This window comes from Arachnia propionica, from assembly GCF_003859805.1.
Classification (GTDB): Bacteria; Actinomycetota; Actinomycetes; order Propionibacteriales; family Propionibacteriaceae; genus Arachnia; species Arachnia propionica_C.
Genome location: NZ_RQZG01000014.1, coordinates 57,672 through 104,703 on the forward strand (window position 1 = coordinate 57,672; position 47,032 = coordinate 104,703).

At 67.9% G+C, this 47,032-nt stretch carries 50 protein-coding genes (1 of these 50 running past the window's edge); 32 read left to right on the forward strand and 18 right to left on the reverse strand.

The window, feature by feature from the left end; genetic code table 11:
- Together EII34_RS11630 and purE are read left to right on the forward strand one after the other, a co-directional pair.
- On the forward strand, positions 1–901 hold the 3' portion of the coding sequence (locus tag EII34_RS11630; protein ID WP_260425139.1) for a 5-(carboxyamino)imidazole ribonucleotide synthase. 257 nt of this gene lie to the left of the window's left edge; the window shows 901 of its 1,158 coding nt (coding positions 258–1,158); the start codon falls outside the window, past its left edge; it ends in the stop codon at positions 899–901.
- Positions 894–1,382, forward strand: a complete 489-nt coding sequence (gene purE / locus EII34_RS11635; RefSeq protein WP_185711315.1) for a 5-(carboxyamino)imidazole ribonucleotide mutase — start codon at positions 894–896, stop codon at positions 1,380–1,382. Before EII34_RS11630 ends, purE begins: the two co-directional genes overlap by 8 nt.
- A 59-nt stretch (positions 1,383–1,441) precedes the next feature.
- On the opposite strand, the gene EII34_RS11640 is transcribed toward purE, so the two are convergent.
- The gene (locus EII34_RS11640; protein WP_124845331.1) at positions 1,442–3,019 is read right to left on the reverse strand and encodes a DUF3352 domain-containing protein; all 1,578 of its coding nucleotides are present in this window, start codon (positions 3,017–3,019) and stop codon (positions 1,442–1,444) included.
- Positions 3,020–3,105: 86 nt separating this feature from the next.
- Positions 3,106–4,335 (reverse strand): LCP family protein, encoded by a 1,230-nt coding sequence (locus tag EII34_RS11645; RefSeq protein WP_124845332.1) that lies wholly within the window; start codon positions 4,333–4,335, stop codon positions 3,106–3,108.
- A gap of 49 nt (positions 4,336–4,384) precedes the next feature.
- Here EII34_RS11645 and EII34_RS11650 point away from each other — a divergent pair, with 49 nt between their 5' ends.
- Positions 4,385–5,395 (forward strand): glycosyltransferase family 2 protein, encoded by a 1,011-nt coding sequence (locus tag EII34_RS11650; protein ID WP_124845333.1) that lies wholly within the window; start codon positions 4,385–4,387, stop codon positions 5,393–5,395.
- On the opposite strand, the gene EII34_RS11655 is transcribed toward EII34_RS11650, so the two are convergent.
- On the reverse strand, positions 5,358–6,032 hold the full coding sequence (locus EII34_RS11655; RefSeq protein ID WP_124845334.1) for a TIGR03089 family protein: 675 nt from the start codon (positions 6,030–6,032) through the stop codon (positions 5,358–5,360). The genes EII34_RS11650 and EII34_RS11655 overlap by 38 nt on opposite strands.
- Before the next feature lie 127 nt (positions 6,033–6,159).
- Here EII34_RS11655 and EII34_RS11660 point away from each other — a divergent pair, with 127 nt between their 5' ends.
- From EII34_RS11660 to EII34_RS11670, 3 genes are all read left to right on the forward strand, one after another.
- Positions 6,160–6,603, forward strand: a complete 444-nt coding sequence (locus tag EII34_RS11660) for a hypothetical protein (protein WP_124845335.1) — start codon at positions 6,160–6,162, stop codon at positions 6,601–6,603.
- A 103-nt stretch (positions 6,604–6,706) separates the two neighbouring features.
- Entirely contained in the window at positions 6,707–7,630 is a 924-nt protein-coding gene (locus EII34_RS11665; RefSeq protein WP_185711316.1) for a zeta toxin family protein, read from the forward strand.
- Positions 7,631–7,727: 97 nt separating this feature from the next.
- Positions 7,728–8,807, forward strand: a complete 1,080-nt coding sequence (locus tag EII34_RS11670) for a mannose-1-phosphate guanylyltransferase (protein ID WP_124845337.1) — start codon at positions 7,728–7,730, stop codon at positions 8,805–8,807.
- Positions 8,808–8,870: 63 nt separating this feature from the next.
- On the opposite strand, the gene EII34_RS11675 is transcribed toward EII34_RS11670, so the two are convergent.
- The 3 genes from EII34_RS11675 to EII34_RS11685 form a co-directional block, all read right to left on the reverse strand.
- The gene (locus EII34_RS11675) at positions 8,871–9,314 is read right to left on the reverse strand and encodes a hypothetical protein (protein ID WP_124845338.1); all 444 of its coding nucleotides are present in this window, start codon (positions 9,312–9,314) and stop codon (positions 8,871–8,873) included.
- 119 nt (positions 9,315–9,433) lie between these two features.
- Positions 9,434–10,783, reverse strand: coding sequence for a hypothetical protein (locus tag EII34_RS11680; RefSeq protein ID WP_124845339.1), 1,350 nt, complete (start codon positions 10,781–10,783; stop codon positions 9,434–9,436).
- Positions 10,784–10,943: 160 nt separating this feature from the next.
- The gene (locus EII34_RS11685) at positions 10,944–11,657 is read right to left on the reverse strand and encodes a FadR/GntR family transcriptional regulator (protein WP_124845340.1); all 714 of its coding nucleotides are present in this window, start codon (positions 11,655–11,657) and stop codon (positions 10,944–10,946) included.
- Positions 11,658–11,784: 127 nt separating this feature from the next.
- Here EII34_RS11685 and EII34_RS11690 point away from each other — a divergent pair, with 127 nt between their 5' ends.
- From EII34_RS11690 to EII34_RS11720, 7 genes are all read left to right on the forward strand, one after another.
- Positions 11,785–13,017: an aminotransferase class V-fold PLP-dependent enzyme gene (locus tag EII34_RS11690; RefSeq protein ID WP_124845341.1), complete on the forward strand. Its 1,233-nt coding sequence runs from the start codon at positions 11,785–11,787 to the stop codon at positions 13,015–13,017.
- Positions 13,014–14,312, forward strand: a complete 1,299-nt coding sequence (locus EII34_RS11695; RefSeq protein WP_124845342.1) for an ABC transporter substrate-binding protein — start codon at positions 13,014–13,016, stop codon at positions 14,310–14,312. The genes EII34_RS11690 and EII34_RS11695 overlap by 4 nt, the downstream gene beginning before the upstream one ends.
- A complete protein-coding gene (locus tag EII34_RS11700; protein WP_124845343.1) occupies positions 14,312–15,259 on the forward strand; it encodes a carbohydrate ABC transporter permease in 948 nt (315 codons plus the stop codon). Before EII34_RS11695 ends, EII34_RS11700 begins: the two co-directional genes overlap by 1 nt.
- On the forward strand, positions 15,256–16,092 hold the full coding sequence (locus EII34_RS11705) for a carbohydrate ABC transporter permease (protein ID WP_221620287.1): 837 nt from the start codon (positions 15,256–15,258) through the stop codon (positions 16,090–16,092). Before EII34_RS11700 ends, EII34_RS11705 begins: the two co-directional genes overlap by 4 nt.
- 112 nt (positions 16,093–16,204) lie before the next feature.
- Entirely contained in the window at positions 16,205–16,462 is a 258-nt protein-coding gene (locus EII34_RS11710; RefSeq protein ID WP_124845344.1) for a WhiB family transcriptional regulator, read from the forward strand.
- A 90-nt stretch (positions 16,463–16,552) separates the two neighbouring features.
- Positions 16,553–19,564 carry a glycosyltransferase gene (locus EII34_RS11715; RefSeq protein ID WP_124845345.1) on the forward strand — a complete coding sequence of 1,004 codons (3,012 nt, stop codon included), beginning with the start codon at positions 16,553–16,555 and terminating at the stop codon, positions 19,562–19,564.
- Positions 19,565–19,566: 2 nt separating this feature from the next.
- Positions 19,567–20,826 (forward strand): DUF5719 family protein, encoded by a 1,260-nt coding sequence (locus EII34_RS11720; protein WP_124845346.1) that lies wholly within the window; start codon positions 19,567–19,569, stop codon positions 20,824–20,826.
- Positions 20,827–20,836: 10 nt separating this feature from the next.
- Here EII34_RS11720 and EII34_RS11725 read toward each other — a convergent pair whose 3' ends face one another.
- Complete coding sequence (locus EII34_RS11725) at positions 20,837–21,268, reverse strand: metallopeptidase family protein (RefSeq protein ID WP_124845347.1); 432 nt, start codon at positions 21,266–21,268, stop codon at positions 20,837–20,839.
- A 37-nt stretch (positions 21,269–21,305) separates the two neighbouring features.
- Here EII34_RS11725 and EII34_RS11730 point away from each other — a divergent pair, with 37 nt between their 5' ends.
- The 9 genes from EII34_RS11730 (at position 21,306) to EII34_RS11770 (ending at position 28,936) form a co-directional block, all read left to right on the forward strand.
- The gene (locus EII34_RS11730; protein ID WP_260425140.1) at positions 21,306–21,668 is read left to right on the forward strand and encodes a DUF3499 domain-containing protein; all 363 of its coding nucleotides are present in this window, start codon (positions 21,306–21,308) and stop codon (positions 21,666–21,668) included.
- 13 nt (positions 21,669–21,681) lie between these two features.
- Positions 21,682–23,049 carry a phosphohexomutase domain-containing protein gene (locus EII34_RS11735; protein ID WP_124845349.1) on the forward strand — a complete coding sequence of 456 codons (1,368 nt, stop codon included), beginning with the start codon at positions 21,682–21,684 and terminating at the stop codon, positions 23,047–23,049.
- 11 nt (positions 23,050–23,060) lie between these two features.
- Complete coding sequence (locus EII34_RS11740) at positions 23,061–23,237, forward strand: Trm112 family protein (protein ID WP_124845383.1); 177 nt, start codon at positions 23,061–23,063, stop codon at positions 23,235–23,237.
- Positions 23,238–23,243: 6 nt separating this feature from the next.
- A complete protein-coding gene (locus EII34_RS11745; RefSeq protein WP_124845350.1) occupies positions 23,244–24,266 on the forward strand; it encodes a phosphoheptose isomerase family protein in 1,023 nt (340 codons plus the stop codon).
- 111 nt (positions 24,267–24,377) lie between these two features.
- Positions 24,378–24,782 (forward strand): DUF6507 family protein, encoded by a 405-nt coding sequence (locus EII34_RS11750; RefSeq protein WP_124845351.1) that lies wholly within the window; start codon positions 24,378–24,380, stop codon positions 24,780–24,782.
- Positions 24,779–27,289 carry a hypothetical protein gene (locus EII34_RS11755; RefSeq protein ID WP_124845352.1) on the forward strand — a complete coding sequence of 837 codons (2,511 nt, stop codon included), beginning with the start codon at positions 24,779–24,781 and terminating at the stop codon, positions 27,287–27,289. The genes EII34_RS11750 and EII34_RS11755 overlap by 4 nt, the downstream gene beginning before the upstream one ends.
- Positions 27,290–27,298: 9 nt before the next feature.
- Entirely contained in the window at positions 27,299–27,751 is a 453-nt protein-coding gene (locus EII34_RS11760; protein ID WP_124845353.1) for a DUF6301 family protein, read from the forward strand.
- A gap of 168 nt (positions 27,752–27,919) precedes the next feature.
- Positions 27,920–28,312, forward strand: coding sequence for a DUF6301 family protein (locus EII34_RS11765; RefSeq protein WP_124845354.1), 393 nt, complete (start codon positions 27,920–27,922; stop codon positions 28,310–28,312).
- Positions 28,313–28,483: 171 nt separating this feature from the next.
- Positions 28,484–28,936 carry a DUF6301 family protein gene (locus EII34_RS11770; protein ID WP_124845355.1) on the forward strand — a complete coding sequence of 151 codons (453 nt, stop codon included), beginning with the start codon at positions 28,484–28,486 and terminating at the stop codon, positions 28,934–28,936.
- Between the two features lie 463 nt (positions 28,937–29,399).
- On the opposite strand, the gene EII34_RS11775 is transcribed toward EII34_RS11770, so the two are convergent.
- From EII34_RS11775 to EII34_RS11785, 3 genes are read right to left on the reverse strand one after another with little or no spacing between them, the layout of a single operon-like run.
- Positions 29,400–29,744, reverse strand: coding sequence for a hypothetical protein (locus EII34_RS11775; protein WP_124845356.1), 345 nt, complete (start codon positions 29,742–29,744; stop codon positions 29,400–29,402).
- 4 nt (positions 29,745–29,748) lie between these two features.
- A complete protein-coding gene (locus tag EII34_RS11780) occupies positions 29,749–30,762 on the reverse strand; it encodes a DUF6177 family protein (RefSeq protein ID WP_124845357.1) in 1,014 nt (337 codons plus the stop codon).
- Positions 30,763–30,770: 8 nt separating this feature from the next.
- Positions 30,771–31,253 carry a TY-Chap domain-containing protein gene (locus EII34_RS11785; protein ID WP_124845358.1) on the reverse strand — a complete coding sequence of 161 codons (483 nt, stop codon included), beginning with the start codon at positions 31,251–31,253 and terminating at the stop codon, positions 30,771–30,773.
- Positions 31,254–31,344: 91 nt separating this feature from the next.
- Between EII34_RS11785 and ahcY the strand changes: the two genes are divergently transcribed.
- A complete protein-coding gene (gene ahcY / locus EII34_RS11790) occupies positions 31,345–32,769 on the forward strand; it encodes an adenosylhomocysteinase (RefSeq protein ID WP_221620288.1) in 1,425 nt (474 codons plus the stop codon).
- 8 nt (positions 32,770–32,777) lie between these two features.
- Here ahcY and EII34_RS11795 read toward each other — a convergent pair whose 3' ends face one another.
- On the reverse strand, positions 32,778–33,029 hold the full coding sequence (locus EII34_RS11795; protein ID WP_124845360.1) for a DUF3039 domain-containing protein: 252 nt from the start codon (positions 33,027–33,029) through the stop codon (positions 32,778–32,780).
- Positions 33,030–33,048: 19 nt separating this feature from the next.
- On the opposite strand from EII34_RS11795, the gene EII34_RS11800 reads away from it, so the two are divergent.
- The 3 genes from EII34_RS11800 to malQ are packed head-to-tail and all read left to right on the forward strand — an operon-like array spanning position 33,049 to position 37,220.
- On the forward strand, positions 33,049–34,413 hold the full coding sequence (locus EII34_RS11800) for an MFS transporter (protein WP_185711317.1): 1,365 nt from the start codon (positions 33,049–33,051) through the stop codon (positions 34,411–34,413).
- A gap of 24 nt (positions 34,414–34,437) precedes the next feature.
- A complete protein-coding gene (locus EII34_RS11805; RefSeq protein ID WP_124845384.1) occupies positions 34,438–35,109 on the forward strand; it encodes an RDD family protein in 672 nt (223 codons plus the stop codon).
- A complete protein-coding gene (gene malQ / locus EII34_RS11810; RefSeq protein WP_124845362.1) occupies positions 35,106–37,220 on the forward strand; it encodes a 4-alpha-glucanotransferase in 2,115 nt (704 codons plus the stop codon). The genes EII34_RS11805 and malQ overlap by 4 nt, the downstream gene beginning before the upstream one ends.
- A 33-nt stretch (positions 37,221–37,253) precedes the next feature.
- Here malQ and EII34_RS11815 read toward each other — a convergent pair whose 3' ends face one another.
- Positions 37,254–37,520 (reverse strand): hypothetical protein, encoded by a 267-nt coding sequence (locus EII34_RS11815; RefSeq protein WP_124845363.1) that lies wholly within the window; start codon positions 37,518–37,520, stop codon positions 37,254–37,256.
- 104 nt (positions 37,521–37,624) lie between these two features.
- Between EII34_RS11815 and EII34_RS11820 the strand changes: the two genes are divergently transcribed.
- Entirely contained in the window at positions 37,625–37,861 is a 237-nt protein-coding gene (locus EII34_RS11820; RefSeq protein ID WP_124845364.1) for a hypothetical protein, read from the forward strand.
- A gap of 94 nt (positions 37,862–37,955) precedes the next feature.
- Here the strand turns inward: EII34_RS11820 and murD are convergent, their stop codons facing one another.
- Genes murD through EII34_RS11835 form a run of 3 tightly spaced genes read right to left on the reverse strand, consistent with a single transcriptional unit; the run spans position 37,956 to position 41,971 of the window.
- On the reverse strand, positions 37,956–39,263 hold the full coding sequence (gene murD / locus EII34_RS11825) for a UDP-N-acetylmuramoyl-L-alanine--D-glutamate ligase (protein ID WP_124845365.1): 1,308 nt from the start codon (positions 39,261–39,263) through the stop codon (positions 37,956–37,958).
- Positions 39,253–40,599 carry a hypothetical protein gene (locus EII34_RS11830; RefSeq protein WP_124845366.1) on the reverse strand — a complete coding sequence of 449 codons (1,347 nt, stop codon included), beginning with the start codon at positions 40,597–40,599 and terminating at the stop codon, positions 39,253–39,255. The genes murD and EII34_RS11830 overlap by 11 nt, the downstream gene beginning before the upstream one ends.
- Before the next feature lie 19 nt (positions 40,600–40,618).
- Entirely contained in the window at positions 40,619–41,971 is a 1,353-nt protein-coding gene (locus tag EII34_RS11835) for a nicotinate phosphoribosyltransferase (RefSeq protein ID WP_124845367.1), read from the reverse strand.
- 75 nt (positions 41,972–42,046) lie between these two features.
- Here EII34_RS11835 and clpS point away from each other — a divergent pair, with 75 nt between their 5' ends.
- Genes clpS through EII34_RS11860 form a run of 5 tightly spaced genes read left to right on the forward strand, consistent with a single transcriptional unit; the run spans position 42,047 to position 45,052 of the window.
- Complete coding sequence (gene clpS, locus EII34_RS11840) at positions 42,047–42,367, forward strand: ATP-dependent Clp protease adapter ClpS (RefSeq protein ID WP_124845368.1); 321 nt, start codon at positions 42,047–42,049, stop codon at positions 42,365–42,367.
- Entirely contained in the window at positions 42,364–42,915 is a 552-nt protein-coding gene (locus tag EII34_RS11845) for a DUF2017 family protein (protein ID WP_185711318.1), read from the forward strand. Before clpS ends, EII34_RS11845 begins: the two co-directional genes overlap by 4 nt.
- Before the next feature lie 18 nt (positions 42,916–42,933).
- Complete coding sequence (rph, locus tag EII34_RS11850; protein WP_124845370.1) at positions 42,934–43,656, forward strand: ribonuclease PH; 723 nt, start codon at positions 42,934–42,936, stop codon at positions 43,654–43,656.
- Positions 43,653–44,261 (forward strand): RdgB/HAM1 family non-canonical purine NTP pyrophosphatase, encoded by a 609-nt coding sequence (rdgB, locus tag EII34_RS11855; protein ID WP_124845371.1) that lies wholly within the window; start codon positions 43,653–43,655, stop codon positions 44,259–44,261. Before rph ends, rdgB begins: the two co-directional genes overlap by 4 nt.
- On the forward strand, positions 44,258–45,052 hold the full coding sequence (locus tag EII34_RS11860) for a thymidylate synthase (protein WP_124845372.1): 795 nt from the start codon (positions 44,258–44,260) through the stop codon (positions 45,050–45,052). Before rdgB ends, EII34_RS11860 begins: the two co-directional genes overlap by 4 nt.
- A 4-nt stretch (positions 45,053–45,056) precedes the next feature.
- Here EII34_RS11860 and EII34_RS16025 read toward each other — a convergent pair whose 3' ends face one another.
- The 3 genes from EII34_RS16025 to EII34_RS16030 all read right to left on the reverse strand — a co-directional run.
- Positions 45,057–45,197 carry a hypothetical protein gene (locus EII34_RS16025; RefSeq protein WP_185711319.1) on the reverse strand — a complete coding sequence of 47 codons (141 nt, stop codon included), beginning with the start codon at positions 45,195–45,197 and terminating at the stop codon, positions 45,057–45,059.
- A 579-nt stretch (positions 45,198–45,776) separates the two neighbouring features.
- A complete protein-coding gene (locus tag EII34_RS11865) occupies positions 45,777–46,841 on the reverse strand; it encodes an ATP-binding protein (RefSeq protein WP_124845373.1) in 1,065 nt (354 codons plus the stop codon).
- A 1-nt stretch (position 46,842) separates the two neighbouring features.
- Positions 46,843–47,032: hypothetical protein (locus EII34_RS16030; protein ID WP_185711320.1), on the reverse strand; the 190-nt coding region annotated here is incomplete at its 5' end.

Genomic DNA, 47,032 nt, shown 5'->3' on the forward strand with positions numbered 1-47,032 from the left:
CGAGGTGGCGGTCAGGCCCGGCCCTCACGCCCTGCAGTTCGCCCAGGACAAGGCCCTGATGCGGCAACGGCTGTCCGGGATGGGGGTGCCCTGCCCCAGGTTCGCGATCTGCCGCGACGAGGAGCAGCTGCTGGCCTTCGGCCGGGAGGAGGGCTGGCCGATCATCGCGAAGACCTCCCGTGGTGGCTACGACGGCAAGGGGGTGTGGCGGCTCGATGCTCCCGACGAGGCTGCCGAACCGTTCCGGGGCAAGCCGGAGGTCTCTGCGGGGGAGGAGGTGGTGATCGTCGCGGAGGAGTTCATCGACTTCGAGCGGGAGCTGTCCGTCGTCGTCGCCCGCTCCCCGCGTCAGGCCGTGGTCTACCCGGTCTCCGAGACCGTGCAGCGAGACGGCGTCTGCGTGGAGACGATCACCCCGGCACCGGGACTTCCCGATGGGAAGGCCGCGGAACTCCAGGAACTGGGGCTCAGGATCGCGGGGGAGCTGGACGTCGTCGGGGTGCTCGCCGTGGAGTTGATGGCCGCCCGTGACGGACGGGTGGTGGTCAACGAGTTGGCGATGCGGCCCCACAACACCGGGCACTGGAGCATCGACGGGGCACGCACCAGTCAGTTCGAGAACCACCTCCGGGCGGTGCTGGACCTGCCGCTCGGCAGCCCTGCCATGACCTGCGACGTCGCGGTGATGGCCAATGTGCTGGGTGGTGCCGAGACCGACCTCACCGGGGCACTGCAGCACGTCCACGCCCGCGACCCCGAGGTCGCGGTGCAGCTGTACGGCAAGCAGGTTCGCCCGGGCCGCAAGGTGGGACACGTCACCGCCTGTGACTCGGACCGGGACCGGGCACTCGCCCGCGCCCGTCATGCCGCCCGATACCTGATGGGAGACCCCGATGCCTGATGTCGCCATCCTCATGGGATCCGACTCCGACTGGCCGACGATGCGCGCGGCTGCGGAGGCCCTCGACGAGTTCGAGGTGGGTCACCACGCCGATGTCGTCAGTGCCCACCGGATGCCGGAGGAGATGGTGGCCTTCGGTCGCGGTGCCCACGAGCAGGGTTTCAAGGTGATCATCGCCGGGGCCGGGGGAGCCGCCCATCTGCCCGGGATGCTCGCTGCCCTGACCCCGCTCCCGGTGATCGGGGTTCCCGTGCCGTTGAAACATCTCGACGGCATGGACTCGTTGCTGTCGATCGTGCAGATGCCGTCGGGTGTCCCGGTGGCCACCGTCGCGGTGGGCAATGCCCGCAACGCCGGGCTGCTGGCGGTGCGGATGCTGGCCGCAACCGACCCGGTGCTCCTAGAACGCATGGTGCAGTTCCAGGCCGGGCTCCGGGACGCAGCGAAGGCGAAGGGTGCCGTGGTCAGGCAGCGCAGCTGAGATCACCCCGGAGACGACGATGGGCCCCGACCAGGTTGGTCGGGGCCCATCGTCCGGGGTCACTTGAAGGAGACCCGCAGGGTGACGGAACCGTAGTGCTCATCGAGCATTTTGACCGTCATGCCCACTCCGTCGAACTTCCTGAGTGCTTCGACGTCAGAGCCTGAGCCGAGGTTCGGGAGGGAGGAGACGATGCTGCCGATGTTGACGAAGATGATCGCGTTGGCCTTGTCGGCATCCTTGACGACCTTCTTGTAGGTCGCGTCGTCAGCGAGTCTGGTCTTCGGCTTGGCCAGGTCCTCGGGTGAGCCGTTCCACGTGGTGAAGACCTTGTCCCCCTCGGTGTGGTGCTTCAACCCCTCGGGCAGCTGTCGACCGATCCGCTCGAGCACGGACTGGTGGCCGGAGGGATCGTTGGTCTTGACCGCGAGGCCGACGGTGGGGGTGGCACCCCGGCCCCCGCTGAGCGCCGCCACGGTGCTCTGCGGCACGTAGAGGCCGAACTGCTGCCCGACCAGGGCCTTCAGATCCTCCTTGGAGGAGATGCCGATGCTCTGCAGGTCCGACGAGGAGAGGCCCTGCTGTTCCAGCTGTTCCCAGGCCTGGTCGATGGAGGCGTCATTCGTGCTGCTTCCGACGGCGGCGATGGTGTCGCCCGGCAGGTTGCCCACCAGCTCGGAGGCGGATTCGAGGTTGTTCTCGATCTTCTGCTCCTGCCAGGCGATGCCCTCGAGCACGACGGTGCTGTCCTCGATGCGCAGGCCGAAGGCGACGCGCCCCTCCAGCACGGCACCCGGCGTCGCGAGGGTGCTGTTGTTGGTCAGCTCAGCCAACTGCTGCAGGCCCTTGCCCTCGCCCCAGACGGTGGCGAGGAGGCCGCCCGGAAGCTTGGCCATGTCGGCCTTGAAACCCTCGTTGTTGGCCAGTGGGGCCTTCTTCACCGCGTCGGCATCGGGCAGGGAGCGGTCCGTGACCAGCAGCTGGTCGTCAACCGTCCGGTACTCACCACTGGCCTGCCCGTCCTTGAGGAGGTGCTTCTTGGCGAACTCCTCGGCCTTGGCCGCGTCCTTCTGCTGGAAGGCGACCAGAACCGTCGGTTCGCGCTCCTCGGAGGCGTAGGCGGCGAAGGTGATGGAGTCACCCAGCCACGGCTCGACATCGCTCCAGGAGATGTCGTCGTTGTCCTTGAACGCGAACTCGACCAGGGCCTTCTTGTAGTTGCCCTCGGTGATGTCCAGGCCGTCGGTGAACTCCGGGAACTTCTCGACGAGGTCCTTGACGGCGAGCTGGTCGGGTGCCGCGGGGTTCAGGTCGATGCTGGCCACGATCAACGGGTTGTCCGGCAGCACGTTGGCGGCCGCGATGGTGGCAGGCTTCTTCAGCAGCATGACGGCTGCGAAGGCGGCACCGGCGATCACGGCCAGGGCGACGACGGCTGCGACGATGATCTTGGCCCTGGACTTCTTCTGCGGTGCCGTGGCGACCGGTCCCTGGGGGCCGTACCCGGGCTGACCCTGCCACTGGGGCTGACCCTGCCACTGGGGCTGGCCGGGCCCCTGAGGCGGAGGTCCCTGCCACTGGGGCTGGCCGGGACCCTGCTGGTACTGGGGGCCGGGCGGATTGACGGGGTGGTTCATCTTGACCTCCGGTGTGGGGACAACGTTCCCTCGAGTCTATCGAAGCCCGGGATCACCTTGTCATGGGCATCCGGTCGGACGAGGGGCTACTTCGCGTACTTCGCCAACGGGGTGGAGTCGCCCTTGATGACGGCGGAGAAGACCTCCTGGCTGGCCTCCTTGTCCCACAGCATCACGCTCTGTCCGTCGCGGCGGGCGTTGGCGTCGGCGACGGGGACGCTGAGGGACAGACCGGCCCCGCTGGCCGCCGACAGGAACACCCGGGCCCCACCGAGGGTCTCACCCGGGCCGGTGTCCTTGCCCCGACCCAGGGTGTGGCCGGCAGCCATGTTGAGGTTCCAGTAGGTCACCGGGTTCAGCACCGAGAACGGGTGGAGAGCCTTCTTCGCGACCTTGCCGATCACCTCGCGCTGGCGCGCCATGCGACCGAGGTCCCCGGTCGGGTCGGCCTTGCGCATCCGCACGTAGCCGAGCGCGGTCTTGCCGTCGAGCGTCTGGCACCCGGCCGGGAGGTCCAGGTGGGAGTCCTCGTCCTGGATGGGCTCCTCAGGGCACACCTCGATACCGCCGACGGCGTCGACGGCCTCCACCACACCGAGGAACCCGATCTCCAGGTAGCCGTCGATGCGGATGCCGGTGTTCTGCTCGATGGTCTGGACGAGCAACGGCGCCCCGCCCCAGGCGAATGCGGCGTTGAGTTTCGCCTCACCCTTGCCGGGCACCTTCACCCACGAGTCGCGGGGCAGGGAGATCATGGCGGGCTCACCCTTCTCGGGCAGGTGCAGCAGGATCATCGTGTCGGTGCGACGTCCCTCGGTGTCCCCGGTGCCCAGTTCGCCGCGCTGCTCGTCGGTGAGTTCGTCCCGGCCGTCGGAGCCCACCAGCAGCACGGTGGTGCCCGGTTGCTCGGCGGGGCGGTCCCCGGTCGGGGTGGCATCCACCTGGGACACCGAGGTCCACGCGTAGATGGGGACCGCGACCAGGTAGAGCAGCCAGGCCAGCACCAGGGCGCCGACGATCCGCCGCAACGGCCGCCTGGGGCGACGGCGCGTCGAGCGGGGTGGGGGCGGTGCGGCCGGTGGTCCGGGGCGGTACGGGGGGTGCGTGGGCGGTGGGGGTGGGGTCGGGCCCGGCTGATGGTACGACGGCTGGGCCTGTGGTGGTGGCGGGGTCGGATACCCTCCCCGGTCAACGCGGTACTGGTTGTCAGCAGCCAGTCCGGCGACCTCCTCGGGGCGCTGGATGCGGGTGGGCTGGGGATCGGGTTCCCGTCGGTACAGCCAATCCAGGTCTGCGTTTCGTCTGTCCTCAGCCATGCCTGCCAGCGTACCCGCACCGGTGATCCGCGCCATGTAAGTTGGCCGTGTGAACCCGCATCCCCCAGTCAGCGTCATCATGCCGGTCCGCAACGAGGAACGGCACCTGGCCTCAGCCGTCGCCGAGGTGCTCGCCCAGGAGTACCCGGGCCAGCTGGAGGTGGTGCTGGCGGTGGGTCCGTCGACGGACCGCACCCGGGGGATCGCCGAGGAGCTGGCCGCAGGGGACGCGCGGATCACGGTGGTGGCGAACCCGACGGGATTCACCCCGGCCGGACTGAACGTGGCGCTGCGGGCGGCCCGGCACGACATCATCGTGCGGGTCGACGGGCACGCCGAGCTGAGCGACGGCTACATCACCACCGCCGTGCGGCTGTTGCGGGAGACCGGGGCCGCCAATGTCGGCGGTCGGATGGAGGCACACGGCCGGACCCCGTTCGAGCAGGCCGTCGCCGCGGCCTACAACTCACCGCTCGGACTCGGTGGCGGGGGTTTCCACCTGGCCGAGACCCCGGCCGGTCCTGCCGAGACGGTCTTCCTCGGGGTGTTCCGGCGTGAAGCCCTGGAACAGGTGGGGGGGTTCGACGAGGCCCTGCACCGGGCGCAGGACTGGGAGCTCAACCACCGACTGCGCACGGCCGGACTGCTGGTGTACTACTCGCCCGAGCTCCGGGTGGTCTACCGCCCCCGTTCCGGTCTGCGGGCACTGGCGACCCAGTTCTTCCGCACCGGGCAGTGGCGGCGTGAGGTGATCCGACGTCACCCGGAGACCGCCTCCGTGCGCTACCTGGCCCCGCCGGTCGTGGCGGCCAGCTCACTGCTCGGACTCGTCTCAGGAACCCTCGGCATCCTGCTGCGGGCCCCGTTGCTCATCACCGGACTGATCGCTCCCGGCGCCTACCTGGCCTTCCTCGGCTACGCGACGACCACGATGCCGACCGTCAGCCGGGCGGCGCGACTCCGGCTGCCGGTGGTGCTGGCGACGATGCACTTCGCCTGGGGGCTCGGGTTCCTGCGTGGCCTCAGGGGAGGTGCAGCAGCTCCCCGCGTTCCTGGCTGAGGATCCGTTCCAGGGTGCTGCCGTCACCACCGGTGACGGAGACGGTTGTGCCGCCGCCGAGCACCGGGGCGACCAGTAGCTGGGAGATCCCGGCCCAGTCGCCGGGCGGCTGGTGGGCGACCCCCGCCGTGGTGCGGGCCGCCGTCGCCGCGATCTGCCCGTGGTCGAGGGTGGCCGCAGGTGTCGCCCAGGCCGGGCTGGTGAGGCCGACGGGCTCGGCCAGGTGGAGATCTGGTTGGGCCAGCACCTCGGCGAAGTCGGTGGTGTCCTCGGGAGGCTCGGCCACGGGAAGGTTGAGTGGGTGCATGGAGCAGATGATGGCGCCCGGGGTGGGGGGTCGCGAACCCGCCGCCATGACGGTGGGCACCCCGCGATCGGCCGTCACGACGGCGGCACGCTGCCAGATCGCCGCAACCCACACCCACGTCGCCCAGTGACCCGGGTGGGTGGTGATGAGGTCCAGCTGCACGTCGTCGCCTTCTCCGACACCCAGGTCGTCGAGGAGGTTCGCGGTCTTGTCCACCCAGTTGCGGAACGTGACGGCGGAGAGTTCGATGCGGGTCCCCGCGTCCTCGTCGTAGTGGACGAACAGGGGGTGTGCGGCGGGAAGCCAGCTGAGTGCGTCGGAAAACAGCATTCCCCGAGCTTAAATGGTTCGGTTCTTGTGAGGGATTCGTTGGGCAACTTCGTGGAATCGTTCCACGTCTGCTCATCCGGTCCCGCTGGTAGAGTTCCGGTAGGAGCGACGAGGCTGTGAGGTGAACATGAGCACGAGCCGGGAGGGAGACGCCCAGATCGAGTGGCTACGCAACCGAGCTGTCCAAGTGTTGGGGCGGATGGATGAGTATCGGGAAGTCCTGCGTCTGGTCGAGGCCGGGTTGGGTGATGAGGAGATCATGGCCCAGACCGGGGTGGAGCATCGTGATGTGTTGTCAGTCAGGCAGGACGTGGAGCAGGGTGAGTGTCTCTGGCCGGAGACGCCGTATGAGTTTGGGTTGCGTCGGTTGGTGGGGGAGATCAGCACTGAGGAGATGATGGAGCGGTTGCGGGCTTGGCCGTATGAGTTCGGGGTGGTCCACGACGACTGGTACGACAGCAAGTCTTGGGATGACGTCGTGAGGTTGGTGATGCTCAAGGCGATCAGTGAGGATGAGTACGACGAACTCCAACAGATCGCCCGACAGTCGCCGGATTATCCGCATGACTGACCCGACAGCCGCTGTGCTGCGTCGCACTGAATCGCAGGTACGTGGTTTGGTGCAGCAGCTTGCAGCGGAGCATTCTCCACCGCCAGACCCGGCACAGGGGTCCTTGTGGTTGCGCCTGGGTGAGGCGGTCACCCAGGCCTACCGGGTTCGTGCGGAGCGGGAGGGGGTGCGTGGGGGGCGGGCGATCATCATGGCCGGGCCACCCGGAGCGGGGAAGAGTCACGGGGTCGATGCGGTGCGCAACGCTCTCGGACCGGAGGAGTCGAAACGGCTCGGCGTGATGGAGGATGGCTTCATCACCGTCGATGCCGATGACGTGAAACAGATCCTGCTCGGCAATCCCGTCCCAGGACTGGAGATCGACCCCGACCTGCTGGCGCAGGCCCGGGATCACTGGGACGGGCTGATCGATGAGCACGCCCCCGAGGCTCTCGCGGACGGGAAACCTCTCCTTCGTGGCGAGCTGGCCACCTTGGTGCATCCTCTGTCCACGGCAACGGCCGGGAAGGTTCGGGAGGACCTTCTCGAGGATCAGTTCGACGTCAAGATCGAGGGGACCCTGAAGGGGAAGGAGAAAGGTGCTTCCCTGGTCCAGCAGTTGAGGAAACAGCAGTACGAGCAGGTCACCGTCGTGGCGGTGGACACGCCTCGGCAGATCTGTCTGGAGGGAGCACACCGCAGGTGGGTCGAGCCCCGAGGGCAAGGCGACGTCACCGCCCGGTACACCCCGCCCGAGGCCGTGAACTCCACCTTCATCGAGGGCAGAGCTTCCAGCCGCTGCATCGACAATGCCCGCGCCACCCATCAGCTGGCCAGTGCCCAGTCCCGTTTCACACAGGTTGACCTGTTCATCGCACACCGCACCCCCACTGGGACCGTGGTCGAGCACATCGACCGTGACGGCCGGTCCCGCAGCGTCACACTCAACGCCACGGCCCCACCCACCAGGTCTGCCCCAGTCCGCACCCTGTCCCGGTCCCGGAGTCCCTTCACCCGCACCCCGCACACCACCGACATCGGACGCTGAGAACCAGGCCCAGCATCAATCACTTTCTCGGAAAGGTGCCTGTTGCGAGCTGTAGGAACTCTCACAGACATGCCTTGGATCAGCGTAGGGTGTCGTCATGCGATACGCGGTGGTCATGGCAGGGGGATCCGGGACGAGGCTCTGGCCGTTGTCCCGGCAGGGCGCCCCGAAGCAGTTGTTGGAGCTCTTCGACGGCAGGAGTCTGCTCAGGCTGGCCTATGAACGGATCCGGGGGCTGCTGCCCGACGAGTGCATCCTGATCTGCACCTCGCGTGACTACATCGACGTGGTGGCGCAGCAGATTCCTGAGCTGCCGCGGGAAAACCTGCTGGGGGAACCGGTGGGGCGGGACTCCCTCAACGCCGTCGCCTGGTCCGCGGCGGTGCTGGCGAGACGTGACCCGGAGGCGGTGGTGGCGATGCTCAGCGCGGATCACGTCATCGAACCGGTGTCCCAGTTCCGGGCCACCCTGGAGCGTGCCTTCGAGGTGGCCGAGGCCAGGCCGCGTGGGCTGGTGACGATGGGCGTGGTGCCGACCGAGCCGAACACCGGGTTCGGGTACCTGCACCGGGGCGCGGAGCTGGAGGGGTTTCCGGGTGCCTTCCGGGTGCTGGAGTTCCGGGAGAAACCGGGTCTGGCGCAGGCCGAGGAGTACGTCGCCTCCGGGCAGTTCTGGTGGAATGCGGGCATGTTCGTGTGGCGGGCCGGGCTGCTGCTCGAGCTGCTCGACGTCCTGCTGCCCGAGACGGCTGACGCGGTGCGGCGGATCGCGAGGGAGCCGGAGAGCCTGGCGGAGATCTTCCCGACGCTCACCAAGATCTCCGTGGACTACGCGGTGATGCAGCCCGCATCCACCGACGAGGTGGATGCCGAGGTCCTGGCGGTGCCGCTGGAGATCGAGTGGTCCGATGTGGGGAGCCACCAGAGTCTGGCGAGCCAGTTCGCGCTCGACGAGCACGGCAACCGCCGCGACGGCGTCACCGTCACCCTCGACACGCAGGGCTCGGTCCTGGTCAACACGACAGGCGGGGAGCACGTGGTGGCGGCGCTGGGGCTGCGTGAGATGCTGGTGGTCCACACCGCGTCGGCGACCCTGGTGAGTCCGCTCAGTGAGGCCAGCCGGGTGAAGGAACTGGTCGAGCTGGTCCGTGAACAGTGCGGGGCTGAATTCGCCTGAACGAATCCTGTGGGCCGCCCTTGACGGCAGAGCGGTGGTTCGACCAGCGGGACAGCACGCAGCTCAGTCCCACCAGCAGAGGACAACACGTCCGTCCTGCCGGTCGAGGGGCTCGAACCCACTGAGACGTTCGGGATCGAGGTCGAGGACGTCGTCGGGGGCCATCGCCTCGGGGAACCAGGCACACACCTCGTCGGCTGTCGCGTCGGTCACCACGAGAACCTCCTCGGCGAAGGGCCACCCCGGGTCGTCGACCATGGCGACGGCGACACGTACGTCGTCGACATCGTCTCGTGACCTGATGGTCTCGAGCACATCACGGACCTGCTGCGGTGTGGGGGAGTCCGGGACCCCGTCGGTGAGGATCGTGACGTTGCACAGGATGCTCCCGACCACGTCGTTGCCGTCGAAGAACTCCTCCAGGGTGAGCAGGGGGCGGGGACGGCAGAGACCGTCGTCCAGGAAGGGGGCGATCCGCGCGGTGACTCGTTCCAACGGTGTGGTCATGTGCCCAACCTACTTCGTGGCCCCGAGCTCCCGTGCCGCCCTCGGACCAAGGCGGTGCCCCGTCATGGACGTCCCGGTGCTCCGTGTCGACGACCTGACCCTGACCGCGAGGACGTCCTCTACAGGTTGAAGTCGTGGCAGGCCTCACCCAGGGCGTCCAGGGCGGCCTCGACGTCCAGCGGCCGTACCTCGGAGACCTCCTCCAGCAGGTGGCGGTAGGCCTCGACGATGGTGTCGCGTTCCTCCGTCTCGATCCATGCGGAGCGGTTCCAGGCGTTGAACTGGGCCGCGAAGCCGCGCATCTCCGTCGCGATGCGCTCCGGCCAGGCCGCCTCCGGCACCTCCTCGGCCGCGTCGAGGAGGCGGCGACGGTGCTCCTTCCAGGCGGTGAAGGCGCGCTTGGCGAACCGGGAGGACCGATGCGTCGACCCCTCCCACTCCCGGAACGGGTTGTGCCAGTTCTCCGCCACCCACTCCGGGGTGCGCAGCTGCCGGATCTCGGTGTCGATGCCCTGGTAGCTGCGGCGTGCGGCCCGCCCTGCCGTGTCGGGGATGCTGTGGAGGTGGCAGTGCTCCAGCTGGGGCAGGTGGGGAAGCGCGTCGAAGCCGAAGCAGTCGGAGATGCTGAGGTGACGCAGCTCGGGCCACGACGCGAGCGCCTCGATGCCCGTGACCGTCGCCGGGGCGCCGTCGAGATGAAGGGCGTGCAGCCTCGGGTAGGTGCTGGCGAGTTCGGCCAGATCGAAGTGGTCGCCCATCAGGTGAAGTTCCGTCGTGCCCGGGATGGGGACGACGGCGGGAGTGGTCAGCTCCAGCCACGGCCCGTCCCACTCGACGGGGACGGGGAACCGCAGGGTCAGTTCGTCGATCTGGGGCGGCAGACGCAGTTCCGGCAGGGCCGCCTCGACGTGCACCTCGTGGAGCAGGGGCAGCGCCGTGATGAGTTCGACGAGGTGCGGGTAGGGGCGCTCCAGGGTGATGCCGGTGGCCAGGCGCAGCCGTTTCAGCTCCTCGAGCGGGGCATCGAGCACCTCGTCGTTGATCCAGCCCCTCGGCACCCGCTGCCTGACGCCGTCCAGGGTGAGCCACGCCGGGCGGTCGCCGAGCTCGGCCTTGATCGCCGGTCCGCCCCGCTGCTGCCACCCCCACTCGTACCCGGCCTCGCTCGCCCGGAAGAAGCCGTAACACTCCTGCCACTGCGTCACCAGGGGCGGCAACCACCCCAGCTCCCGGAAGTAGCGGGGGATGTGGCGGTCCGAGGTGATGACGGTGGCCTCCCCGTCGAAGCCGTGGCGGTGGGCGTGCAGCGGGCCGATGCCGTCGAGGGTGGCGGGGAGGTCGGGCTCGAAGTGGTCGAGGCTCAGCCAGGACTTCGACCGCGAGTCCATGCCGACGAGCTGCGCCAGTCCCCATCGTCGGTGGCGGTGGTCGAAGATGCCGTAGACGGTGCCGACCCGCGGAGCGCTCATGGGACCAGGACCCTACCGGGTCGCAGCGGACATGAACTCGGAGGTTGCCTGCGCGAGACGTTGATGGCAACGCTGCCAGACGAGCAGGACGGCGATTCATGCCTGTGTGACGGGGGACTGCCCGGCCTCACCGTGCTCCTTCCGGCTGGTGGCAGCAGGCTCAGGCCTCGAACAGGACAGGACCGGGACGGATGCCCTCGAGCCAGGTCCGGGTGACCCTCACGTGCTCCATCGCGAGGAACCGTGCGCCCTCGGCGTCACGATCCGAGATGGCCGCGGCGATCCGGAGATGGGCGGTGTCCGAGACGGCCTTGAGCTCCCGGTGCGCCTCCTCCTCGAAGACGTGGTAGTCGCGGCCGCGTCGCCTCATGATCTCCAGGAGGGTGGCGATCAGTGGATCCTGGCCGCCGATGATGATCGCGGCGTGGAACTCGGCGTCCAACCGCTGGGCCTGAGGTCCGGGGTCGAGATCCGCCAGTCGACGGGCCAGTGCGACGATGCGGCTGCGTTCCTCGTCCGACAACCGTGCCGCGGCCTGTGCAGCGGCATGTCCCTCGAGCACCTCACGCAGCGGCAACAGCTCGAGGTAGCGGTCCAGGGGCAACAGCGGGATCACCATCTCCAGCCCCTGAAGGATCTGGGAGGGGCCCATCGTCGAGACCGTGCACCGACGTCCCGGATGGGCCTCCAGGGCGCCGGCCACCGTCAGCATGCGTTGCGCCTCCCGCAAAGAGCTGCGGGAGACCCCCAGCCGTTCGCACAGCTCCGCCTCGCTGGGCAGGGGGTCGCCGCAGCGGAGCTCACCGGTGGCGATCATGCGGCACAGGCCCTGCCGTGCGGTCTCGACGGCGGTCACGGAACTGGGGGTGCTCATGCCTCCTAGGAAACCACGTGGGAGGAGGAACCGACCCGCATTGTCTGACAGGAAAAGAAATTTTCCGGAAAAACCTGCGGCGAGAAGGCGATCTGTGCTGAGATTGTCAGACAGGAAAGGTGCAACGATGCAGTTCAGTGACGAACCACCACGCGTCGGGGCGGAGGTCGCATGGACCCTCGACGCGTCAGTGCGTCACCTCAACCACGGTTCCTTCGGGGCGGTGCCCCGGGCCGTGCAGGAGGAGCAGGCGCGACTGCGCCACGAGATGGAGGCCAACCCCGTGCGGTGGTTCGCCTCCCTCCCGGAGCGGGTGGCCACGGCACGCATCGAGATCGCCCACATCCTGGGGGTCTCGACCGAGCAGCTCGCCCTGGTCCCCAATGCCTCCGCCGGGGCGAGTGCGGTCCATGACTCCTTCCTCGGGCGCGGGGCCGTCGATGTCATGGTCACCAACCACGGCTACGGCGCCATCACCGCCGGGGCCTGTCGGCTGGCCTCCCGAACCGGGGGACGGGTGGACGAGGTGGCGATCCCGATGGCGGCCAGCGCCCCCCGGGTGATCGAGCTGATCGGGGAACAGCTGGAGCGTCACCGTCCCGGTCTGCTCGTCATCGATCAGATCACCTCCCCCACCGCGCGGGCCCTGCCCGTGGCCGAGGTGTGCCTGCTGGCGCGGGACCTGGGGGTGTCGACCCTCGTCGACGGCGCCCATGCCCCCGGCGTGCTGGCCGACCCGGTGTGCCGCGAGGCGGATTTCTGGGTGGGCAATCTCCACAAGTTCGCCTGCGCCCCTCGCGGGACCGCGGTGCTGGTCGCCCGCGACGGTGACCGACTCCACCCGGTCATCGACTCCTGGGGCGCTGGCCTCGACTACCCGGAACGGTTCGACCACCTCGGGACCCTCGACCTCACGGCCTGGCTCGTCGCCCCCTTCGCATGGCACCACCTCCAGGAGCAGGTCGGTTGGGAGCGGATCCGGCAGCGCAGTGCAGCACTGGCCGACGCCGGGGTGGCGCGGTTGGCCGAGGCACTGGAGGGGATCGTCGCCGACCCGGTGCCCGATGTCGGACAACCCGTCGGGCCGATGCGGCTGCTCCGGCTGCCCGGTGCGCTCGGTGCGACCCGGGAGCAGGCCGACGCCCTGCGCATCCCGTTCTGCGAGACCAGCCGGGTGGCGCTGGCCTTCACCAGCTTCGAGGGGCGCGGCCACCTACGTCTGTCCACACACGTCTACACCACGATGGACGACTTCGATCACCTGGCGCGTGTGGGGATCCCCCTGCTCCACCGCTGGGCACAGCAGCAGGTCCAGGGGGGACAACCACCCAACCGTGTTCACTTCGAGGAGGAAGCATGAGACGAACCCGCATCCTGGCCGCGACCACGCTGGCCGCCGCCCTGACCCTCTCGGCCTGTGCCGGCGACGGCACCGGCGGGGAATCCACCCCCGGGAAGGTCACGATCAAGATGGTGGAGTCGTTGACCAGTCCGGCCCGCACGGAACTGCTCAACTCCCTCATCCAGGAGTTCGAGGCCACGCACAGCACCATCGACGTCGAACTCATCTCACCACCCACGGACCAGGCCGATGCGAAGATCCAGCAGATGCTGCAGTCCGGTTCCGGGGTGGACGTGCTGGAGGTCCGTGACCTCACCGTCGGGCCGTTCAGCAACAACGGCTGGCTGCACGACATGGCCCCGGACCTGAAGGGTTGGGACGGGATGCAGGCGATGACCGAGCAGGCCAGGATCGCGGCCAGCAGCGCCGACGGCAAGACCTGGTTCGTGCCCTACGGCTTCTACGGGCTCAGCCTGTTCTACCGGACCGACCTGGTGGCCGAGGCCGGGTTCGACGGCCCGCCGAAGACCTGGCAGGACCTGGTGGAGCAGTCTGCGAAGATCCAGGACCCCGGCCAGAACCGTTACGGCTACGCCTTCCGGGGCGGCAAGAACTCCGCGGGACAGGTGCTCAGCATCCTCGAGGCCTACAACGCCGACACCCTGGATCCCACCAATGCCTACAAGGTGACCAGTGGGGCGACGATCTTCTCCACCCCCGAGTCACAGAGCGCCCTGGACACCTACGTCGAACTGTTCAGGACGGGCTCCCCGGAGTCCTCCGTCGCTTGGGGCTACCCGGAGATGGTGCAGGGCTTCACCAACGGATCGACCGCCTTCCTGCTGCAGGACCCCGAGGTGATCGCGGTGGTGAAGGAGAGCTCCCTCACCGAGGAGCAGTGGAGTGTCGCCCCGAACCTGCTCGGCCCCACCGGCAAGGCGGCCTGGCCGATGGCCACCGCTGGATGGGGGATCACCTCCTTCTCGAAGCACAAGCCGGAGGCCCTGGAACTCATCAAGTTCCTCTCCGGTGAGGCCTCGACCAGGTTCGCCAAGGAGAACTCCTTGGTCCCGATCCTGACCGCGGCCGCCGAGGACGAGTTCTTCCGCACCGGACCCTGGGCCGCCTACGTCACGATGACCTCGGATCCCGACACCTGGATCGCGGTCACCGAGCCCCGCAGCTCCGCCTGGTGGACCGAGTGGATGCAGCGTTCCGAGACCGACCTGCAGAAGGTGCTCCTGGGGGAGATGACCACGACGGACCTGCTCAAGGGCTGGGACCAGTACTGGACTGACAAGTGGGCCGGGTGATGACCTCCCGGACCCCTGAGGGCCGGGCCGGGGCGGTTGCCGTGAGCAGTCGCCCCGCCCATGGCCGCAGGTTCGGACGGCGTACGTTCTGGACGATCCTCGCGTTCCTGGCGCCGGCCTTCGCATTCGTCGCGGTGTTCACCTACTTCCCGCTGTTCCGGGGAAGCGAGATGGCCTTCAGACGGTGGTCCCTGTGGGACCTGACCTCGACGCCGTTCATCGGCTGGGAGAACTTCACCACGCTGCTGGGGGACCCGTTGTTCGCCTCGACGATGTGGAACTCGGTGGTCTGGGTCGTGGCCTCGCTGGTGCCGCAGTTCCTCATCGGGTTCCTCATCGCGCTGGGGCTGCGTCGTCGATTCCGGTTCCGTGGCCTGTACCAGGCGGTCGTGTTCTACCCGTGGGCGGTCTCCGGATTCCTCATCGGCATCCTGTTCCGCTGGATGTTCAACTCCGAGTTCGGGGTGGTCAACGACCTGTTGATGCGAACCGGACTGGCCGAAGCCCCGGTTCCCTGGCTGGCCAAACCGGAGCTGGCGATGTTCGCGGTCGTCGTCGCCAACGTCTGGTACGGGGTCACCTTCTTCGCGATCATGATCCTGGCCGCGCTGCAGTCGGTGCCCGAGGAGATCCTCGAGGCGGCCGCCATCGACGGGGCCGGGCGCTGGCGCACGTTGTTCCAGGTGACGATCCCCACCATCGCCAGCACGCTGGTGCTCGCGGTGCTGCTGCGCGTGATCTGGATCTTCAACTTCCCCGACATCATCTACGCGATGACCGGTGGTGGCCCCGGCAACCGCACCCAGATCGCCACGACGTGGATGATCCAGTTCACCCAGCAGGGTGACTACGGCATCGCCTCCGCCCTGGGCTTCATCGTGATGGGGGTGCTGATCTGCTTCACCGGGCTCTACCTCGGTGTGCTGTCCAGGAGGGCACGGACATGACCTTCAAGGAGCCGATGTGGTTGCGCGTCACCCGGGTGCTCGGGCTGACGCTGTGGCTGCTCATCACCTTGTTCCCGCTGTACTGGATCACCCTGACCTCGGTGAAACCGGCCCGGCACATCGCCGAGTACCCGGTGAGGTACTGGCCCCGCGAGTTCAGCCTCGAGAACTACCAGTCCCTGCTGGACAAGGCACGGTTCGGCACCTACCTGCTGAACTCACTGATCGTCTCCTCCGCGGCCGCCACCGTCGCGACGGTGATCGCGCTGCTGAGCGGGTACGTGCTGTCGCGGTTCAGCTTCCGGGGCCGGGGTGCGGTGATGGGGGTCTTCCTCATCACCCAGATGATCCCGGCGTTCATCGCCCTGGGGCCGCTGTACCAGATGTTCACCAACCTGGGGCTCGTGGACTCCCGGTTCGGGCTGGTGCTGGTGTACGTGGCCATGACCATCCCGTTCTCGGCGATCATGCTGCGGGGCTTCTTCGACAACGTCCCGGACAGTCTTGAGGAGGCAGCCATGGTGGACGGGTTGACCCGGCTCGGGGCGCTGTGGCGGGTCATCGTGCCGGCCATGACCCCGGGCATCATCGCGACCTACATCTTCAACTTCGTCAACTGCTGGAACGAGCTGTTCCTGGCCACCACGCTGCTCAACGCTGACGCGTCGCGGACCATCCCGACGGCCCTGAACGGCTTCATCTCGAGCTTCAACATCGAGTGGGGGCCGCTGTCGGCCGCCGCGGTCATGACGATCGTCCCGACGATGCTGCTGTTCGCCCTGGCCAGCCGATGGATCGTCTCCGGTCTGACCCAGGGAGCCACCAAGGGTTGAGCGATGTGCGTAGACTGGACCTCCAAAGTTGCACGGGTGCAAGTCGACTCGCCGATCGAGTTTGACTCGTTAGAACTGCGCGTGTGTAATTTTGAGGATGAAAGGGGGAGGCATGGACAACATCTGGGATTTCACGGCGGGGGTTGACGAAGAGTTTGCGTGGCACCAGCATGCCCTGTGCGCACAGACCGATCCCGAGGCGTTCTTCCCGGAGAAGGGCGGATCGACCCGCGAGGCCAAGCGCGTGTGCTCCAACTGCACGGTGCGGGCCGAGTGTCTCGAGTACGCCCTCGCCAACGATGAACGCTTCGGCATCTGGGGAGGACTGTCCGAGCGGGAACGCCGCAAGCTGAAGCGGCAGGCCATCTGAGTCGGTCGTCTGGCCCGGCATCGGCCATTCGGCTATCGTCAAGGGTGCCTTTCCCGCCAGGGGAGGGGACACCGATCAGGAGGGTTCCGCTTGACTTCCGAAGGCTCCGCGGCCGAACTGTGGTCCTGGATCGATGAGGAACCGGATGACCTCATCCCCAATCCGATCGATCCAGCCGCTGTCGTTGCCGTCATGGTGGTCCACAACGCCGAGGACTGGTTGGCGCGACACCTGCGTTCACTGAACCGCCTCAATCCTCGTCCCGGCCGCATCGTCGTCGTCGACAACGGGTCCTCGGACTCCTCGCGCGCCATCCTGGAGCAGGCCTGCGCCGTCGGGACCATCGATGCGGTCCTCACCGGTGACCCACGATGGACGTTCGGGCAGGCCGTGCTGCACGCCCTGCGTGGTGACGAGCCGTGGATCTGGTTGCTCCATGACGACTCGACACCGATGCCCAACGCGCTCGACGAGTTGCTGCGCGGTGCTGCGCTGACCGGTGCCGACCTGCTGTTCCCCAAGCTGCTCCAACCACGTCGTCGGAACTATCCCGAGACCCTCTCCGAGATCGGGCAGACCATCAGCCGCTCCGGCAGGCGGGTCAGCACCGTCGAGGCGGGCGACATCGACCAGGGACAGGACCAACCACAGGAGATCCTCGGTGGTTCGACGGCTGGGCTGCTCATCAAGGGAGTGGTGTGGCGCCAGCTCGGCGGTCTGGCCCCGGAGCTGCCGTTCCACCGTGACGGCCTGGACCTCGGGTGGCGTGCCAACGAGGCCGGCTTCCGGGTCCTGACCTGGCCCGAGGCAGCGCTGAACCACCGACAGGCCGGCATGATCGGGCTGCGGGAGACCGTCATCGCGGAGGACCCCCACGAGAGCGACCGGCTGGCCGCGCTTCGGGTCGTCGCGGCCCGCGGCCCGAATCCCCGCAGGAAGGGTGCACTGGTGCTCGGCAGCTGGGCCCGGGCGCTGGGGTTCCTGCTGCTGAAGTCACCACGCCTGGCAGGGGCCGAGCTCCGTGCCGCCCGACGTTTCGCCGCCGAGTCGGGCCGGGTGGCGGAGTTGAGAGCCCGCAGCGTGTCCATGACCCGTGACGTGACCCCGCTGCTGCCGAACCGGCACTGGCCGATCCGCAACGCCTTCGACAAGCTCGGCAGTGGCATCGCCGAGCGCTACCGGGACTTCACCAGCCAGGAATCCGGGATCAGCATCGACGAGATGACCGGGGACGACTACGCCGGGGGCCCCACTCGACGGCGTGTGTTCACCCCGGTCGCCCTGCTCACCGTGCTGCTCGTGCTGGGCGGATCGCTCGCGGTGCGCACCCTGTTCGGGACGGGGGAGGTCTTCGGTGGTGGGTTGCTTCCCGCTCCTGCCTCCTTCCGGGATGTGTGGTCCCAGGCGTTGAGTCCGGTGGTCGGCACCGCCGGGGCGGACGCCCCCTGGTTGCTCATCGCGGCTGTGCTGTCGCTGCTCACCTTCGGCAGCCCGCAGGTGCTGGTGATCCTCGCCCTGACCCTGGCCCCGCTGCTGGCGGCGATGAGTGTCCACTCGCTGCTGCGCAGACTGGAGGTGCCACAGGGGGCTGCCGCAGCGCTCGCCGCCGTCTGGGCAGGGGCGGTGCTGCTGCTCGGTCTCGTCACCGCCGGGGACATCGCCGGCATGGTGCTGGCCATCGTGCTGCCCTGTCTGGCGCGGGCCGTCGTCGTGATCCACACCGATGAGTCGGTGGGAGCGGAACGGCTGCGTGCCCCTGCCGGGGCGGCGTTCTGGCTTCTCATCGGTGCCGCGGCCTGGCCGGTGCTGTGGCTGCTGGCGGTCGTGGCCGGACTCGTCTGGGTGGTCAAGGAGCGCCAGCGCCTGGTCGAGGTGCTCATCATGGTGGTGCTCCCCGCGGCCTTCCTGGCCCCGTGGGCTCCCACCCTGTTCGCCTGGCCCGGCCGGATCCTCACCGGACCGGACCCGTTGGCCTGGCCTGCTTTCTCCCCGCCGGCGACCGCCATGTTCGTCGGCCGCATCCTGCCCTCAGGGTTCCCGGTGCTGGTCAACGTCATCTTCTTCGGGGCCCTCACCCTGGTCGCCCTCCACGCCACGATCCGGCTGGAGTCCTCACGTCAGCGTCTCATGGTGCTGGGTGGCTTCGGTGTCCCACTGCTGATCGGGGCCCTGCTGTCCAGACTGGTGGTCCCCGTCCATGGAGGAGAGGCCCGGGCGTTGCTGTCCGGATGGGCGCTGCTGGTGGTGGCCGCGTTGCTGGCTCCCCTCGTCGTCACGCTGACCGGGGAGGAGGACCGGCCGCGCCTGGACCGACGTATCGTGGTGGGTCTGCTCAGCGGTGCCTCCGGTCTGGCACTGGCGGTGTGGGCGCTGTTCGGTTTCTCCGGCCCGGTGACGAACCAGACGTCTGCCCTGCCGAGTTATGTCCGCGACGTCACGACCTCCAGCCGACAGACCCGGATCCTGATGATCCGTTCCGATGCGGACGGCGGGCTCACCTGGAACGTCGTGGACGCCGATCAGCCCCGCTGGGGCTCGGGAGAGCGGAACCCGGTCGGCTCCTTCGAGGACGACTACGCCGCCCTCGTCCAGCTCTTCGGCGGTGGCGACGCCCCGGAGGATCTGGCGGACCGACTGGCCGATGTCGCGATCAGCCACGTCTGGATGCGCGGTTTCAGTGCTGAGCAGTTGGCAGCGGTCGGGAACGCGGCGGGCCTGAATCGGGCCGTCGCGGATGAACGGACCGTCGTGTGGACCGTGATCGGTCTGCCCTCGCGGGCCCGGATCCTGGGTGATGCGGAGGACCTCCCTGTCGCCGATGCCGAGATCCAGGCCGCTGGAGGTGAGCAGACCCTGGAACTCGCCGAGGTGGCGGACGGTCGCTGGCAGGCCAGTGTCGGTGGGAGACGACTCGAGTCCCTCCCGGACCGCCCCAAGGCCACCTTCGTGGTCCCCGCCGAGCTCTCCGGGACCCTCACCTGGGGGATGCGGCCCGCCTGGTTCGCCTTCGGCTGGCAGGTGTTCGTGGTGCTGGCGCTCGTGACCCTGGCGGCGCCGACCGCCGGAGGAGCGGCCTCGGCCCGACGTGGACTGGAGGACTGATCGTGAACCGGATTCTTCAGACCCTGGGTGGGTTCGTGGTGCTGGCGGCCCTGCTGTTCGCCGTCACCCTCCTCACCCCCGCGGAACTGCCCCGGGTGACGACGGTGGAGACCACCCGCAGCACGAAGGTGGTGTGCATCCCGGCAGGGGAGGGGGCGACCGTGCTGGTGACCAAGGCCGACAGCGTCGGAGCCCTGGGAGAGGCCTCGACGGCGGAGCAGCAGGTGGTTCTTCCGGGCCAGAGCGCCCCCGTGGTCGCCGAGGGCACCGCGGGACCGTTCGGCACGGTGATGACCGGGACCGACGACGTGCGCACCCTCACCCCCTGCATCCGCCCGGTGTCACGAGGGGTGATCTCCCTCCCGGCCACAGCCAACACGGAGCTTCGGATCGTCAACCCGGACTCCTCGGATGCTGCCATCGATCTCACCCTCCACGGACCTGAGGGGGAGATCCAGGCCCTGGGTGCCCGGGGCATCGCCCTCGGACCGAACGGGGAGAAGACCATCGCCTTGTCGGTGCTCACCTCTGAGGCCACCCCGGTCGGGGTGTCCTTCCAGGCCAGCAGGGGGCGGGCCGCCGTCGTGGCCTTCACCACCACGGCCACCAGCGGTACGGCGGCGATCCCGGCGGAGGCCGCCACCACGCACTGGCTTCCCGGTGTGATGGCCGGTGTGCCCGAGGTCTCCGTGGTGCTCGCCAATCCCGGGGCGGATCGGGCCACCGTGCGTCTGACCGCCTACGGTGCCACACCTGCGTTCACCCCTGAGGGTGGGGACGCGATCAGCATCGCGGGCCGTTCCACCGTCGTGGTACCCCTGCAGGGGTCCCTGGCCGGGGAGGCAGCTGCGTTGCGGGTGGACTCCGATGTCGAGGTGCTGGCGGGCCTGGCGGTCGCCCAGGGGGATGGGGCACAGCTCTCCCCGGTGAAGGCCGGAACCGAGTTGACCACCTTCGTCCCCCCGGGGGGCACCCTGCAGCTGACCAATCCGGGAGGCGAACCGGTCACGGCAAACGTGACCATCGCCTCCGAGGAGGGTGAGACCACCGAGACCCTCGAGATCGCCGCGGGCACGACCGCTGCCCAGCCGTTGCCACAGATCAGCGACGGCGGGCAGGTGGTCACGGTCCAGGCCCCTGCCGAGCTGTTCGGCGCTGTGGTCGCCACCGGTGAGGCCGGTACCTGGGCGGCACCGTTGCAACGAGTCGGGGCGAGCGACACGGCCCCTGTCGAGGCGGAGCTGGACCCCGGGCTCCACTGAGACCGGGTGGTCAGTCCTCCCACTCGGGATCGTCGCCGACGAAGTCCCTGGGCGGACGGGAGGTCAGGGCGCTCAGCTGTTCCACGATGGTGCGGTGGACCAGGGACCGCAGCGCGCTCCGGTGCGATGCGCGGTGCTCGAGGGGACGCTCGTAGATGACGATCTGGGCGGGACGGCCCCGCGTGGGCTCCAGGGCCGCCGACATCGGGACCCGGTCCCCGGACCAGGCGGTCCGCAGGAAGGGGACCTCCTCCACACCCACCACGATCCCGTCCAGGGCATGGGGATCCACCGCGGAGATCTCCTCCAGTGCCCACGTCACGCACTGGTTGAAGTACTCGGTGCGGCGTGGCCGGTGCAGTGGTGCGGTCCTGCCCCAGGCGTGCGGCAGGGCCAGTGGCCCCCGCAGGCCTCGTTCGTGTCGGTCCCGGCTGCGTGGCATGCGCACACTCTAGCCGCCCACGAGTTAATCTTCTTTGGTGCGCCGTTGTTCCCGATCCACGTGCGGCCAACCGGCCGTCGCCACCCTCACCTACGTCTATGCCGATTCGACCGCCGTGCTGGGGCCGTTGGCCGTCGCCCCCGTCCCGGGAGCGTTCGACCTGTGCGCCACCCATGCGGCCCGCACCTCCGCGCCTGCCGGGTGGGAGGTGATCCGGCTGCCCCTGGACCGCCGCCGTCGTGAGGAGGAGACCGACGACGAGCTGGTGGCCCTGGCCAACGCCGTCCGGGAGATCGGGCTGCGTGACGACGAGCCGATCCCACAGCCGAGCACCCCGCCGGAGCCACCCACCCCCACCAGACCGGGCCGCCACCTGCGGTTGCTGCCCGCCGTCGACTGACCCGGAGGAAGTCATGCTCGCTGACGAGATCTTCAAGGCCAATGACATCCGCGGAGTGGTGCTGGGACGGAGTCCTGAGTGGGACCTCGCCGGTGCCCGTCGACTCGGAGCGGCCTTCGTCGCCGAACTCGGGCTCGAGGGCCGCGGCATCGTGATGGGACGTGACATGCGGCATCTCGGCGACGAGCTGTCGGAGGCCTTCGCCGACGGGGCCAGGCGGGGCGGGGCCGACATCGTCGATGTCGGGCTGACCTCCACCGATCAGCTGTGGTTCGCCTCCGGACATCTCGGGATGCACGGTGTGCAGTTCACCGCCAGCCACAACCCGGCCGCCTACAACGGCATCAAGTTCTGTCTGCCCGGGGCCGCTCCGGTGCCCGCGAGCTTCACCGCCGATCTCAGGGAGCGTGCCCGGGACGTCGAGATCGGTGAGCAGGTGCGGGGCGGTCACGAGTCACGGGACCTCACCTGGGAGTACGTCTCCTTCCTGGAGGCGCTGGTCCCGGTCGGTCCGGGCGGCACCCTGAAGGTGGTGGTGGATGCCGGCAACGGGATGGGCGGGCTGGTGGCCCCCGCGGTGCTGGCCGGGCGCGACGTGGATCTCGTCGGGCTCTACCTGGAACCCGATGGCACCTTCCCCAACCATCCGGCCAATCCACTGGAGCCGGAGAACCTGGTCGATGCGCAGGCCGCGGTGAGGGAGCACGGTGCTGATCTGGCGCTGGTCTTCGACGGGGACGCGGACCGCTGCTTCATCATCGATGAGCAGGGGCAGGTGGTGGACCCCTCGGTGGTGACCGCCATGATCGCCCTGGCCGAGCTGGGCAGGGAACCGGGTGGCACCATCATCATCAACGCCATCACCTCCCAGGCCGTCACCGATGCGGTGGGGGACCGGGGCGCGGTGGTGCGTTCCCGGGTGGGACACACCCATGTCAAGGCACTGATGGCCGGTCACCGGGCGATCTTCGGAGGGGAACACTCGGCCCACTACTACTTCCGTGACTTCTGGGGAGCCGACACCGGGATGCTGGCGGCCCTGCACGTGCTGGAACTGGTGCGCAGTGAGGGACAGCCGTTGTCGAGGCTCGCCGCGCGGTTCGACGGCTATCACCGCTCCGGTGAGATCAACTCCACCGTGATCGACCATGCCGCCATGATGGCCAGGGTGCGGGAGGCCTTCGCAGGCAGGGGCGAGGCCGAGACCTTCGACGGCCTCACCGTCGCCGATCCTGCCGCCGGGTGGTGGCTCAACCTGCGCCCGTCCAACACCGAACCACTGCTGCGGCTCAACGTGGAGGCGCGTGATGCCGCGACGATGGCGGCGTTGCGTGACGAGGTGCTCCAGATCGTCCGCTCAGAGCAAGGAGAACAGTCGTGACCCACGGCCCCATGGACCTGTCCCCCGAATTCCTGTCGATCGCCGCCTGCCCGGCCTGCCACTCGAAGTTCGCCGTCGACTACGACCGCTCCGAGCTGGTCTGCACCGCCGCCACCTGTGGTCTGGCCTATCCGGTCAAGGATCGCATCCCCGTCCTGGTCATCGACCAGGCCCGCAGCACCCGGTAGGTGGCGATGTCCGAGACGTGGTTCGATGACTCCCGGCTGGAGGCCGATGGCCTCGAGGCGGTGGAGGAGCTGTGGTGGTTGGCCACGGCCGGTGCCCGGATCCGGCGTGCTGCCGGCACCGAGCCGGTGGGGCGGCTCACCCGGGCCGACCGACCCCGTGGGGTGCTGGTCCTGGGTGCGGAGGCCCGGCTGGTCCGGGCGGTGCTGGAACCGGCCTGCCCGGTGCCGTTCATGGCCTGGCCGGGACCGGCGCTGCCGGCCTGGGTGGGGCCGCTCGACCTGGTGATCGCGCTCGGCTCCCATGACGCCCACGCCTGGCAGGTCCGTTGCGTGGGCGAGGCGGTGCGACGCGGATCGACGGTGATCGTCGCGGCCCCGGCGGATTCAGCACTCGCTGCGGCGGGAACCGGGTCCCTCACCACCCGGCTTCCCACCCCGGCCGACGACCCGATGGCCGCGGCGGTCGCGGTGCTGGCGTTGCTGGGGCAGTTGGAGCTCGGGCCGCGTGTCGACGTGGAGCTGGTGGCCGCGGCGGCGGACAGCGTGGCGGCGATGTGTTCCCCGTCGCGACCGATCGGGGACAACCCCGGCAAGGACCTGGCCATCGGGTTGGCCGACTCCTTCCCGTTGATCTGGGGTGGCACCGCCCTGGCTGGGCGGGCCTCCCGTCGGATCGCGGAGGCACTGCGGCGGTTCGGGGGGCGGGTCGCCCTGGCCGCGGATGCGGATGAGTTGGAGGCGGTGCTGCGTGGTACCCCGCCGCGGGATGTCTTCAACGATCCCGTCGAGGGACAGGCCGAGATTCGGCCGAGTCTGCTGCTGCTGGATGCGGATCTGGGGCCCGCCGACGTCGCGGATGCCGCGCAGCGGCTGACCCGGGTGGCCGAGGCCATCGGGGTGCGGGTGTGCCGGATCAGCTCTGGGGATGCGGAGCTGGGGGCCCTGGATGTGGAGCGTTACGTCAACCTGCTGCAGCAGGGACGCTACGCCGCTGCCTATCTCGGTGTCGGGCGTGGCACGGTGACCTGACCCGGGCGGTCGGTGTCATCCTTTTGGCGGGAAGCGTCAATCCTGTGGCGCGTCCTGGTGTGCTGTGCGAGAGTGGCACGGTCCCGAGGGCGAATGAGAGGGCGGCTGCAGGTGAGTGAGTGGAAGATCAACCCGGCCGGGGTGCAGGCGGTGCTGGAGAGTGCCGAGGCGGCCCGGGGTGAGTTGTCGACGGCGATGGGTCCGGACTCCCTGGATGTGGTGACCGCGGGTCTGACGTGGTGTCCTGCCCTGTCGGCCGGTATCCCGGACGCGGTGGGAAGGATCCTGCAGGCCCACGAGGAGAACTTCCACGCGATCGTCAACCACGTGGATGCCGGGATCGTGGGGGTCACGGCTGCTGCGAACACCTATCTCGATGCTCAGCAGGAGATGGACGCGTCGGTGCGGGCCACCCGGGCGTCGGCCGTGGAGGGCGAGATGCTCCGGGCGGCAGAGAGCGGGAACTTCACCTTCTTCGAGGGGTTGGCGGCACAGGCAGGGGAGGAGACGCCGTGAGTGACGAGGGGCTGATCAATCCGGACGAGTTCATCTGCCGCTCCTTCGGGCTGGACCCGGAGGCCGTGGAGCAGGCCGGTGAGGAACTGGCCCGGATGGGCCTGGAGATCCTTCGGAAGGCCCATGGGGTGGACAAGGTCTGGAACGGCTTGCGGAATGTCTACGAGTCCCCCGAGCAGGAGGCTGTCTACGCGATCATGGATCCGGCGACGGTGGCGGCTGCGCGGATCAGGGAGGATCTGCTGAAGGCCTCGAGACCACTGTTGAAGTACGCGGAGGCGTTGCAGATCATCAAGCCGCGTCTGAAGGCCGTGGAGGACGACGCACGTGCGTTTCGTTCCAGGATTCTGGAGGAGTATCCCGGGGGTGAGGGATGGCGGGTCGATCACGAGGCGGTCGCGACGAACCAGGATCTGCTGGCCAGGTACAACCAGCTGCACCGTCAGGTGGTCGATGAGATCACGGCCTGTGAGGATGCGTTGCGGTTGATCGGCCTCGACGGGGCGATGGAGTGCCTGGCTCCATCGCCGGGACTGCCGGAGGAGTTCGACAAACTCAAGGAGTATCCGTGGGGGGCTCCGGGGGAACCTGCGCCACGCAACTTCTTTGAGTCGTGGTGGTACGGCGCTCGGGACAACGTGGTGGAGTTCGTGGAGGGCGTCGATGCCCTGGCTGGTTATGACGAGTACGGGAACCACAGCTGGGAGAATTTCAGGAACGCCTGGGCCGGGGTCGGGGACTTCGCGTGGACACATGTGAAGGTGGCAGCGGGCACGCCGCAGGAGTTGTTGTCCCTCAACCCGAGTGATGAGTACAGGTCAGACATGAACAAGCTCATCACGGCCTGGGGTGAGGGGGCTCAATGGGATCATCAGACCTACTTGGAGGGTGGGAACGGCTGGCACGCCTATGAGGAGGACCCCCACCGGGCTGGGGCGAAGACGGTGACCGGGGTCATACCGATCTTTGGTCTTGGCAGGATGATCCGCCGGGTGACCCGGGGAAGGGCACCGGCACCTGCCGGGGTGCATCCTGTGCTGGGGATCGTCGGTGCCGGGCTGGACCGGGCGAGGCAGCCGTTGGTCCGTGTCGGACAGCGGTTGCGCAGCCTTGGGCGAGCGGGTTGGGACCAGGTCATGGGCCCGCTGGATGACAAGTTGCGGAGATTGGCGACCCAGGTGGCACAGGGGCTGGACCAGGTCAGCGGCAATGGCTGGGGAAGGGCCGCCGTGGCGGGGGCCGACGTCGGCGGGGGTGGTCGTTCACCGGGGCGTTGGGGCTCGCATGGTCTGGTGGAGACGGTGGTCGATGAGGATCTGGCCCGTGGTGGGTCCAGGAGGAGTCACGGTGGGGGTGAGGACGGGGTTCCCCGTCGGGCCGCTGACTGGTCGGGGGATGCGGAGCCGCCACGTCGCCCCATACCGGAGGGGCCCGACCTGCCGGAACCGGCTGACCCGGTGCGTCGGGATCGGCACGGGAACCCGTTGATCGTCGATGAGAACGGCAAGCCGTTGCCGGAGGATCGAGGGGATGGGCGCAGCCACTACGCCAGCGACCCGGAGGGCACCTTCCGGGACACGCAGGGCAAGCTGCGCTCCTCGGTGGACGGGGCGAAGTTCGCCGAGGATCCCTACGCCGGGGACGCGAGGATCGTCCACCACCACGACTGGACCCAGGCCCCGGCGGCGCGGGACTGGGCCGATGCGGCCCGACAGGCCGAGTTCAAGCAGGCCGCCAGCGCCTGGGAGGAGATCCGCAGCGCCACCCGCAAGGCGCGGGCGGCGGCCAAGGAGTCCCTGGAGTTCGCCCGGGAGTGGCTGGCCCGGGTCGATCCCGAGGTCGATGTCGACTCCAGGGGGTACAGCACCCTTGCCAGCGCACTTGACGAGCAACTTGATACCCCGAACCTGACCGATGCCGAGTACAAGGCATTGGAACATCACCAGAAGCTGCTCGAGGATGCTGGAAAGGCGGAACTGAAGCTGCAGAAGGCCTCGGAGTGGGCGGGGGACCGTGGTGGCCACCTGACCCTTGAGGATCAGGGGCGCAGGGTGATCCTGGGGGAGACCGGTGGTTCCCCGGGCAGCCATGCCTCCCCGGGATCGGGGACCTTGGACCAGGTGGGGATCAGCGGCCCGGACATCGAACCGCCCACCAAACAGGCCTCCCGGCCGGAACGCTATGAGATCGCCTTCGACGAGAACAAGGGTGGCAACAGCCCGAAGCTGGGGTCGCGTGGCGGGGCCCAGCAGGGCACGCTGCCCTACCTGCAGGACCTGCTCTCCGGCAAGGGTGATCCCCGCCTGGCTGAGCGGCTCACCGCGCTGCGCGACGCCGGGGAGCATCCCGGGTTCTTCGATGCGCTGCGTCGGGGCGAGGTGGTGGTGCGCTACCAGTTCGTCAATGCCCGGCCGGACGGTACGCTTCGTGCCGGGGAATTCAACCTCGGGTCGGAAGTGCGCCTCCGCTGGGATGGCGGGGACACCTTCGAGCTCATCACCGAGTAGGAGACAGCTGTGAGACACCTTTCCTTTGAGACAGCCCGGACCTGGATTGAGCGTCTGGCGGGGTTGCCTGCTCCGGTGAGGATGGGTGACATTCCGGGGTTGGCGGCGGAGTTCGGGTGGGAGCCCACGAATTTCGAATCCCGGTACAGGTATGAGGAGGGGGGGGAGTCTCGGTTTGTTCTGGTCTCGGGGGATGGTGAAAGTGGAGCTCTTTTCAAAGTGCGCTTTGGTCTGGTAAGGAATTGGGGTGAGGATCTGCTGGGGAATGTGGCGGTGGTGGATTTCTTTCCCCGTTTTGTGGAGGCGTTTTGTGGGGTGTGGGGTGAGCCGTGGAGTGTGATGACGGATCCATCCACGTTGATCTGGAAGCTGCATGAGCAGGGGTATGCTGAGATTTATCTGAAACCTACTTTGATTGCCTGTTATTTCACCACGTCTGACTGGACGGAGGAGCGGTGGTGATTTCCGTCCGAATGGAGTCCCAGCGCCGTTCGCTGCGGGTTTCGATGCGGACTGCTTGCTGGTGCTCGCGGTCCGGCTCGACCAGTGGGGGAGGTTGAGGCCTTGAGACATATTTCCTTTGAGACGGCCCGGGGTTGGATCGAGCGTCTGGCGGGGTTGCCTGCTCCGGTGAGGATGGAGGACATCCCGGGGTTGGCGGCGGAGTTCGGGTGGCAGCCCACGAATTTCGAATCTCGGTACAGGTATGAGGAAGGGCGGGAGCCCCAAGTTGTTTTGGTCATAGGGGATGATGAGAGTGGAAATCTTTTCAAAGTGAGCTTTGATCTGGTTAGGAGTTGGGGTGAGGATCTGTCGGAGAATGTGGCGGTGGTGGATTTCTTGCCCAGGTATGTGGAGGCTTTTTGCGGGGTGTGGGGTGAGCCGTGGAGTGTGATGACGGATGTCGACATGATTGATTTCATCTGGAAATTGCATGAGCAGGGTTATGCTGAGTTGACGGTGTGGCCCGACTGCCTTACCTGTAGGTTCGTGTCGATGGACAGAACGGAGGAGCGGTGGTGATTCCCTCCGCTGGTCGAGCCGGGGTCGGAGCTTGCGGAGGGCCCGTGTCGAGACTTGGCGGGATTCCGGCCCAACTCGAGTCCCAGTACCCGTTCGCTGCGGGTTTCCACACGGACTGCTTGCTGACGCTCGCGGTCCGGCTCGACCAGTGGAGAAGGATGGGGTGACGTCTTGAGGCACATTTCCTTTGAGACGGCCCGGACCTGGATCGAGCGCCTGGCGGGGTTGCCTGCTCCGGTCAGGATGGAGGACATCCCAGGATTGGCGGCGGAGTTCGGGTGGGAGCCCACGAATATCGAATCCCGGTACAGGTATGAGGGCGGGGGGGATGCCCAGATTATTTTGGCCTCGGGTAATGACGAAACCGGCAAGTTGTATAACGTCAACTTCGATCTGGTGAGGAATTGGAGGGAGGATTTTGCTGGGAATGTGGTGGTGGTGGATTGGTGGCCCAGATATGTGGAGGCGTTTTGTGCGGTGTGGGGTGAGCCGTGGAGTGTGATGACGGATCCGTCGACGTTGATCTGGAAGCTGCATGAGCAGGGGTATGTCGAGATTTATCTGAAACCTACCTTGATTGCCTGTTATTTCACCACGTCTGACTGGACGGAGGAGCGGTGGTGACTCCCTCCGCTGGTCGAGCCGGGGCCGGAGCTTGCGAAGGACCCGTGTCGAGACCTGGCGGGATTCCGGCCCAACTTGAGTTGCAGCACCGTGTGTCGGAGGTCTCGAGCCGGACTGCTCGCTCACGCTCACGGTCGGCCTCGACCAGCGGGGAATCGTGGTATGGATCGATCAGCGCAGAATCGCGGTTGCCCGTAGGAGTGCACTGATTCGCCTGCCTTACGGCGGGTTCGCCTGCCTTGGATCGGAAACGCCTGCCTTCTTTCAAAACGCCTGCCAAACAAGACAGGCGAGCCGCCGTCAAGGCAGGCGAGCCTCACCCAGGACAGGCGAACCCGAGGCAAGGCAGGCGAAACCATCAGGAGCACGGATCGCGGTCATGGAGGGTGGGGCAGGGAGGGTGGACCTCGGGTCAGGGCATCCGATGCCTTCGCTGATCCCCTCCCGGCGTGCCGACGGGGGATCAGGCCGTTGGCTCGCCCTCCCGGTCGTGCACAGTGCCGTCGAGGTACTCGGCCAGATGCTTCAGGATCACCAGGCCCGGTTCGGGATTCCAGGTTGGCAGAGCGACCTCGGTCCACCACGTGATGCGGGCGGGCGGATCCTCCAGCAACAGACGGGCCTCAGCGTCGACCTCGAGATGTCGCGGGGCATGAATCGTGAACCACAGCTCGTCGTCTCCTGAGAGCAGGGTGATGGGGAAGAAGTCTCCGAGCAGCGCGCCGTCGGGGACGAAGGCGGCCAGCGCGGTCACGATCCCCTCGAAGGTCGGTTCAACCGTTGTGATGAGAATCTTCTCGATGGTCACGGACTCACCCTCTCTCCTCCGGTGCATCCCACTCAACGGCCTCCCGCAGGACATCGCGGAACACCTCACCGTCGACGTGCTCCGCGAAGCGCTGGTATCGACCGGGATCATCGGCCAGCGGAAGATACAGCGCAGGCACCTTGGCCGGGCCGACAGCGATGGCATTGAACCGTTTCCTGGCGTCCTCGAGATCCAGACCCAGACCGGACAACAATGCAGGTCCGATCAGCAGGGCCATCGGCAGTTCCGGCAGCCGGGGGCGGGCGGAGACCCCGAGGCGCCCCTTCGACATCTCGACGGTGGTCACGGTGGCGCTGGCCATGGTGACCCGAAACCGTGAGTTCAGGGCCATCAGGGCTTCCTCCACCACGTGGGCCAGAGCCGGATCGATCCCCTGCAACCGGGTGAGGGGCACGACACCCCGACTGTGCTCCGCGATCCCCTGCCGGGTGCGTTTGACCTGGATGCTGGCGACGGCGCCGTCCGTCGAGCGGGCCAGGTGCCGACGGCTGAGCGGCATCTCGGAACGCAGCCGCGAGGTGAGCCCCGATGTGGACCAGGGCTGCCCGAGCGGCTCAGCGGTGTCCATGACGGTGAGCTGGCCACCCCCCAGTGCTGCGACCATGAACTCCGCGACACGACCACAGGTGGTGCCATGGCTCGCCGAATCCCGGATCTTCACGTCGAAGGTCAACGCCGGACACCTCGGCAGGGGCGCATCCTCGACTGGAAGCCGGGCAGCCCGGGAACCGGGAGGGGCCTCGACGGGCAACCCCGAATGCGCGTCGTAATCCAGCCCATCGGGACCGAGCACCAACCACCTCGCCCCCCGCCGTCGCATCTCGTCGGCGAGAAACCAGCTGAGATGGGAGCCGTGACGGGTGCGGAGCTGGGGGCGGCACCGCGCGCGCCCGGCCTCGTCGAGGAAGGCCCGGACCGGGCGGGTCAGGGCGAGATGGGAGGCAGCGGAGTCGAAGAACCGCAGCTTCTCTCCCCAGCCGTCGGAGTGGACGGTCAACCCCTCGGTCAGGACTCGATCCTCCTCAGCCCCAACCTGCGCAGGGTGAGGTCATGGTCCGCCGGGTACGTCATCTCACGGAACCGACCGATGCCGTAGCCCGCAGCCCGCCACGACCTGTAGGTCAGCTCATCAGGCGAGGCAACCCCCTCGATGTCCCGCAGCCGGGCCAGAAAACCCCTGACCACCTTCAACAGGGCCTGCCCGCTGGGCGGCCACGCCACCTCCTGCTCCCAGTAGCTCGGGTCCTCATCGTGACGTTCGAAGTTGCACTCGACGAAGAAGGCCCTCTCCTCCGGGGTGAACCGCCGCTCAGGGCTCTCATCCTCGAAGCCACACACGATGGTCATGTTGTTGTTCGGGAAGGCGTGGATGCCGGCGAACTGGACGTAGGGCCGTTGCTGCTCCCCGAGCCCGATGATGCAGATGGTTCTCTCGGGGAGGGTGACGAGCTGATCGAACAGCTTTTTCTCGAATTCCGGCCACTCCATGGTGGTCTCGCTTCCTGTCGGCGTCGTCCGGACACCGCGACCATACCAGCGATGACGTCGGCAGGTGGTGCGGTGGCGTAGACTCCCCGGCGTGACTGACTTCCGCGTAGCCGACCTCAGCCTCGCCCCGTACGGGCGTGAGGAGATCACTCTCGCCGAGCACGAGATGCCGGGCCTCATGGAGATGCGACGGCGCTTCGGCGACACGAAACCGCTCGCCGGGGCGAGGATCGCCGGGTCACTGCACATGACGGTGCAGACCGCGGTTCTCATCGAGACCCTCGTGGCACTCGGCGCCGAGGTGAGATGGGCCTCCTGCAACATCTTCTCCACCCAGGACCATGCGGCCGCCGCGGTCGTCGTCGGGCCGGACGGCACCCCGGATGACCCCCGTGGGGTCCCGGTCTTCGCGTGGAAGGGGGAGACGCTGGAGGAGTACTGGTGGTGCACCCGACAGATCCTCGAGTGGCCCGGTTCCGCGCCGAATCTGATCCTTGATGACGGCGGCGACGCCACCATGTTCGTCCATGACGGGGTTGCGGCGCAGCGGGCCGGACGCGTGCCCGATGACGCCCCGGAGGACTCGGCCGAGGCCCGCGTCGTCAAGGCGACGTTGCGGGAGTGCCTTGGCCAGCTCGACTTCGAGGCCCTGGCAGCCGGGATCCTCGGCGTCACGGAGGAAACCACCACCGGTGTCCACCGGCTCCACGAGATGCACCGCGACGGCACACTGCTGTTCGGGGCCATCAACGTCAACGATTCCGTGACGAAGTCGAAGTTCGACAACAAGTACGGCTGCCGCCACTCACTCGTCGACGGCATCAACCGCGCCACCGATGTCCTGATCGGCGGCAAGGTCGCGGTGGTGTGTGGCTACGGTGACGTCGGCAAGGGCTGTGCCGAGTCACTGCGTGGCCAGGGTGCCCGGGTCATCGTCACCGAGATCGACCCCATCTGTGCCCTGCAGGCTGCGATGGACGGCTTCCAGGTGGCGACGCTGGACTCCGTGGTGGAGCAGGGGGACATCTTCATCACGGCGACGGGGAACCGCGACATCATCATGGAGTCGCACATGGCCCGGATGAAGCACCAGGCCATCGTCGGCAACATCGGCCACTTCGACAACGAGATCGACATGGCCGGGCTGGAGGCGCGCAGCGATGTGACGAAGGTCGAGATCAAGCCGCAGGTCGCCAAGTGGGTCTACCCCGACGGCCATGCCGTCATCGTCCTCAGCGAGGGCCGACTCCTCAACCTGGGCAACGCCACCGGCCATCCGTCGTTCGTGATGAGCAACTCCTTCACCAACCAGGTTCTGGCCCAGATCGAGCTGTTCACCCGCACCGCCGAGTACCCGCCTGGCGTGTACGTGCTGCCGAAGCACCTGGACGAGGAGGTGGCACGTCTGCACCTGGCCTCCCTCGGGGTGGAGCTGACCACCCTCAGTCAGGCACAGGCCGACTACATCGGGGTACCGGTGAGCGGTCCGTTCAAACCGGACCACTACCGGTACTGACTCCTACGTCACTCCTCGGGTTTCCCGGGCTGCAGGGACTGCCAGATCTCCTTGCACTCCGGGCACACCGGGAACTTCTCGGGGTTGCGGGAAGGCACCCACACCTTCCCGCAGAGCGCCACGACGGGGGTGCCGGTGACCATCGCCTTGACGAGTTTGTCCTTCGGGACGTAATGACTGAAACGTTCATGGTCGTCCGAGTCACGCAGTTCGGTGCGCTCATCGAGGACGGTCTGGGAACCGGGGGCAAGCTCACTCATGGAACAGGATTCTAGAACCGTGGACCAGGACAAGACAGAACCTGACAGCAGATCAGGGCTGCTCATCGGCATCCTGCTGGCGGTGTTCGGGGTCGCCTTCCAGATGGTGGGGGTCGTCGCCGCACTACCCGACGTGATGCGGGCACTCGACGGCGAGGCGCACTACGCATGGGCCTTCTCCGGGATGGTGATGGGCATGCTCCTGTCACTGCTGGTCGCAGGCCCCTACGCCGACCGGCGAGGCCCCTTGCGCCCCATGACCGTCGGCTTCGCGCTGTTCCTGCTCGGGTTGGTGGGCGCCATGGTGGCCATCGACGTCCCCACCCTCATCGGAGCCAGAATCCTCCAGGGTCTGGGTGGGGGTGCGATGAACCTGTCCCTGTTCGTGGTGATCGCCCTGGGCTTCCCCGGGTCGCGACGCCCGACGGTGATGTCGTGGCTCAGCCTGTGCTGGGTGCTGCCCGCCTTCGTCGGTCCCCCGATCTCGGCCCTGCTCGTCCAGGTCAACTGGCGGCTGGTCTTCGTGCTCGGCATCCCGATCCTGATGGCCGCAGCCCTCCTGATGACCCCGCAGGTCAAACGTCTCCAGGCGGGATTTCAACCCGCCGAGGGCAGGACCCGCAACCCCGCCTGGGCGGTGGCGGTGGTCTCCGTCAGTCCGGCACTGCTGCAGCTGACCGGCATCCTGCCCCTGCCCTGGAGCATCGCCTCCGGCGTGGCGGCGGTGCTCGGGCTGCTGATCGCGGTGCCAGCCGTGCTGCCGGAGCGGGTGCGTTCCCTGCGGCAGGGGCTGGGACCGATGGCTGCCACACGTGCCCTGCAGGCCGGGGCCTTCTTCGCGGCCGAGGCCTTCCTGCTGGTGGGGCTCCAGGACCTGCGAGGACTGAACGGGCTGCAGGCCGGGGTGGCGCTGACCATCGGTTCACTCGGGTGGAGCTGCGGCTCCTGGCTCCAGTCGAGGTCCTGGCTGCGCCTGCGACGCGACCAGATCATCACACTCGGCACAGGTCTCGGCGTGCTCGGAATCGCCGGGCTCACCACATTCATGGTATGGACATGGGTACCGATCGTCGTCGCGGTGTTCGCGTGGGCCATCGCCGGATGCGGCATGGGGTTGATGATGGCCAGCACCGCAGTGGCGACCATGGCGCTGTCGAGCCCACAGGAACAGGGCCGCAACTCCAGTGCCCTCCAGGTCTCGGAGACCCTGGGCAACTCGCTGCTGACCGCCGCCGCCGGAGCCGTCCACGCCGGACTGCTGGCGAGAGGGCTGCCATCGCTGGGATGGGTCTTCCTGGTGCTGCTGCTCGCCATCGTGACGGCCCTCGGTCTGTCCCTTCGGACCGGACCCATCCGGGACGAGGTCCCCGCTGGCGGCCGATGAGTGGGCAATGGCATCCTTGGGGCCATGGACTACGCCTCGACGCAACCACCCGCCGGTTGGTACCCCGACCCGGCGGGCAGTGGGGCCGAACGTTATTGGGACGGTTCCTCGTGGTCGCACGTGACCCGGGCCTCCACGCGCAGCGATGAGCCGGGGCCGGGGCTCCGGACACAGTTCACCCCGGCTGGCTGGTGGGCCCGGGCCGCGGCCCTCGTCGTCGACATGGTGCTGCTGGCGATTCCCGGCTACCTGATCCTGCAGTGGCTGGCCCCCGGGGCCATCGACGCCATCGCGGAGTGGTTCCGACAGGTCTACCTCGTCACTGCGTCAGGGCGGACCCAGCTGCCCCCTGAACCCACCTCGGCGATGGAGGCCCTCAACCGTGCCGGTCTGGCCACGGCAGGGGTGACGGTGCTCTACCGGACGGCCTTCGTCGCCTGGCGTGGCGCCACCGTGGGCAAGATGCTCCTCCGGTTGAGAGTGGTGCCGGCGCTGCAGCCGACGGCGAGCAGACCGGATGCGATCAAGTCCGTGATGCGGGCCGTGGGGCAGGAGGTGCTCTCCATCGGGCTCCTCCTGCCCGTGGCCCTGGTCAGCTATCTGATGCCGTTGTTCACCGCCAGGAAACAGACCCTCCACGACATGGTGGCAGGCACCGTCGTGGTCAAGACCCCAACCTTGAGGAGCCCCCGTTGACCCCGCTGTCGAATGATCTGCACCAGCTGGCCGAGCAGGTCGGGATCGCCCGTGAATTCTGGGACTGGAAAGGCAACCACACCGTCATCTCGCGTGAGACCGTCGTCGCCGTGCTGGCTGCGATGGGCATCGAGGCCGACACCGACGAGGCCTGCCGGGCCGCACTGGAACAGCTGGAGGCCGAGGCCTGGCTTCGAGTGGTGAAACCCTGCACCGTCGTGGAGCAGGGACACGAGGTCACCGTCGACGTCCACGTTCCGGCCGGAACCGGGGTGGAGGTGCATCTGGTGCTGGAGAACGGTCAGGTACGTGCTGGACAGCAGCTGGAGAACTGGACCCCGGACCGCGAGGTCCGGGGCAGGTGGCGTGGCGAGGCGACCTTCGGTTTCGGTGCCGACCTGCCGCTCGGCTACCACCGGGTGCAGATCCGCGGTGTGGAGGGCGAGTTCCAGGCCAGCGTCATCGTGGTCCCCACCTTCGTCGGTTTCCCGGAGCGGATGCAGGACAACCGGGTCTGGGGGTACGCCACCCAGCTGTACAGCCTCACCTCGAAGCGCTCGTGGGGGATGGGGGACTTCCAGGATCTGGCCGATCTGGGGACCTGGGCCGGGGGGGAGCAGGGGGCCGGTTTCGTGCTGGTCAACCCGCTGCACGCCGCCCAGCCGGTGGCTCCCATCGAGCCGTCACCGTACCTCCCGGCCAGCAGGCGATTCCTGAGCCCGCTCTACATCAGGCCCGAGGCGATCCCGGAGTACGTGGATCTGGACAAGGGGGCGACGGCGGCGATCAAGGCCGCCCGGAAATCCGTGCGGGGTGATGGGCTCTCCATCGACCGGGACGCCATCTGGGAGGCGAAGAAGGCCGCGTTGTGGACCATCTTCCAGGTCAGGCGACGTCCGGCACGCGAACTGTCCTTCACCACCTTCAAGCGTCGCTCGGGGGCTGCCCTGCGCGACTTCGCGACGTGGAGCGTGCTGTGCGAGCACCACGGGGTGGACTGGCGGAACTGGCCCGAGCCACTGCAGGATCCCCACTCCGAGGAGACCCGGGACTTCGCGACCAGCCATGCGGAACGCGTCGAGTTCTTCGCCTGGCTGCAGTGGACGGCACAGCAGCAGCTGTCCGCCGCTCAGACGGCCACCGAGGAGGCCGGGATGGCGCTCGGAGTGCTGGCAGACCTGGCGGTGGGTGTCAGCGTCTCCAGCGCCGAGACCTGGCTGATGCGTGACGTCTACGCATCCGGGGTCACCGTCGGGGCACCCCCGGACCAGTACAACCAGGCCGGTCAGGACTGGGGGCAGCCACCGTGGAACCCCCGCCGTCTCGAGGAACTGGCCTACGAACCCTTCCGCGAGATGGTGCGTGCCGCACTGCACCGCGTCGGAGGCCTGCGGATCGACCACATCATCGGACTGTTCCGGTTGTGGTGGGTGCCGCAGGGGCTCGGCCCGGCGGGTGGGACCTACGTCCGCTACGACCACGACGCGACGATCGGGATCCTTGCCCTGGAGGCCCACCGGGCGCAGGCGCTGGTGGTGGGGGAGGACCTCGGCACCGTCGAGCCGTGGGTCAGGCAGTACCTGGCCCGACGGGGCATCCTCGGCACCGGGGTGATGTGGTGGGAGTACGACCGGGAGGGGAACCTCCAGGCACCCGAGAACTGGCGGGAGTACTCGATGGCCTCGGTGACCACCCACGACCTGCCCCCGACGGTGGGCTACCTCGAGGGCGGCCACGTCGAGTTGCGCCACGAGCTGGGCATCCTCACCGAGCCGTTGGCCGACGAACTCGCGGCGGCCCGTGGGGAACGGGAGATGTGGGTGGCCCGGCTCATCGAGTTCGGGGTCCTGGCCCCGGACCAGGCCGAGGACCCGGTCGAGGTCATGCTGGCCCTGCACCGCTACCTGGGGCTGACCCGCGCCAAGGTCCTGGTCGCGGCCCTGGCGGACGCCGTGGGTGAGAGACGCACCCAGAACCAGCCGGGAACGATGAACGAGTACCCCAACTGGCGGGTCCCGCTCGGTGACGCCACGGGTGAGGTGATCCGGTTGGAGGACATCTTCACCGCAGAACTTCCCACCCGGGTGGCCGCAGCGATCCGCAACCACTGAGGGCCGAAGAGGCGACGGTTCACGACGTCGGACTCAGGAGGCGGATCCCTCGGCATCGGCCATGAGCCAGGCCTCTGTCATGGTGTGGACGATCCGAAGCAGAAACAGGGGATTCGCAGGGATCTCCGTCAGTGACTTCTCACGCGGTGAAACCGGGTGGTGGCCGTCGGAGTGCCCTTTCACGACGACCAGGGCGATCAGGGCCAGCAGGGAGGGCACGGCCGCCTTGAGGGCGGTCGCCATGCGACGCAGCCATGCTTCCCGTGTCCGTTTCGGCGTTCCGCTCACCTCGGCGATCATGGTGCTGCCGAACTCCTTGGTGCTGAACAGCCCTGCCAGCCCGAGGGGTGCGGATGATCTGCGGCACGGGATGGAAGTGTCTCACCTTGGCGCAATGGTCCGCGATGGAGCGACTCCTGATCGGCCGAGATCTGCTCAAGGTGGGTCTGGAGCATCCGGTCAGGGTCCGAGGCGTCGAACCGGTCCGGACGGGGCAGGAGGATCTCACCGTCCTTCTTCACGGTTTCTCGAACCACCTGGGACTGGTTCCTGCCGACCGAGCATCCTTTGACGGCCAACTCGAGGACCAGACGGTCTCACCGTCTCGCAGCGTCACCCCGATGCCCGGCTCACCTCTGTGATGATGTCGGGCGAACAGGCAACAGGGCCTGCACAGGCCGCCTCCCGGGCGGGCGACGTCGCCGAGAAAACGGATTTTGCACCAGGTGACGAGGATCAGGCCAGGGCTGCGTCCCGGAAGGCCTTGGAGCGGTCCCGGTAGTCGGTGAACTCGTCGAAGCTCGGGGCGCACGGTGACAGCAGCACGACGGCGTCGGTGAGGGTGCTGGTGCGGGCCCGCCGCATCGCATCGGCGAAACCGTCCGCCTTGACGAGACCCGGGATCCGGCCGTCGGCCTCGTCGGCGAAACGATGTCCGGCCGGACCGATGGTCAGCACCTGCGTCGGGGCCTCACGTGAGGCCAGGAAGTCGATCAGGGGGCCGAACGGCAGATCCCGCTCCGAGCCGCCCAGGATCAGCACGACGGGAGAGTCCGGATACGTGGTGAGGGCCGCAGTCACCGCCTGTGGGTTGGTGGCCAGGCTGTCATCCACCCAGGTGCGGCCGTCGTTCGACGGCACCACCTGCAGCCGGTGCTCCAACGGCTGGACCTCCTTGAGGGAGCCCAACGCCGTGGACGCGTCGAGATCGTCGCCACACCAAGCCGTCGCCGCGGCAAGGGCCAGCGCGGCGTTGCCCACGTTGTGGCGGCCACGCAGCGGCAACTCATCGGAGCTGAGTTCGCCCACCCCCTGCCAGATGATGCTCTCAGCGGTGACGTGGAGCCCGAGCCCGGCCGGGGTCAACAGTTTGGCCCGCGGGGCGACCAACGCGGCTCGCTCCCGCAGTTCGGGCTGCAGGTCTGAGACCACCACGACCTCGGGATCATGGGCGAGGAGGTTGAACTTGTCGTCCCGGTAGGCCTCGAGACCGCCGTGCCAGGGCAGGTGCTCGGGGAACAAGGACGTGACCACGGCGACCCGGGGGGAGGTCGTCAGGGAGGAGGCCTGATAGCTGGAGACCTCCATCACCGCCACCTGATCCTCACGCAACACACCGGTCACCGCGGTGCCGACATTGCCGACCAGCCGCGAGTCCCAGCCGAGCGTTGCAAGGATGTGGCTCGTGACCATCGAGGTGGTGGACTTGCCCTTGGTCCCCGTCACCCCGATCACCCGGGCCCGGTTGACCCCCAGCCACAGATCCGACAGCGAGGTGAGCCGCACCCCGGCCGCAGTCAGCCGTCGGAACTCCTCGGAGGTCTTCGGGATGCCCGGGGACTTCACCACCACGTCAGCGCCCAGCAGGGCCTCGAGGCCCGCCTGACCGGATGCCCCGGGCAGCCCCTCCGGGAGGGTGCCGGAACCGGTGACCGCCACCGTCGCCTCGATTCCGCGAGTGGTCAGCTCCTCCATGGCAGCGAGGCCCTCACGCCCCGCCCCCCACACGACGACCCGTCGGTGGTGAAGATCCTCAAACCGCACGAGCGACCTCCTCGAAGCGCTCCGGCAGGCAGTGTTCGTCGCTCTGCCAGGCGAACACCCGCTCCAGCTCCACCTGGCTGGCAGCGACCCCGGCCAGACCGGGGGCGGTCAGCGCCGGATGCCCGGCCCAGTCCGGATGCTCCCGCAGCAGGGTCAGCGCGACCCGGCACTCGTCGGGTTCGCCGACGCACTCGAAAGGTTTGAGGGTGCCCTCGGCCCCCAGCAGATCGACGAAACCGTCTTGCTGGGACCCGTCGGCCAGCAGGTCCTTGCCGCCCCAGATGTCGAGCAGCTCCTCACGCGGCAGGAACGGGGCCAGGATCAGGAACACGAAGCGGCACTTCGGGCAGTCCCCGCACCACGTCGCCCCGTCACCGGCGGCCATGCGGTAGGCGCGGTTGCAGCTGGTGAAGATCGGATGGTAGCTGCGGTGTTCGGCGAACCGACGCGCCACCCTGAGCTCGGTGAGGGGCCGCAGCAGGGAGAAATAGGTGGGTCCCTCGGCGGGCAGCACGTCCCGCAGCAGGGTCTCGAAACCGATCCCCTTGCTCCACTGGTGGTTGACCACCTGCCCCTGCCACTCGACGTTGCCGAAGGATGCGCTGGCCTCATTGCTGAACACCACCGCATCGCAGCCGGTCGCCACCGCGGTCAGCAACGAGATGAGCGAGTTGATGGCGGTGACGGGGACGTGCCCGTTCGGAACCCCCTCCGCGTTCAACTCCAGCAGGCGCGGGTCGATCTGGCGTGTCACCTCGTGCAGCGGCCGCCCGGCCACCCGCGCCGTGTCGTGCTGGGGGCGCTTCGGGTTCACCGCGATGAGGTGCACATCCACCCCGGAGTCACGCAGTGCCTCGATGGTGACGATGGAGTCCTTCCCGCCCCCCACCGGGACCAGGGTCCGCGAGATGGGGCGATCCGAGGCGACCCCCCGCTGCCAGCGATCCTGCAGGCGTGGGCTCAGGATCTCCGGGTGCAGCGCCTCAGGAAGGTCATTGGTGTAGGCGAACTCTCCCAGGCCACCGGAGATGACGGCGGTGAGGAAATCGTGTTCCGGACCGGTGAGCCCGTCCGGCACCACGACCACACACGGGGTGAAGGCCTTGTAGTAGCTCGGTGACGCGGCCAACGACAGCAACCGGAGCAGCGCCTTGACGACTTTGGCCGGGGCCTTCTCGGGGGCAGCCGGGAGAGTGATCTGTTCCTCGAAACGGATCGGGCGGCCATCGGGGAGGACCCCGACGTAGGGCAGCCGGATCAGCTCTTTCTCCAGGATCGGGGAGTGGATCTCGAAGCGGGGGCAGTCCTCGGTGCCATCCCAAGCAGTACGCAACACGGCCTAGATGCTACCCGGGTCACAGATTGGCCGGACGGGGTGCGGCCTGGTACGGGTTCGTGGTCTGGGTGCCCGAGCCGTCGAGGATGATCGTCTCGATGGCCGGGTCGCCTCTGCTGATCCGCAATGCCGACAGGGGCAGCTCCGCCAGGGACTCGGCATGCCGGGTACGGGCGTCCTCGAGGGAGAACTCGGCGACACGCACCCCGTCACGCACCAGATCCACCAGGAGGTCACGGTCGTTGCCGTCGTTCACCGGTGGGGTACCCAGTCCGATGATCTCGGCCTCCGCGCGGCCGTCCTCGCCCAGGCGACGCATCGCGAACTTCCTGCCTCCCAGGGTGTTCTTCCCCTTCGACTTCTTGCCGACCGGCACCATCGGTGCGGTGCGGTCGTCGGAGTCGGCGCGTGCCACCAGCTTGTAGACGAAGCCACAGGTGGGATGACCGGAACCCGTGACCAGGGAGGTGCCGACCCCGAAACCGTCGACGGGGGCGCCACGCAGGGCGGCGATCTGCCATTCGTCGAGATCCGAGGTGACCGTGATCCGGGTGTCGGTGGCTCCCAGGTCGTCCAGGAGGTCGCGCGCCCGGCGGGCCATGATCGGCAGGTCCCCGGAGTCCAGTCGGATCGCACCCAGCCTGCCCTCGGTCAGCTCCACCCCCTTGCGGATCGCGGCATCGACGTCGTAGGTGTCGACCAGGAGCGTGGTGTTCACCCCGAGCGCGGTGAGCTGGGCCCGGAACGCGTCCTCCTCGGTGTCGTGGAGCAGGGTGAAGGAGTGGGCGGCGGTGCCCATCGTCGGGATGCCGTACGAGCGTCCCGCCTCCAGGTTGGAGGTGGCGGAGAACCCGGCGATGTAGGCGGCCCGGGCGGCCCCGACGGCGGCCCACTCATGGGTGCGACGAGAGCCCATCTCGGCGCAGGGGCGTCCCTCGGCCATCGCCGTCATCCGGGATGCGGCCGCCGCGATGGCGGAGTCGTGGTTGTAGATCGACAGCAGCACCGTCTCCAGCAGGCAGGCCTCCGCGAAACTGCCCTCCACGGACAGCACCGGTGATCCGGGGAAGTAGACCTCGCCCTCCGGGTAGCCCCAGATGTCTCCGTTGAAGCGGTAGTCGGCCAGCCATTCCGCGAGGTTCTCGCGGATGATTCCGCGCTCCAGCAGGAAGGCGAGCGTGGCCTCGTCGAACCGGAAGTCGTCGATGGCCTCCAGGGCCCGACCGAGCCCGGCGATGACACCGTAGCGGCGTCCCTCCGGAAGACGTCGGGTGAACAGGTCGAACAGGGAGTGCCGCCACGCGGTTCCCGCGTCGAGGGCGGCCTGGACCATGGTCAGTTCGTAGTGATCGGTCAGCAGGGCTGTCGTCATGGCTCAACAGTAGAGATTCCCTCCGGACGACGCCAGAAGCGGCATCGCATTGGGGCGGTGGGTACGATGACGACCATGGAATCCGTCTCGCCCCGTGTCCCTCGCGCTGCCGACGAGCAGCCCGAGGGAGGAGTAGCGGTCCTGGACGCCCCGGTCGAGCAGACCACGGGAGCCTGGGTGACGATCGTCTGGGATGACCCGGTCAACCTCATGGACTATGTCACCCACGTGTTCTGTGAGTACTTCGGCTACTCGGTCTCCAAGGCCCAGTCCCTGATGCTCCGGGTGCATCAGGAGGGCAAGGCCGTGGTCTCGATGGGCAACAAGGAGGCCATGGAACGCGACGTGATGGCCATGCAGGACTACACGCTGTGGGCGACGATGGAGCAGATGTGACGCCTTCCTGGGTGTTTCACGCCAGTGAGGGCCGGGGGCGGTTGCTGCGGATCCTGGTGCAGCGGTACGCCAACGACCTCGGACTGTTGCTGCCCGATGTGATCTCCGACGACCCGTTGGAGGAGTTGGCGGCCGAGATGGAGGCAGGGGAACGTGCGGCCCGCACCGTGACGGAGCAGCCGGACTTCCAGCGCTTCTTCCCGCCGGTGGTGGCTGATGCGGCTGCTGCCGATGAGTTCCGTCGCCAGGCCGTCGCGGGGCAGGCCCGCAACCGGATCGAGGCGGCCCGTGTGGTGCTCACCGATCTGGGTGAGGGGGAACGCCGACACGTGCAGGTGCCTTTCGATCACATCGACGCGTGGGTGCAGGTGCTGTCCGCGCTCAGGGTGCAGTGGCACGTCGAGCTGACCGGGAGTGGCGATCGACTGGTGGAGGCCACCCCGGAACAGATTGATGACTCCCCGGACACCGCGGCACTGCTGGACTGGCTCGCCCTGCTCATCGAGGATGCGCTCCAGACGAAGTGGCGGACACATCCTTTGTCCTGAACCGGATAGGTTGGGCCCATGACCACTCGCCTCGACGGCCGCGCGCCCGATCAACTCCGTGACATCCGCATCACCCGCAACTGGCTGGATCACGCCGAGGGCTCCGTCCTCGTGGAGTTCGGGCGGACCCGGGTGCTGGTGGCGGCCTCGGTCACCGTCGGGGTGCCCCGGTGGCGTCGCGACTCCGGGCTCGGATGGGTGACCGCGGAGTACTCGATGCTGCCACGCGCCACCCACACCCGCTCCGACCGGGAATCGGTGCGGGGCAGGCTCGGTGGCCGCACCCATGAGATCTCCCGACTCATCGGACGGGCGCTCAGGGCCGTCGTCGACTTCCGTGCCCTGGGGGAGAACACCATCGTGCTGGACTGTGACGTGCTGCAGGCCGACGGTGGTACCCGCACCGCCGCCATCACCGGCGCCTACGTCGCCCTGGCCGATGCCGTGGCCCATCTGCGCGGGCTGGGTGCCCTGCAGGGGGAGCCGCTCAAGGATTCGGTGGCGGCGGTCTCCGTCGGTTTCGTCGACGGGGTGCCGATGCTGGACCTGGCCTACGAGGAGGACTCGAACGCCGGGACCGACATGAACGTCGTGATGACCGGGTCCGGGGACTTCGTGGAGGTGCAGGGCACCGCCGAGGGGGTGCCGTTCAGCCGTGACGAGCTGAACACCCTGCTGGACCTCGGTGCGGCAGGATGTGAGGAACTGACCCGACTGCAGCAGGAGGCACTGGGCCGATGAGTCGCGTCGAGACCGTGGTGCTGGCCACCAACAACGCCAAGAAGCTGGCGGAACTGCAGCGCGTGGTGGCCGAGGCCGGGCTGGAGCTCCAGGTGCGAGGGCTGGGGGATTTCGACTCCTACCCGGAGCCGGAGGAGACCGAGCACACCTTCGAGGGCAACGCCTTCATCAAGGCTGAGGCTGCGTGCCGTCACACCGGGTTGCCCGCGCTGGCCGACGACTCCGGCCTGGAGGTCGACGAGCTGAACCAGATGCCGGGGGTGCGTTCCGCTCGCTGGGCGGGACCCGGTGGTGACGACGCGGCCAACAACCGGCTGCTGCTGGCGCAGCTCGACGGGGTACCGAGACACCGTCGAGGCGCCCGGTTCGTCTGTGCGCTGGCCCTGGTGCTGCCCGACGGTGGGCGTGAGGTGTGGCACGGGGTGATGCCCGGACGGATCGCCGAGGACGAGGCAGGTGCCGGGGGTTTCGGCTACGACCCGTTGTTCATCCCCGACGGCGAGACCCGGACCTCGGCGGAGCTGAGCCCCGGGGAGAAGGACACCATCAGTCATCGCGGCCAGGCGGTGCGACAGTTCCTGGCCTGGGTGGGTGAGGAGCGATGAGGGTTTATCACGACCTGCTGCGTCGCATCATGGCCGAGGGAGTGGATCGGGCGGACCGCACCGGCACCGGCACCCGCAGCATCTTCGGGCACCAGATGCGTTTCGACCTGCGGGAGGGGTTCCCGCTGCTCACGACGAAGAAGGTCCACACCCGCTCGGTGTTCGGGGAGCTGCTGTGGTTCCTGCGCGGTGAGACCAACATCGCCTGGCTGCACGAGAACAACATCACCATCTGGGACGAGTGGGCCGACGAGAACGGCGACCTCGGGCCGGTCTACGGCTACCAGTGGCGGTCCTGGCCCACCCCGGATGGGCGCAACGTCGATCAGATCACCCAGGTGATCGAGTCCATCCGCACCAATCCCGATTCCCGGCGGCACATCGTCTCGGCCTGGAATGTCGGGGATGTCGACGACATGGCCCTGCCGCCGTGTCACGCGCTGTTCCAGTTCTACGTGGCCGAGGACCGACTCAGCTGCCAGCTGTACCAGCGTTCGGCGGATGTGTTCCTCGGCGTGCCGTTCAACATCGCCTCCTACGCCCTGCTGACGCATCTCGTCGCCCAGGTGACGGGGCTGGGGGTGGGTGAGTTCGTCCACACCCTGGGCGATGCCCACATCTACCACAACCACGTCGAGCAGGTGGAGCTGCAGCTGAGCCGGGAACCCCGGGCCCTGCCGAGGTTGGTGCTCAACCCGGAGGTCACGAGGATCGACGCCTTCGAGCTGGCCGACATCCAGCTGGAGGGCTACGACCCCCACCCGGTCATCAAGGCCCCGATCGCGGTGTGACTCATCATGGCCCGGGGCGGCAGGGGTACTTCCTTCGCAGCCGTCGATGGTAGATCGCCAAGGCGACGCAGTAGGAGAGGAACTCGGCGATGACGTAGCCGATTCCCATCAGTGCTGCCCCGAGGTAGCGTGAACGCGGATACATGATCGCGACGATGATGAAGATGCCGACCCCTCGGACGACGTAGTTGGTGGCATCGGGGCGATAGAAGCGGAGGTGGTCCTTCAGGGAACCATGCCAAAGTCTCCATTTCTGATGTGACTGTCCCCGAGCGCTTTTCATTGCTACCAATCCCTCCAAACAGCACAGGCGATTGCGCTGAAGGTCGCCTCCTGTTCCCACGAGGTTCCGCTCTGATCTGCGTTGGTCGTTGCTGGCATGAGGAACATGATCAACCCCATCAGCAGCGCTACGAGGCCCTTGGTGAACTTGCTCTTCATCGATCGCCCCTCTCGGATGCTGAGGGAACCGGGATGTCTCCTGGATCAAGGCTCAGTGAGCATGTCGTGTGTGTCAACCCCGGTCGCGAAAATCTAGCGGAAAGTTCAGGGGTGTGACTCCCATCCGCTGGTCGAGCCGAAGTCGCGGCGCTTCGCGACCACTCGGGTAGGGCGGTCGTGAAACGTCGGAAAAGCGACGGTTCGAGACCGCTGGGGGGCGCCAAAGGGGCTCGGAACTCGCTTTGCGGCTCGACCAGCGGGGATTTTCGTCACCGAGTGACCGTCACGGCAGGTGCTGGTAGAGCTCCTGCCAGATGCCCTGGCGGTGTCTGACCTGGCGTTCCTTGTAGGCCCGGAGTTTGGAGATGTCGTCGGGGTCGTCCTTGACGGCGGAGGAGACGATGGCCTCGGCCAGTTCCTTGCCGCCCGGGGTCTCACCCCCGAACCAGGCCGCCCGGACCGCCGCTGACATCCCCGTCGAGACCGCCTCGGCGGTGGACATCGCGCTGGTGAGCCGCTCCACCCCGTCCTTCCCCGCCTTGCCGGAGCGCAGCTCCCGGAACACCTTCACCAGGACCTCGGTGGCGTCTTGCCCCAGCCGGGCCGGGATCTGGGCGGCCTTGAGCATCTGGTCGGTCTCCCGTTCCACCAGGTCCATCTCCACCTTCAGGTCCTCGATGGGGCCGATGGTCTCGAAGTTGAAGCGACGCTTCAGCGCCGCCGACATCTCGTTGACGCCCCGGTCGCGGGTGTTGGCGGTGCCGATGACGTTGAAGCCCTGCCGGGCATGGAGGGTGCGGTGGTCGGCGTCGAGCTCCGGGATGGAGAGGCTGCGGTCGGAGAGCACCGACAGCAGGGAGTCCTGCACCTCGGGGGCGCAGCGGGTGATCTCCTCGAAGCGCACCACCTTGCCCTCAGTCATGCCCCGGTGGATCGGAGCCGGGACGAGGGATTTCAGGGTGGGTCCCTCGGCCAGCAGCAACGCGTAGTTCCACGAGTACTTGATGGCGTCCTCGGTGGTGGCGGCCGAGCCCTGGATGGTGAGCGAGGTGTCGCCGGAGATCGCGGCGGCGAGCAGTTCGCTCAGCAGTGACTTCGCGGTGCCGGGCTCCCCGATGAGCATGAGCCCACGGTTCGTGGCCAGCGACACCACGCAGCGCTCCACCAGGGAGCGACGGCCCACGTACTTCGGCGTGATCTCCTTGCCGTCGCCCAGCACGAACTCCACCACCGACTGCGCGGAGAGCTGCCAGCCCGGGGCGACGGGGCGGCCCCGGTCCCGCTCGCGCAGCAGGGCCAACTCGTCGGCCCAGCGCAACTCGGCGGGAGGACGTTGGATGTCGGTCATGTCAGCTCACGATCTGGTTGATGGTGGCCAGCACTTCGCTGGTGATCTTGGCGGGGACGTGGGGCCAGGGGATTTTGGTGTGGTCCTTGATCCACCAGGTGTCTCCCCAGCCGATGGCGTCGGCGTCTTGGACTCCCGCCAGCACGTAGACCTCGGTCAGGGTTTGGTCTTCTTGTTCGGTGAGGGGTCCC

Excerpts from the sequence above, each read along its gene's own strand:
- purE (WP_185711315.1), top strand. The coding sequence starts at position 894 with ATGCCTGATGTCGCCATCCTCATGGGATCCGACTCCGACTGGCCGACG.
- EII34_RS11640 (WP_124845331.1), bottom strand. The coding sequence starts at position 3,019 with ATGAACCACCCCGTCAATCCGCCCGGCCCCCAGTACCAGCAGGGTCCC.
- EII34_RS11645 (WP_124845332.1), bottom strand. The coding sequence starts at position 4,335 with ATGGCTGAGGACAGACGAAACGCAGACCTGGATTGGCTGTACCGACGG.
- EII34_RS11655 (WP_124845334.1), bottom strand. The coding sequence starts at position 6,032 with ATGCTGTTTTCCGACGCACTCAGCTGGCTTCCCGCCGCACACCCCCTG.
- EII34_RS11660 (WP_124845335.1), top strand. The coding sequence starts at position 6,160 with ATGAGCACGAGCCGGGAGGGAGACGCCCAGATCGAGTGGCTACGCAAC.
- EII34_RS11670 (WP_124845337.1), top strand. The coding sequence starts at position 7,728 with ATGCGATACGCGGTGGTCATGGCAGGGGGATCCGGGACGAGGCTCTGG.
- EII34_RS11675 (WP_124845338.1), bottom strand. The coding sequence starts at position 9,314 with ATGACCACACCGTTGGAACGAGTCACCGCGCGGATCGCCCCCTTCCTG.
- EII34_RS11680 (WP_124845339.1), bottom strand. The coding sequence starts at position 10,783 with ATGAGCGCTCCGCGGGTCGGCACCGTCTACGGCATCTTCGACCACCGC.
- EII34_RS11685 (WP_124845340.1), bottom strand. The coding sequence starts at position 11,657 with ATGAGCACCCCCAGTTCCGTGACCGCCGTCGAGACCGCACGGCAGGGC.
- EII34_RS11690 (WP_124845341.1), top strand. The coding sequence starts at position 11,785 with ATGCAGTTCAGTGACGAACCACCACGCGTCGGGGCGGAGGTCGCATGG.
- EII34_RS11695 (WP_124845342.1), top strand. The coding sequence starts at position 13,014 with ATGAGACGAACCCGCATCCTGGCCGCGACCACGCTGGCCGCCGCCCTG.
- EII34_RS11700 (WP_124845343.1), top strand. The coding sequence starts at position 14,312 with ATGACCTCCCGGACCCCTGAGGGCCGGGCCGGGGCGGTTGCCGTGAGC.
- EII34_RS11705 (WP_221620287.1), top strand. The coding sequence starts at position 15,256 with ATGACCTTCAAGGAGCCGATGTGGTTGCGCGTCACCCGGGTGCTCGGG.
- EII34_RS11710 (WP_124845344.1), top strand. The coding sequence starts at position 16,205 with ATGGACAACATCTGGGATTTCACGGCGGGGGTTGACGAAGAGTTTGCG.
- EII34_RS11725 (WP_124845347.1), bottom strand. The coding sequence starts at position 21,268 with ATGCCACGCAGCCGGGACCGACACGAACGAGGCCTGCGGGGGCCACTG.
- EII34_RS11735 (WP_124845349.1), top strand. The coding sequence starts at position 21,682 with ATGCTCGCTGACGAGATCTTCAAGGCCAATGACATCCGCGGAGTGGTG.
- EII34_RS11740 (WP_124845383.1), top strand. The coding sequence starts at position 23,061 with ATGGACCTGTCCCCCGAATTCCTGTCGATCGCCGCCTGCCCGGCCTGC.
- EII34_RS11745 (WP_124845350.1), top strand. The coding sequence starts at position 23,244 with ATGTCCGAGACGTGGTTCGATGACTCCCGGCTGGAGGCCGATGGCCTC.
- EII34_RS11785 (WP_124845358.1), bottom strand. The coding sequence starts at position 31,253 with ATGGAGTGGCCGGAATTCGAGAAAAAGCTGTTCGATCAGCTCGTCACC.
- EII34_RS11795 (WP_124845360.1), bottom strand. The coding sequence starts at position 33,029 with ATGAGTGAGCTTGCCCCCGGTTCCCAGACCGTCCTCGATGAGCGCACC.
- EII34_RS11805 (WP_124845384.1), top strand. The coding sequence starts at position 34,438 with ATGGACTACGCCTCGACGCAACCACCCGCCGGTTGGTACCCCGACCCG.
- EII34_RS11815 (WP_124845363.1), bottom strand. The coding sequence starts at position 37,520 with ATGATCGCCGAGGTGAGCGGAACGCCGAAACGGACACGGGAAGCATGG.
- EII34_RS11820 (WP_124845364.1), top strand. The coding sequence starts at position 37,625 with ATGGAGCGACTCCTGATCGGCCGAGATCTGCTCAAGGTGGGTCTGGAG.
- EII34_RS11835 (WP_124845367.1), bottom strand. The coding sequence starts at position 41,971 with ATGACGACAGCCCTGCTGACCGATCACTACGAACTGACCATGGTCCAG.
- clpS (WP_124845368.1), top strand. The coding sequence starts at position 42,047 with ATGGAATCCGTCTCGCCCCGTGTCCCTCGCGCTGCCGACGAGCAGCCC.
- rph (WP_124845370.1), top strand. The coding sequence starts at position 42,934 with ATGACCACTCGCCTCGACGGCCGCGCGCCCGATCAACTCCGTGACATC.
- rdgB (WP_124845371.1), top strand. The coding sequence starts at position 43,653 with ATGAGTCGCGTCGAGACCGTGGTGCTGGCCACCAACAACGCCAAGAAG.
- EII34_RS11860 (WP_124845372.1), top strand. The coding sequence starts at position 44,258 with ATGAGGGTTTATCACGACCTGCTGCGTCGCATCATGGCCGAGGGAGTG.
- EII34_RS16025 (WP_185711319.1), bottom strand. The coding sequence starts at position 45,197 with ATGTATCCGCGTTCACGCTACCTCGGGGCAGCACTGATGGGAATCGGC.
- EII34_RS11865 (WP_124845373.1), bottom strand. The coding sequence starts at position 46,841 with ATGACCGACATCCAACGTCCTCCCGCCGAGTTGCGCTGGGCCGACGAG.